21 protein-coding genes and 1 pseudogene are annotated in these 45,786 nt (G+C 74.3%); 11 read left to right on the top strand and 11 right to left on the bottom strand.

Features of this window, described 5'->3' with window-relative positions; genetic code table 11:
* Window positions 1-107: 107 nt before the first annotated feature.
* The gene (locus tag AC07C1_RS33950; RefSeq protein ID WP_478945387.1) at window positions 108-1,277 is read right to left on the bottom strand and encodes a lactate 2-monooxygenase; all 1,170 of its coding nucleotides are present in this window, start codon (window positions 1,275-1,277) and stop codon (window positions 108-110) included.
* A 391-nt stretch (window positions 1,278-1,668) separates the two neighbouring features.
* Here AC07C1_RS33950 and AC07C1_RS33945 point away from each other — a divergent pair, with 391 nt between their 5' ends.
* Entirely contained in the window at window positions 1,669-2,103 is a 435-nt protein-coding gene (locus tag AC07C1_RS33945; protein WP_478945385.1) for a protease inhibitor, read from the top strand.
* Between the two features lie 208 nt (window positions 2,104-2,311).
* Here the strand turns inward: AC07C1_RS33945 and AC07C1_RS33940 are convergent, their stop codons facing one another.
* From AC07C1_RS33940 to AC07C1_RS33925, 4 genes are all read right to left on the bottom strand, one after another.
* Entirely contained in the window at window positions 2,312-2,470 is a 159-nt protein-coding gene (locus tag AC07C1_RS33940) for a CDGSH iron-sulfur domain-containing protein (RefSeq protein WP_478945395.1), read from the bottom strand.
* A gap of 22 nt (window positions 2,471-2,492) precedes the next feature.
* A complete protein-coding gene (locus AC07C1_RS33935; RefSeq protein ID WP_478945383.1) occupies window positions 2,493-3,167 on the bottom strand; it encodes a HemK2/MTQ2 family protein methyltransferase in 675 nt (224 codons plus the stop codon).
* Window positions 3,168-4,181: an iron-containing redox enzyme family protein gene (locus AC07C1_RS33930; protein ID WP_478945381.1), complete on the bottom strand. Its 1,014-nt coding sequence runs from the start codon at window positions 4,179-4,181 to the stop codon at window positions 3,168-3,170.
* A 401-nt stretch (window positions 4,182-4,582) separates the two neighbouring features.
* Window positions 4,583-4,750 (bottom strand): hypothetical protein, encoded by a 168-nt coding sequence (locus AC07C1_RS33925; RefSeq protein ID WP_478945379.1) that lies wholly within the window; start codon window positions 4,748-4,750, stop codon window positions 4,583-4,585.
* Between the two features lie 267 nt (window positions 4,751-5,017).
* Between AC07C1_RS33925 and AC07C1_RS33920 the strand changes: the two genes are divergently transcribed.
* The 4 genes from AC07C1_RS33920 to AC07C1_RS33905 all read left to right on the top strand — a co-directional run bounded on the left by AC07C1_RS33920 (window position 5,018) and on the right by AC07C1_RS33905 (window position 8,469).
* Complete coding sequence (locus tag AC07C1_RS33920) at window positions 5,018-5,545, top strand: SRPBCC family protein (protein ID WP_478945377.1); 528 nt, start codon at window positions 5,018-5,020, stop codon at window positions 5,543-5,545.
* A 343-nt stretch (window positions 5,546-5,888) separates the two neighbouring features.
* Window positions 5,889-6,743 carry an SDR family NAD(P)-dependent oxidoreductase gene (locus AC07C1_RS33915; RefSeq protein WP_478945375.1) on the top strand — a complete coding sequence of 285 codons (855 nt, stop codon included), beginning with the start codon at window positions 5,889-5,891 and terminating at the stop codon, window positions 6,741-6,743.
* Between the two features lie 6 nt (window positions 6,744-6,749).
* Window positions 6,750-7,676, top strand: a complete 927-nt coding sequence (locus AC07C1_RS33910) for a DMT family transporter (protein ID WP_478945373.1) — start codon at window positions 6,750-6,752, stop codon at window positions 7,674-7,676.
* A gap of 37 nt (window positions 7,677-7,713) precedes the next feature.
* A complete protein-coding gene (locus AC07C1_RS33905) occupies window positions 7,714-8,469 on the top strand; it encodes a polysaccharide deacetylase family protein (RefSeq protein WP_478945372.1) in 756 nt (251 codons plus the stop codon).
* A gap of 478 nt (window positions 8,470-8,947) precedes the next feature.
* On the opposite strand, the gene AC07C1_RS33900 is transcribed toward AC07C1_RS33905, so the two are convergent.
* Window positions 8,948-9,994, bottom strand: a complete 1,047-nt coding sequence (locus AC07C1_RS33900; RefSeq protein ID WP_478945394.1) for an MGDG synthase family glycosyltransferase — start codon at window positions 9,992-9,994, stop codon at window positions 8,948-8,950.
* A gap of 267 nt (window positions 9,995-10,261) precedes the next feature.
* Here AC07C1_RS33900 and AC07C1_RS33895 point away from each other — a divergent pair, with 267 nt between their 5' ends.
* A complete protein-coding gene (locus AC07C1_RS33895) occupies window positions 10,262-11,137 on the top strand; it encodes a ribonuclease BN (protein WP_478945370.1) in 876 nt (291 codons plus the stop codon).
* Between the two features lie 26 nt (window positions 11,138-11,163).
* Here AC07C1_RS33895 and AC07C1_RS33890 read toward each other — a convergent pair whose 3' ends face one another.
* The 4 genes from AC07C1_RS33890 to AC07C1_RS33875 all read right to left on the bottom strand — a co-directional run bounded on the left by AC07C1_RS33890 (window position 11,164) and on the right by AC07C1_RS33875 (window position 17,398).
* Window positions 11,164-14,016, bottom strand: a complete 2,853-nt coding sequence (locus AC07C1_RS33890; RefSeq protein ID WP_478945368.1) for an NHLP bacteriocin export ABC transporter permease/ATPase subunit — start codon at window positions 14,014-14,016, stop codon at window positions 11,164-11,166.
* A gap of 1 nt (window position 14,017) precedes the next feature.
* Complete coding sequence (locus AC07C1_RS33885; RefSeq protein ID WP_478945366.1) at window positions 14,018-16,243, bottom strand: NHLP family bacteriocin export ABC transporter peptidase/permease/ATPase subunit; 2,226 nt, start codon at window positions 16,241-16,243, stop codon at window positions 14,018-14,020.
* Entirely contained in the window at window positions 16,240-17,046 is an 807-nt protein-coding gene (locus tag AC07C1_RS33880; protein ID WP_478945364.1) for a hypothetical protein, read from the bottom strand. The genes AC07C1_RS33885 and AC07C1_RS33880 overlap by 4 nt, the downstream gene beginning before the upstream one ends.
* A gap of 136 nt (window positions 17,047-17,182) precedes the next feature.
* Window positions 17,183-17,398, bottom strand: coding sequence for a type A2 lantipeptide (locus tag AC07C1_RS33875; protein WP_478945362.1), 216 nt, complete (start codon window positions 17,396-17,398; stop codon window positions 17,183-17,185).
* A gap of 799 nt (window positions 17,399-18,197) precedes the next feature.
* Between AC07C1_RS33875 and AC07C1_RS33870 the strand changes: the two genes are divergently transcribed.
* Window positions 18,198-19,712, top strand: coding sequence for a S1 family peptidase (locus tag AC07C1_RS33870; RefSeq protein WP_478945392.1), 1,515 nt, complete (start codon window positions 18,198-18,200; stop codon window positions 19,710-19,712).
* Window positions 19,713-20,072: 360 nt separating this feature from the next.
* On the opposite strand, the gene AC07C1_RS33865 is transcribed toward AC07C1_RS33870, so the two are convergent.
* Entirely contained in the window at window positions 20,073-22,223 is a 2,151-nt protein-coding gene (locus AC07C1_RS33865) for a SpoIIE family protein phosphatase (RefSeq protein WP_478945390.1), read from the bottom strand.
* A 1,159-nt stretch (window positions 22,224-23,382) separates the two neighbouring features.
* Here AC07C1_RS33865 and AC07C1_RS33860 point away from each other — a divergent pair.
* The 4 genes and pseudogenes from AC07C1_RS33860 to AC07C1_RS33845 form a co-directional block, all read left to right on the top strand.
* Window positions 23,383-24,591 (top strand): cytochrome P450, encoded by a 1,209-nt coding sequence (locus tag AC07C1_RS33860; RefSeq protein WP_478945361.1) that lies wholly within the window; start codon window positions 23,383-23,385, stop codon window positions 24,589-24,591.
* A 97-nt stretch (window positions 24,592-24,688) separates the two neighbouring features.
* Window positions 24,689-26,044 carry a serine hydrolase domain-containing protein gene (locus AC07C1_RS33855; protein WP_478945360.1) on the top strand — a complete coding sequence of 452 codons (1,356 nt, stop codon included), beginning with the start codon at window positions 24,689-24,691 and terminating at the stop codon, window positions 26,042-26,044.
* A gap of 248 nt (window positions 26,045-26,292) precedes the next feature.
* Window positions 26,293-45,501, top strand: coding sequence for a non-ribosomal peptide synthetase (locus tag AC07C1_RS33850; protein WP_478945359.1), 19,209 nt, complete (start codon window positions 26,293-26,295; stop codon window positions 45,499-45,501).
* Between the two features lie 13 nt (window positions 45,502-45,514).
* Window positions 45,515-45,786 (top strand): annotated as a pseudogene (locus AC07C1_RS33845) (hypothetical protein); the annotation flags it as partial.

The raw sequence follows: 45,786 nt of genomic DNA, 5'->3' as shown, positions 1-45,786 counted from the left end.
GAGGGCGTCATGGCGGAGCCATGGCAACCGACGACAACGCGGCGAGGTGCGGCGCCAGGCCCCGCGAGCCCGGCATGATCCAAACGAGAGACCCTGGTGCCGCGGCACTAGCAGGGGTCCTCGACGAGGTCGTCCGCGGTGACCGTCCCCGGGCCGGTGTGCCCGGAGAGCGCGAGGGTCAGGTCCAGCTCCGCCAGCACGCACCGGATGACGTGCTCCACGCCCGCCTGCCCGTCCAGGCCGAGCCCGTAGACGTACGGCCGTCCCAGCAGCACGGCCCGCGCGCCGAGGGCCAGGGCCTTGAACACGTCGTCGCCGGTACGCACACCGCTGTCGAACAGCACCGTCAGCCGGTCGCCGACCGCCTCCGCGACCCGGGGCAGCGCGTCGGCCGCCGCGACCGAGCCGGCCACCTGCCGGCCGCCGTGGTTGGAGACCACCACACCGTCCATGCCGGCGTCCGCGGCCTGCCGCGCGTCGTCCGGGTGCAGGACGCCCTTGAGGACGATCGGCCCGTCCCAGTGCTCCCGCAGGAACGCCAGGTCCGGCCAGGTGTGTCCCGGGTCCCCGAACAGGCCGAGGAAGTGCAGCACGGCCGCGTTCGGGTCCTCGTGCGCGGGCTTGGCGAGGCCCGCCCGGAAGGCGGGGTCGGTGAAGTAGTTGGCGGTGCCCACCCCACGCAGGAACGGCAGATACGCCTGGTCCAGGTCGCGCGGCCGCCACGACAGCAGCGGAGTGTCCAGCGTGACGACCAGCACCGAGAACCCGGCCGCCCGCGCCCGGCCGAGGAAACTCCGGGTCACCTCGCGGTCCTTGCCCCAGTACAGCTGGAACCACCGCTCGGCGTCCCCCATCGCCTCCGCGACCTGCTCCATCGGCGTGCTCGACGCCGAGGACAGGACGTACGGCACGCCCTGCGCGGCGGCGGCCCGGGCGGCGGCGGACTCGGCGTCCGGATGCATGATCGACAGCACCCCGACGGGCGCGAGGGCCAGCGGTGCGGGCAGGGGGCGTCCGAGCACCTCGGCCGACAGGTCCCGCTCCCGCACGTTCCGCAGCATGCGCGGCACGATCCGGCGCCGGGCGAGGGCCGCCCGGTTGGCGCGGGCGGTGCTGCCGTCGCCCGCGCCGCCCGCCACATAACCCACCGGGCCGGGGCCGAGCCGGTGTTCGGCCAGCTCCTCCAGCCGGGTCAGGTCGGTCGGGAGCCGGGGCACGGCACCCGTCATCCCGTTCAGATAGATCTCGTACTGGAAGTCCGCCCAGTGCTTCGCCATCCGTCCCTCCCGCATCTGGTCGCTGAGCACGCGTCGCAGCGCCGACGATACTGGCGAGTACAGAGGCAGGCGGTCATGGTGATCACTTCATGAACACAAGGAGTCATGAAGGGGCTTGACGCGGTCGACGCCGGAATGTTTCAGGACGATTAACGAAGCGCTGATTTTCGGCCATCTGGCCGTCGGGAGACGGTGGGCGCCGCTCAGTTCCGGGGTCACGGGGTTCGACTTCCGTGACTTCACGCCACTGATTCAACACGAAAGGTTACTGAAATCCATGGGTTCGATGTGAGTTTCGCTCGTGGACTCGGCAGAGTGGCGCTCGCCGCTCCGGCACCCGACCGGGCCGGAGCCGGCGACCCTCGACTGTTCAAGCGGAAGGATGCACACAATGCGGAACACCGCGCGCTGGGCAGCGGCCCTCGGCCTCACGGCCGCCGCCGTCTGCGGACCCCTGATCGGGACCGCCGTCGCTGCACCGGGCGCCGCCCCGTCGTCGCTCTACGCCCCGTCGGCGCTGGTGCTCACCACCGGCCACGGCAACGACACGGCGACGGCCACTCCGGAGCGCGCCGTCACTCTCACCTGCGCCCCCACGGCCTCCGGCACCCACCCCGCCGCGGCCCAGGCCTGCGCCGAACTGCGGGGCGTCGGCGGGGACTTCGACGCCCTGAAGGCCCAGGACGGCGTGTGGTGCACCAAGCTGTACGACCCCGTGGTCGTCACGGTGCAGGGCGTCTGGCAGGGCAAGCGCGTCTCCTACGAGCGCACCTTCGGCAACAACTGCGTGAAGGACGCCGCCGCGGGCAGCGTCTTCGCGTTCTAGGACCGGGATCGCACGGCCCCCGGGCACACCGGATCAGGTCCGCAACTGGGGAGTGCGGCCACTGGGACGGGGATCTGCGATCTCGCGCCGGGACCGACGGGCGGAGTGGGGCCGCCCGCCGGTTCCCGGGCACACAGCCGCTCCCCGGGCAGGCCCGTGGGGGGCCCGTCCCGGGGAGCGGCGAAAAACCACCGGTTTCAACCGGTGTTCAGGCCTTGCGCCGATGACTCGTGTCACACCACGGATAGCGGCGACTGCGCCGGCATGTGCACAGAGCGACACGGAAACGGTCCGAGGAGACCGTGGTGCCGTCCTCCAGTTCGATCTCCACCGGTCCTTCCACCAGCAGCGGCCCGCGCCGCGGCATGGTGATCCGGCGGGTACGGTCGTCAGCTGACTCGTTCGGCACGGATGACCACCAGCTCTTCCCTGTCGTCGGACGCCTCGAGCAACCCCCGCCGGCGCAGCCAGTCCTCCCGGGACCGCAGTACCGGGCCGAAGGCGATCCAGCGGCGCCGGACCACCGCGGCCTTCAGACCCGCCGTACGCAACAGCTCCACGGTGCGGTCGGGATCGCTCAGCGCGGAATGCACGATCAGCAGCACGCCCCCGGGCCGCAGCAGCGCGGGCGCGTCCCGGCAGATCCGGTCCAGCAGCAGTCGTCCGTCATGGCCCGCGTCCCACGCCCGGGACCGGCCCCGCGGGCCACGCCCCGCGTCGGGCGCCGGCACGTAGGGCGGGTTCGCCAGGATGACGTCGTAGGTCCGGCCCCGGACCGGGCCGAAGAGGTTACCGCGGTGCAGACGTACCGGCAGCCGGGACAGCCACGCGTTCAGCCGCGCCGTCCACACCGCCCGCCGGGAGACGTCCACCGCGGTCACCCGGGCGCCCCGCCGGGCGGCCTCCAGCGCCAGCGCCCCACTGCCGGTGCCCACGTCCAGCACGCGCGTGCCCGGCGGCGGGTCCTCCTCGTGAAGGGCCTCGGCCAGCAGTTCCGTATCCTCCTGCGGGGCGTACACGCCCGGAAGTACCCATGCGATCACACGGCGCGGGTACCCTGACATTCAGGATGTATGGGCCATTTCCGGCTCCAAGGGCACGCGCAGCGACGACCGCCCCGCACGCCAGTCGGTGAGCAGCCGCCGGGCCAGCCGGTCCTCCAGGTACTCCGTCGCGTCGATCCCGAAGGCCACGTCCCCCGCCAACTCCGGCTCCTCAGCGAGCAGTCCGGCGATCACCTCGTGGCGGACGACCTGCTCGTGCACCGCGTCCGCCTCCACGTGCTCGTCGTAGAAGAACTCCGCGGCCGGGCCCGCGCCGGTGCGCCGCATCGCCTCGGCGAGCCGGCGGGAACCCGGCGAGGAGGTGATCTCCACCTCGGCGAAATGGCCCACCAGCGCGCCACGCAGCTCGCGGTGCAGCCCGAACAGGGACATCAGGTTGACGACGGCCAGCATCTCCGCGCGGGCGGCGTCGAGATAGTGCCCGTACGCGGTGTCCAGGCCCAGGTCCGTCATCAGGTCGGCGAACAGGCGCGCGTGCACCCGCTCGGCCCGGCCGCCGCCGAACTCGTCGAACTCCACCGCCGCCATCGCCGCCTTCGCCCGGCCCCACAGCCGGGGGAGCACCCAGGCGTGCGGGTCGGCCTCCTTCAGGTGGTACAGGGAGCGCTGGGCCGCGTACTCGCGCAGATGCCACAGCTCGCCCTCGTCACGCAGGAAGTGGCTGACCCCGGTGCCCTGGACCGGTTCGACCAGGAGGGCGCCGAGCGCGTCGTCGAGGCTCGGGTGGACCGGGGTGTCGGCGCGCAGCGCGGACAGGAAGCGGTGCTCCAGCGCGCCGCGGACGCGGAGCAGTTCCGGGTCCCACTCGAACTGCGGGCCGACGCCCGCGAAGCCGCGGTAGTGCAACTCGTAGCACAGGTACAGGGCCAGGTGCAGGTCGTCGCCGTACGGGTCCGCGTCATCGGCGTCGGCGGGGCGGGGGAGGGGGCCGGCGCCGCGCAGGTGGGCGGTGACCGCGGCCGAGAGCGGTCCCCGGGGCGGGGGCAGCTGGGGTCCGAGCGAGTGGTGGTTCATGGAGCCCGGGTACCCGGGCCGCGCGAAAGCAGTGGTGATCCATCGCACCGCCGATCGCGCGCGGCGTGGTCGGTGAGGGCGTCCGGGCGGGCGGCGCCCGGCGGGACGGGCCCGAGAAGCCGCTGGGCTCCGAGATCCTGAGGATCGCCTCGCCGGCCTGACTCGGCCGCCCGTCCTCCGTGGCCCCGAGGGACGGAGGGACGCGATGCTGTCCGGGGCCGCCGACGACGGCCGCCCGGTCCCCCTGCCATCCGGGTGGGGGGCGCCGTCCTCGTCACCGGCGACGAGGACGGCGCCCGCCATGTGATCGGCGGGATCGCGGGCGCCGCCGGCATCGGCCGGCCTTACGGGGTGGCCCGGGCGCCGGCGGAGCACCCCGTGGGCGCACCGCTGTGGCCGCCTCAGTTCCCGTCCGCCTGCTCCTGGGCTCCGGTGTTCGGCGTGATGGCGTCCCCGGCCTCACCCGAGCCCGCCGTATCCTCGTTACGCTTCTCCGCCTCTTCGACCTCGTGGAGCACCTCGTCCAGGGCCGTCTGGGGATGGTCCGCGCGGTCGTTCCCGCCGGGCATGGCTTCTCCTTCCGTCGCGTTGTGCGCTTGATCCACTACGAGTTTCCCGCCGGCGCCGTCTCAAGCGTCGGGTGAGCCCGGCCGCACGGAGTAAGGGGTCGCCGTCTCCCGCTGACGGCGGCCCCTCGGGCCTGGAACGCGCCGGCTGCTGCACGTTAAGCGAAACGGTTTCGTACACACTTCAACCGTAGGTTCCCCCTCAGCGAAACGGTACCGTTTCGCTGGAGCCCGCAGTCGACCACACCCACAACGAAGGACCGGAGCACCATGCCCGTCGAACTCACCGGCACCTGTCTGACCCTGGACGACGGCCGTCCGGCCGTCCGCTTCAGCCGCACCTACGACCACCCGGCCGACCGCGCCTGGCGGTTCGTCACCGATCCCGGCGAAATCGCCCGGTGGTTCCCCTCCCGCGCGGAGATGGAGCTGCGCCCCGGCGGCGCCATCCGGTTCAGCGGCGACCCGAACATGCCCGAATCCACCGGCCGGGTGCTCGCCGTCGACCCGCCCCGGCACCTGTCCTTGGAGTGGGGCGGCGACGAACTCCACTTCGACCTCGAAACCGTCGGGACGCGGTGCACCCGGTTCACGCTCACCGACGTCCTCGGCGCCACGGACACCACCGCCCGCAACGCCGCCGGCTGGGAGGTGTGCCTGGCCGCGCTTGACGCCCTGGCACGCGGTGAGCGTCTCGACGGCCCGCACGCCGGGGCGGGCTCGTCCTGGAAGGAGTTCTACGACGGCTATGTCGACGCCGGCGTACCCTCGGGCGCTCCCGTCCCGGACCTGGACTGACCGAGCGCGCCGGCTGGGAACGCACGGGTGGGGGCCGGGTGGGCCGAGTGTGCCGGTCCGGGGGAACGCAGGGGCAGGAAACCGGGCTCCACATCGTCCGGGAGCACGCAGCGGCCGGTCAGCCGGCCGCGCAGGCCGCCGCCGTCCCGGTCCCGTGGTCGCCGGGTTCTCCGGCTCCCATGGTCGTCTCCGCGGCCACACCCGGCGACCCGGGAACCGCACGTCGGCCGGCCGCGGGGGCCCCGCCGTGCGCGGTGTTTCACCGTGTGGCGCCCTGGATACACCGCGAGCGTTCGGCCCCCGATCCGCGAACCGTGCATTCCGTCGCAGTGAGGTCGTCACCATGTCCCACGCCCCGTCCCCCGCAGGACCGTCGAACCGCACCGGGCCGTGCCCGACCTCCGCCCCACAGGCGGGCTCCGCCCCGCGGCCGGCCGAGCACCGAGCGGTCCCGGGCGGCACCGCCCTCGTGACGGGCGCATCCTCCGGAATCGGCGCGGCCGTGGCCCGCCGGCTGGCCGCCGAGGAAGGCTGGCGGCTGGCACTGAACGGACGTGACGTCACCCGTCTGGAGCAGGTCGCCGCCCAGTCGGGTGCGGTGGCCCTGCCCGCCGACCTGACCCGGCCCGGCGCCGGCCGCCGGCTCACCGACCTCGCCCTGGCCCACCTCGGACGGCTGGACCTGCTGGTGGCGGGCGCCGGTGTGGGCTGGGCCGGAGACTTCACCGCCATGCCCCCCGCACGCGTCGACGAGGTCGTCGGCGCCGACCTGCTGGCCCCCATGCACCTGGTGCGCGCCCTGCTGCCCCACATGATCGCGGCCGGATCGGGGCGCATCGTGTTCGTCGGATCCTTCGCCGGCAGCGTGGGCGTGCGCGGCGAGGCCGTCTACTCCGCGGCCAAGGCCGCCCTGGCCGCCTTCGCCGACGCCCTGCGGTACGAGCTGCGCGGCACCGGCGTGGGCGTCAGCCATGTGATTCCCGGCGTGGTCGACACCCCCTTCTTCGACCGGCGGGGCACCCCGTACACGCGGTCGTGGCCGAGGCCGGTGCCCCCCGAGCGCGTGGCGGACGCCGTATGGGCCGCCGTCCTGCACGACAGGGACGAGGTGTACGTCCCCGGGTGGCTGCGCCTGCCGGCCCGGGTGCGCGGCGCCGCGCCCGGACTCTACCGGCGGCTCGCCGCCCGCTTCGGGTGAGCGGCCGTGATCGCCGTCACGGTGCTGCTCGCCCTGCTCGCCGCCCTGTCCAACGCGTCCGCCTCGGTGCTGCAGCGCCGGGCCGCCGTGCAGGAGCCGGACGGGGGCACCGGGACGGGGCTCGCCGTGCGCCGGCTCGCGCATCTGCTGCGGCGCCCGTACTGGCTTGCGGGCACCGGTCTGCTGGCGCTGTCCGGCGTGCTGCAGGCCGGGGCGCTGGCCGTGGGCAGTCTGTCCCTCGTCCAGCCCCTGCTCGCCGCCGAGCTGCTGTTCACCCTGGCCGTGGGCAGTGTGGTCTTCCGGCGCCGCCCGGATCGCCGGACCTGGCTGGCGTTCGTCGCCCTCGCCGCCGGGCTGTCCCTGTTCCTCCTGGCGGCCGAGCCGTCCCCCGGCCGTCCGTCCGCGCCGCCCCGGTCCTGGCTGGTGGGTGGCGGTGGGGCGCTTGGTCTCGTCGTCCTGCTCGTGGCGGCCGCCCGCCCCACGAAGGGCGCGCCCAGGGCCGCGCTGCTCGGCCTCGCCTCCGCCGTGGCCTTCGCCACCACCGCTGCGCTGCTCAAGGAGGCGGTGGGGCGGCTCGGACACGGACCGGGGGCGATGTTCGCGCACTGGTCGCTGTACGCCACCGGCGGTGCCGGACTCGTCGCCTTCCTGCTGCTGCAGGGGGCGCTCGGCGCCGGGTCGCTGACGGCTTCACAGCCCGCCCTCACCCTCGGCGACGCGCTCACCAGCGTCGTACTCGGCTGGGTCCTGTTCGCCGAGACGATTCACCTCGGGCTGCGCCTGATCCCCGAGGTGATCGGCATCGCCCTGATCGGCGCGGGCAGCATCGGCCTCGCCCGTGCCCAGTCCCTCGGACGGGAATGGGACACGTCCGTGCCCGGCCGCCCACCGGACCGGGACGGGGAGCGGCAGCCGGCGCCCCGCGGGCCCTGACCGGGCCACCCTCTCCCACCAAGGAGGCAGCTCACCGATGTCCCTCCTGTCCGGTCGCTCGTGGCGGTCGGCGGCCGTCCTGCTGCCGGCCGGCCTCGCCGCGGCGCACATCGGCCCGGCGGCCACCTGGCTCCCGGGGGTACGGCTGCCGCTCTTCCCCGGGCTCTCCGGCACCGGCCACCGCGAGCACGTGGCGCTGACCTTCGACGACGGGCCCGCCCCGGAGTCGACGCCGCGTTTCCTCGACGCGCTGGACGGGCTGGGGGTGCGGGCGACCTTCTTCGTGCTCGGCGAGCACGTGGTGCGCCACCCCGCCCTGGCCCGGGAGACGGTAGGGCGCGGGCACGAACTCGCCGTACACGGCTGGACCCACGACCGCCCCTGGCGCCCCGCGTTCGCCCGCGACGCCGAGGAGGTGGCCCGGGCCGTCCAAGCGGTGCACGGCAGCACCGGCCACCGCCCCCAGTGGTACCGCCCTCCGTACGGCATCCTCACCACAGGGCGCTGGCGGGCCGCCCGGCGGGCCGGACTGCGGACGGTGCTGTGGTCCGCCTGGGGCGAGGACTGGACGGCCTATGCCACCCCGGCGTCCGTACGCGCACGGGTCGCGGCGGACCTGCGCGGCGGTGGCACCGTCCTGCTGCACGACTCGGACCGGTACTCGGCCCCTGGCTGCTGGCACTCGGCACTCGGCGCCCTGCCGGCCATCGTCCAGGGGTGCCGGGAGGCGGGCCTGACGATCGGCCCCCTCCGCGAGCACGGCCCGGGCCCCGGCACCGGCCCCCACGGATGACGAAGGGCGCCCACGACATCCCCGGCCGAGGACCCGAGCGGTCACCGTGCGGGCCGGTCCGGGGGCCAGTCGGGTGGCAGGTGTGCGGGTGCGGTTGGAGTGGGCGCCGGTTCTGGTGGCGGCCCGGGGTACGGGAGGGGGTGCTCGGGCTCGGCTGTCTGGTGGGTGGCTGTTGTGGGGGTGGGTTCGGGGGCTGGGTTCGGTGGCGGGTGGCGGGTGGCGTTTCGGCGTGGGCGAAGGTCGGGCGGTTGGGGTGGGTGCTGGTCCCGGTGGCCGTCGGGTGCGGTCGGCGTGGGCGCCGGTTCTGGTGGCGGCCCGGGGTACGGGGGGTGCCGGGGCTCAGCTGTCTGGCGGGTGGCTGTCGCGGGGGTGGGGTCGGTGGCGGTGGCGGTTCGGCGAGGGTGGCGGTCGGGCGGTTGGGGTGCGGGGCAGCGCCGGTGCCGGGTGCGGCAGTGGATCCGCCCGGGACGCGGTCACCTCACAGCTCGGTCACGCATTCCATCGCGTCGCGGCGAAAGAGCGCGTGGCCGCGGGCCACGCGCTCCGCGCGCTCCCGGCCGCTCTCCGCGAGCCTGCCGAGTGCCTCCAGCAGCGCGGGCCCGTCCGCCGCGTACTCCGAGAGGCCGAGCGCGGCCATCCGCCGTACCCCGTCCGCTCCGTGGCCGGGCAGCGGCCGGTGTCCCACCACGGGCAGTCCCGCCGCCAGGGCCTGTACGGCGGTCTGGCCGGCGGCGTTGTCGACCAGGGCGTACGCGGCGGCCAACAGTCCGGGCATGTCGTCGACCCAGTCCAGGGCGACCGCCGACGGCACCTGGGACACCCGGGTGAGCAGCCGTTCGTTGCGGCCGCACAGCACGACCGGCAGATAGCCGGCCCGCGCCAGCAGCCGGGCGGTACCGGCCGGGCGGGACGCGGCTCCCCAGGCACCCGCGGACAGCAGCACCGGCGGTCGGCCGGGCGCCCGCCCGGCGAACCGCTCCCGCCAGCGTGCCGCTCCGGCGGCCGGCGCCAGGAAGGCGGGCGCGACCACCGGGCCGGTCGTCACGGCGGGCGCGCCCAGCGCCCGGCGCACCTCGGACGCCGCGCCGTCCGTCAGGCACAGGTACCGGTCGTTGCCCGGGTGCAGCCACTGCCGGTGCACGGCGAAGTCGAGCAGGAAGACGGCGCTCGGCACCCGCAGCCCGCCCCGGGACCTGAGGTGCCCGGTCAGCTGCGCGGCCAGATGGAAGACGGACACCACCACGTCGATGTCCAGCCGGTCCACGAGGTCCGTCAGCCGGTCGGCGGCGAGCCGCGCCAGTGGCACTCCGCTGGGGCGCGGGCCGGTGCCGCCACGCAGGAACGCGCCGTAGACACCGGCGTACGCCCAGGGGGCGTGCCGTACCGAGGCCTGGTAGCAGCGGCGCAGCCCGGTGCCCAGGCCGTACGGCAGCAGCCGCAGCATGTCCACCACGTGCGGCTCGTGCCCGTACGCCGAGGCGCGGCGCGCGAGTTCGGCGGCCACGGTGTCATGGCCGGCGCCCATGCCCGCGCTCACGATCAGCGTCCGTCGCCGGCCGCTCGGCGACCGTGGTTCCGGGCGGGACACCTCGGCAGGAGTACGCACGGAGTCCGATTCTCCGGTGCCGTGGGAGGCAAACGGCGGACTCGCCGGTCGTGTCGCCGGATCGGACGGTCACGGCTGCGCACCATTGCGCCGTACCGGTGCCTGCCGCTCCCGGGCGAGTTGCCCGGCCCGGGCGGGGATGGATGAATCGGCACTGGAGAGTGGGCGGCGAGCACGGGAGGAGTCGTGAACCGGTTGCGGCGCGGCCTGCACCGCGCTTGGGAGTGGATCGGTGTCCGGGCCCTGTTCGCCCACGGCGGTGAGCTGGAGCTGCTGCACCGGGCCATGGGGTTCGCCACGCTGGCCCTGGTGACGCTGGCGCCGCTGCTGATCGTGGTCGCCGCGGCGGATCCCGTGGTGCGGGGCGGTTTCGCTTCGTGGCTCACCGACGGCATGGGGCTGTCGGGCAGGTCCGCCCATGTGATCACCGATGTCATCAGCCCCCCACGCAACGTCATCGGCACCACCAGCGTCTGGAGTGCGGTCCTGCTCGCCGTCTTCGGCGTGTCCTTCGGCGGCAGCGTGCAGAACGCCTATGAGCGGATCTGGGGCCTCGCCTCCGGCCCCTGGCACCGGGTGTGGCGGCAGGCGACGTGGCTGGTGGTCCTCACGGCGTACCTCTACCAGGAGGTGACGACGAAGGCGGCGCTGCACGGAAACCAGCGGATCGCGCTGTCCACGGCGAGCGGCGTGCTGTTCTTCTGGTGGGGGCAGCGCTTCCTGCTCGGCGGCCAGGTCCGCTGGCGTGCCCTGCTGCCGGGCGCGCTCGCCACCGTCATCGGGCTGGCCGGTCTGCGGGCCTTCTCCTCCCTCGTCTTCACCCCGCTCATCGTCACCAACGCCCTCAGCTACGGCGCCGTCGGCACCGTACTCGTGGTCGAGTCCTGGCTGATCGGCGTCGGGTTCGTCATCTACGGCGGTGCCCTGTTCGGCCGCTGGTTCTGCGAACACCACTGGATGGTGCCCCACCTCCATCGGGAGGACGAGCAGGGCCAGGGCCGGGACGAGGGCCAGGACGAGGGCCATGGCGAGGGCGACCGGGACGGCGGGCCCGCCTTCTGATCACCCTGCGGCGGCCGCGACCGGCCTCAGGCCATCTGCCTGCGCACCAGCTCGTGCAGCCGGCCACCGGTGTCCGCGAGCAGTTCGGCCGGTGTGCCCTGCTGGACGACCTTGCCGTCCTCCATCACGATCACCCGGTCGGCGTCCAGCACCGTGGACAACCGGTGGGCGATGACGATACGGGTGGCGTTCAGCTTGCGGGTGCTGTCGATGACGATGCGCTGGGTGTCGTTGTCCAGGGCGCTGGTGGCCTCGTCGAAGTAGAGGACGCGCGGGCGCCGGATGAGGGCCTGGGCGATCATCAGGCGCTGCCGCTGGCCGCCGGAGATCGCGCCGTTGCCCGCGACGATCGTGTGCAGGCCCATCGGCATCCGCTGGATGTCCTCAGCGAGCCCCGCCATCTCCGCCGCCGCCATCGCCTCCTCCGGCGTGTACGGCTCGGTGCCGCAGATGACGTCCAGGATGGAGCCGGTGAAGGGCTGGGCGTGCTGGAGGACCACTCCGCACTGGCGGCGGACCGCCGACTGGTCGAGGGCCGCCAGGTCCTGGCCGTCGTACAGGACGCTGCCCGACACCGGCTTGTCGAAGCCGATGAGCAGCCTCAGCAGTGTGGACTTGCCGCAGCCGCTCGGCCCCACCACCGCCACGAACTCGCCCGGCCGGACGGCGAAGGACACGTCGTCGAGGACGAGCGGGCCGTCGTCGGCGTAACGGAAGGACAGGCGGCGGGCTTCGACGGCGCCCGACAGCGGGCCGGGGCGGGTGCTCGCCGTGCGCACCTCGGGCGAGGCGTCCAGGACCGGCTTGATCTCCTCGAACAGCGGCAGCGCGGCCACCGCCGAGACGAAGGAACCGGTGAGCTGGGTGACCGAGGTCAGCACCATCGTCACCGACGTGTTGAAGGTGAGGAACGCCGCCGCCGACATCGCGCCCCGCGCGGGACCCGCCAGCAGCATGAACATCAGCAGGGTGCAGACCGGCAGGTAGACCGCGCCCAGCACCGTGGTGAGGTTCTTGATCCGGCCCACCTTCTGCTGGAGTTCCCGGCTGCGCGCGAACTCCCGCGCCCAGGCCGCGTACGCGTAGTTCTCCGCCGCCGCGACCCGCAGTTTGGGCAGACCGCGCAGGGTCTGGAACGCCTGGTTGTTCAGCTTGTTGCCGAGCACCACGAGCCGTCGCTGCCAGCGCACCTGCCACAGCCCGAGCCCCAGGAACACGGCCGCGATGACGACGAGCATGCCGACCGCCGCCATCGCCATCGGCACGCTGTACCAGAACAGCAGACCGAGGTTCATCGCACCCACCGTCACCGACTGCGCGACCACCGGCCCGACCCCCGCGAGCAGCCGGCGGATCGCGCTGATGCCCATGGCGGCGCTGGCCAGTTCACCGGTCGAGCGCTGGGTGAAGAACCGGGTCGGGAGCCGGAGCAGCCGGTCCCAGACGGCCGGTTGCAGCGCGGCCTCGATACGGCCCTCCAGCCGCAGGATGGACAGGTTCTCCAGCAGCGTGAACGCCGCCGTCACCACCCCGCTGACCATCACCGCCAGGCACACCCGGACGATCAGGCCCTCCTCCGCCCTCGGCACGTACTCGCCGAGGACCTTGCCCGTCGCGATCGGCACGAGCGCGCCGATCGCCACCGTCACCAGCCCGGCGAAGAGCAGGTTGAGCAGGTCGCCGCGGGTGCCGCGCAGGCTGAACCGCAGCAGTCCCAGCGGTCCGAGCCGCTTGTCGGGCAGCGGCCGGTAGAACATCACCGCGCGCGGCTCGAACTCCTCCGCGTTCGCCTTCTCGACCGGAGTCTCACGTCCGGTCGCGGGCTGTACGGCCACATAACCGCCGCGCCGCCACAGCAGCGCGACGGGCGCCCCGGACAGGGCCCGGTGCCCGACCAGGGGGCCCACGTTCTCCCGCCACCAGCGCCCGTCCAGGCGTACGGCACGGGTGCGTACCCGGGAGGCCAGCGCCACCCGCTCGACCGGGTCGAGGCGATCGCTCTCGGTGCCGCCCTGCGCGGGCCCGGTGAGGGTGATCCCGGCCGCCTCGGCGACGAGCTTGCAGGCCGCGTACGTGGCGTCCGCGTCGGCGGCCGTCGTACGGCGGGCCGAGCGCTTGCCGATGGCCGCCAGCAGGGTCTGGTCGGCCTGGGCGCGGACCGCCTCACCGGCCTTGATCCCGGCGGCCGTGCGCGTCTCGTGGGTGCGCTCCAGCTGCTCGATCCAGCGGTCCAGCGCGGTCAGCAGCCGGTACTGCTGGTCGACCACGCTCTGCCACAGCGCCGGGTCCATCAGCAGGTCGGCGGCGGCCTCCGCGCCGTACAGCGAGCCGTACTGGACGCTGCCCGGCGGCACCTGCATCCAGAAGACGTCGTCGTCGTCCCCCGCGCTCGATCGAGCTCCCGCGGGGGCGCCCCCATGAGCGGTGGCCCGTTCCTCGGCCATCGGCGCCTGGAAGAGCACGGACAGGCCGCGGCCCACGCCCAGGGCGACCGCGTACTCCAGCGGGCTCGAGGCCGGCGGTACGTACTGGGGGTTGCCGTACTCGTCGTAGGACCAGGTCTGCGTGTGCGCGGGCTGGTACAGCTCGCGCAGGTTGACGCGGTGCACCACGCAGTCGCGGACCGGGCGGGCCACCAGCGTGTGCTGGGGCCCGGCGACCGGGCCGAGCAGCAGCGTGCCCGCCTCCAGCCGGCCGAGGTGGTGCCAGTGACCCTGCTGGGCGGCGTCCACCGCGAACAGGTCCAGGGCGCCGGCCGCGACCAGCCACAGCACCTGCGGACCCTCGAGGTCCAGGCGGCTCAGACCGGCGCAGTCGAACCGCGTGCCCAGCGAACCGAGCGCCCCGAGGACCAGGTCGCCTTCGTGCACGGACGTCATCTCACCGCTCCCTGACCAGCGCGGCGTACGCGCCGCCGCGCGCCACCAGCTCCTCGTGCCGGCCGCGTTCGACGACCGTGCCGTGCTGGAGCACGACGATCTCGTCGCTGTCGCGGACGGTGCTCAGCCGGTGGGCGATCACCACACAGGCGCAGCCGCGCCGCCGCAGGTTGTCCATCACGACCAGCTCGGTCTCCGCGTCCAGCGCACTGGTCACCTCGTCCAGCACGAGGATGCTCGGCCGGCGCACCAGCGCCCGCGCGATCTCCAGGCGCTGCCGCTGGCCGCCGGAGAAGTTGCGGCCGTCCTGCTCGACCCTGCTGTGGATGCCGCCGGGCCGGCGCGTCACCACGTCGTACAGGGCCGCGTCCTTCAGCGCTTCCACCACGGCCTCGTCCGGGACCGAGGGATCCCACAGGGCCACGTTGTCGCGGACCGAGCCCTCGAAGAGGAAGACGTCCTGGTCGACGAAGGAGACGGAGGAGGCGAGCGCGCCGCGCGGGATGTCCTCCAGGCGGCGGCCGTCGATGCGGATCACCCCGTCCCACGGCGCGTACAGGCCCGAGATCAGCCGGGAGACCGTGGACTTGCCGCTGCCCGAGCCGCCCACCAGCGCCACCTGCTGCCCGGGACCGAGGGTCAGGTCGAACCCGCTCAGCAGCGGCTGGTCCAGCGGGCTGTAGCCGAAGGTGACGTTCTCCAGCTTGACGTGCCCGTGCAGCCGGCGCGTGCCGTCACTCCCGCCGGGGCGGGCGTAGAGCGGGTCGGCCTGGAAGTTCTCCACGTCCTTCAGCCGGGCCACGTCGGCCGCGAAGTCCTGGATGCGGCCCGCGACTCCATTGAGCCGGGTGAGCGGCGCGGTGAAGCGGGTGACCAGCGCCTGGAAGGCGACCAGCAGACCGACCGATATGTGCCCCTCGACCGCGCGCAGGCCGCCGATCCACAGGATGAGCGCGCTGTTGAGGGTGGCCAGCGTCGGCGCGACCACACCCAGCCAGGCGCTCGGCACACCGAGCCGCTGCTGCTCCTCCAGCGTGGTGGCGTGCTGCCCGGCCCACTTGCGGAAGTAGCCGTCCTCGCCGCCGGTCGCCTTCATCGTCTCGATCAGCTGGAGGCCGGTGTACGAGGTGTTGGTGAGCCGTGCCGTGTCCGCGCGCAGCTTCGCCGTGCGGGTCGCGCGCAGCCGTACGACCAGTCGCATCGCCACCAAGTTCAGCAGGGCCACGCCGATGCCGACGAACGTCAGCTGCGGGTCGTAGGTGTAGAGCAGTACGGCGTACAGCACGACCACGATCGCGTCCACGCCCGCCGCCGCGAGGTCGCGGGCCAGGGTCTCGGCGACCTGGTCGTTGGACTGCAGGCGCTGCACCAGGTCGGCGGGGGAGCGCTGGGCGAAGAACGTGACCGGCAGTCGCAGCAGATGGCGCAGGAAGCGGGCGCTGGAGAGGGTGGAGGAGATGATCCGGCCGTGCAGCAGGTTGGCCTGCTGGAGCCAGGTCAGCACCAGGGTGAGCAGCACGCAGGTGGCCATCGCGGTGAACAGCACGCCCAGCAGCGAGGTCTGCCCGCCGATGAGGAACAGGTCGATGTAGGTGCGGCTCAGCGCGGGTACGGCCGCGCCGACCGCGACCAGCAGCAGGCTGGCCAGTACGGCGGCGGGCAGAGTCCCGGCGGTGCCGCGCAGCCGGGCCGGCATCGCGCCGAGCACGCCCGGCCGGCGCCCGCCCCTGGTGAAGCCCTCGCCGGGCTCCAGCACCAGCACGACGCCGGTGAAGCTGCCGTCGAACTCCTCCAGGGGAACGAAACGCCGGCCCTTCGCGGGGTCGTTGACGAACACGCCGCGCCGGCCGAAGCGGCGGCCCATGCCGTCGTAGACGACGTAGTGGTTGAACTCCCAGAACAGGATGGCCGGTGAGCGCACCTCCGCGAGGGCGGCCAGATCCATCTGCATGCCCTTGGCCGTCAGGCCGTAACCACGTGCCGCCTTCAGCAGGTTGCTGGCGCGCGAGCCGTCGCGGGAGACACCGCAGGCGATGCGCAGCTCCTCCAGCGGGACGTGCCGGCCGTAGTGGCCGAGGACCATCGCGAGGGAGGCGGCGCCGCACTCGACGGCCTCCATCTGGAGCACGGTGGGCGTACGGACCGTGCCCGCACGGGGCTTGGGAACGGGCCGCTTGGCCGGGGCGGCGGCCCGTCTGCGGCCACGTGTTTCCTGCGTGGTGGTCACGGGAGCAGCCAATCGACGGGGCGCTGGTCGGCCAGCTTGACCGAACCGGAGGCAAGGGTCATCGAATCGAGCGGGTAGGGGGGCCCGTCGGCGGTGGACCAGCGGTAACCGCTTTTCGTCACCGTCGACTTGTCCAGCTCGACGAGTACGGCCACCGGGCGGCCCTTGCGGGTGAACTGCTCGCCGAGCTGGCTGTCGCCGAGGAACGCGGCGATGGACTGGGCGGACTGCGCGCTGCGGTCCACCGACTTCACCCGGCCGCGCAGCACGCCGTACGTCTGGCTCGGCACCGAGGAGACGGTGAGGTCCACGGAGGCGTGGGCCGGGATGGCGGCGGTGTTCTCGGCGGGGACGTACACGGTCGCGTACAGCGGGTCGGAGGCGTGGGCGACCTTCTCGACGGCGGCGACGTTCGTGCCGGTCCGGATGATCTGCCCGATGGTGGCGGCGAGCGTGCTGATCCGGCCCGCGGCCACCGTACGGACCACCGAGGTCCCCTGCGCCGTACGGACCTTGAGGACCGGCGCGTTCGCCGGCAGCTGCTGGCCCTGTTTGGCGAGAACGGCCGTCACCTGGCCGGCCACGGGGCTCTGGAGCAGATAACTGCCCTGCCCGTGCGTGAGGATGGCCTGCGCGCTCACCGTGGAAGCGACCGACCCGGTCACCGCCCAGACGGAGGCAGCCGCCATGACGACGACGGTGACGCCCAGTGCGAGCCAGCCCTGCGGGCGGGCGAGACGCACCGGAAGGTCCAGCTCTTCCGGTGACTGGAGCTTGGCGAGGGCCTGTTGGCGGAACTGCACGGAACTTCCCTCACCCGAGGAGAGACATCGTTACGACGACAAGGGCGCGCCGTCGGGACCGTCGGGTCCCTGCGGGCACCCGAGAGCCCCGGAGCCGAGGGACGGCTCCGGGACCGAAGGTGACACCGAGGTGCGGTCAGAGACCGGCGACCAGGTTGGTGACCGGCTGGGTGTTCAGGCCGGTGACACCCTCGACGGTGCCGACGACCGTGTCGACCAGGCCGGTGACCGGGGCGATGCCGTTGACCGTGCCGGTCACGGTGTTCAGGGCGTTCACGGACAGACCGCCGGAGACGTTGTCCAGCTCGGCGTCCGAGATCTCGACGGTCTCGACCTGGGGGGTGGAGTTCATGGGGAACTTCCCTTCATATGGGTATTTCACAAGGGGGGAGCGGCCCCCTCTGGGGACAGACGGACGGCCGCGACCGCAGGCGCCGGGCACCCGTCTCCGGGGACCCGGGCGACCCCTGCGGTGCGATGGATCAAAGCACGCTGGTGGCGCGCGCTTCCAATCAATCAGCGCTCTCACCTGGGCACTTGGCTGATGGAGGGACTCATCCGTGCAGGCGTGCGCACCGCTTGTCGGCGACTCCTTCACATGCCGTGCGCCATCGTCGCGCCGGGGCCCTTGCTTCCCGGATTGCGAATCCGGCACTCCGCGCCAAAGGCGTACTCGGGGGGCGTGCGGATGTGCAGATCCGCCGACGACGGTGACTTGGTTGAGTATTCAATGTGCAGATTCTCTGAAGCGGAGATTCCGCTACGCACCCGGAACGGATCGTCACCGAGCGGTAGCTGAGCGTGTCCGACCGGAATCGCGTAGATCTTTCAGGACATCCGAATCGGCCGTCCGTCCGCTGGAACGTGGTGGATCGCTGAACGGTCGTCAGCCCCGCGGCCTCCAGGGCCGGCCGGCGAGGACCCCGTCGGCTTCGGCGGTGCTCATCGTCATATGGGGGATTGTTCCCGACCGCCTGACCCGGTACACGGGCTGGCCGATTCCCCCTCGACGTACGGCCGTTGGGAAACGGAATTGAACACACCGCGCGGCCGGTGCGTACCTACGGCCATCCAGGCGCCCCCGATACGAACTGCCCGACAGCGGCAGACCCCCCTTTCCCAGGAGGTCGAGAAGGTTGAGTCACAAGCGAATGCCCAAGCGCAAGGCCGCGATAGCGGTGGGCGGTGTCGCGGCGCTCGGTGCGGCGGCCCTTCTGCTGCCCAACGCCAACGCGTCCCAGGACAAGAACGAGGCATCGGGCACCACCGGCACCGCGAAGACCCTGAAGGCCACGGATGCCTCGAACCTCGCCGCCCAGCTGCAGAAGGCCCTCGGTGACGCCTTCGCCGGGTCGTACTACGACAGCGGCAAGCAGCGACTCGTCGTCAACGTGGTCAGCGGCGACAGCAACGTGCTCGTCCAGGCGAAGAAGGCGGGCGCGGTCGTCCGCGAGGTGGACAACAGCACCGCCGAACTCAGGTCGGCCGCGAAGACCTTGAAGACCAGGGCGACGATCCCCGGCACCTCCTGGGCCGTCGACCCGCGCACCGACAAGGTTCTGGTCACCGCCGACTCCACCGTCACCGGTGCCAAGTGGGACCGGCTGGAGTCGACCGTGCGCGGCCTCGGTTCCGGCATGGCGACCCTGAAGAAGTCCGCGGGCACCTTCAAGACCTTCGTCTCGGGCGGCGACGCCATCTTCTCCCAGGTGCAGGGCGGCAACGTGCGTTGCTCCCTCGGCTTCAACGTCACCGCCTCCGACGGCAGCCCCGCCTTCCTGACGGCCGGTCACTGCGGGGTCGCCGCCAAGGACTGGTCCGACTCCCAGACCGGGCAGCCCATCGCCACCGTCGACCAGGCCACCTTCCCGGGCAACGACTTCTCCCTGGTCAAGTACAACGACGCCACCACGCAGGCGCCCAGCGAGGTCAACACCGGCAACGGCCAGACGGTGCAGATCAACCAGGCCGCCGACGCCACGGTCGGCGAGACCGTGTTCCGGATGGGATCCACCACCGGCCTGCACGACGGCCAGGTCACCGGACTCGACGCCACCGTCAACTTCCAGAGCGAGACCGACCCGAACGGCGTCGACACCGTCAACGGCCTCATCCAGACGAACGTCTGCGCCGAACCGGGCGACAGCGGCGGCTCCCTGTTCACCCAGGACGGCGGCGCCCTCGGTCTCACCTCCGGCGGCAGCGGCGACTGCACCAGCGGCGGCGAGACCTTCTTCCAGCCTGTCACCACCGCGCTCCAGGCCACCGGCGCGACCCTCGGAGCCGGCGGCAACGGCGCGGGCGACCAGGCGGGCGCGGGCGACCAGTCGGGTGCTGCCGATCCGTCGGCCTCGGCGGGTGGCCAGGCGGGTGCGGGCGACCAGTCGGGTGCTGCCGATCCGTCGGCCTCGGCGGGTGGCCAGGCGGGTGCGGGCGACCAGTCGGGCGCCGGTGACCAGTCGGGTGCTGCCGATCCGTCGGCCTCGGCGGGTGGCCAGGCGGGTGCGGGCGACCAGTCCGGCGCCGGGGACCAGTCGGGTGCCGGGGACCAGTCCGGTGCCGGTGGTGACCAGATCGGCGGCAGCGCCGACCCGGCCGCCTCGGGTGGCGAGCAGTCCGGAACCGGCTCGGCGGACGACGGCTCGTCCCTCACCGACACGCACTGAGCCGGGTACACCCCCGAACCCCCTGCCGGCCTCAGCGCGGTTCCCGCCGGCAGGGACCGGTCCGGCCCTCCGGCGGGAGGGCCGGACCACAGCGTCCACAGTGGGGACCACGGTGGGTGGCCCACGGCTGTTGGGCCGCAGCCGGTGAGCCGTGGCGGCAGCCCCCGGCGGTCGGACCACGACGGGGAGTCCACGGTGGGCGGCTCACGACGGCCGGGCCGCAGTGGCCGGGGCACAGCCGGCCGGGTCGCAGCGGAGGATCACGGTGGTGGCTCGCGGCGGGTGGTTGGCGCCGGTTGGGCCGCAGCCGGTGAGTCGTAGCGGCGGAGGTCCCCGGCGGACGGGTCACAGCCGTGGGTGTCAGTCGTCGGTGTGGGCTCGCAGCAGCAGCACCGCCACGTCGTCCAGCCGCTCCCGGGCTGCCGCGCTGTGCCGGAGGATCTCGTCCGCGAGGTCGTCCAGCGGCTGGTCGCCGATCTCCGAGAGCAGACCGCCGAGCTCCACCAGGGCGTCCTCGATGTCGATGCCGGGGGACTCCACCAGACCGTCGGTGTAGAGGACGAGGACCGAGCCGGGCGCGAGGGACACCTCCGTCGTCGGATAGACCGCCTCGGCGTCGATTCCCAGCAGCGGGCCCCCGGCCAGGTCCAGCACCCGCACCCGCCCGTCCGGCCGCCTCAGCAGTGGCGGCGGATGTCCCGCGCGCGCCATGACGGCCCGCCCCCGCGCCGGGTCCAGCCGCAGATACAGACAGCTGGCGAACAGGTCCGAACCGAGGTCGATCAGCAGCCGGTTGGTGCTGCTCATGACCTCGTGCGGCGCCTGCCCCACCGTGGTGTACGCGCGGACCCCGGTGCGGATCTGCCCCATCAGGGCCGCCGCCGTCACGTTGTGCCCCTGGACGTCCCCGATCACCGCCGCCGCCAGCGGCCGGGCCGGCACCAGGTCGTAGAAGTCGCCGCCGATCTCCATTCCGTGGGTGGCCGGCAGATAGCGGGCCGCCGCATCGAGGCCGGGCAACCGGGGCAGCGAGTGGGGCAGCAGCGCCTGTTGCAGGCCGTGCGCCAGCCGGTGTTTCGCGTCGTAGAGCAGGGCCCGCTCCAGGGCCTGGGCGATCATTCCGCCGAGGGACGTCAGCACGGCCCGCTCGTCGGCGGAGAAGGCATGCGGCTCGGCGTACGCCAGCACGCACGTGCCCACCGCCCGTCCGGACGCGATCAGCGGCAGGTAGGCCCAGGCCGCGAAGCCGTCGGGGGTCTCGTACCGGCTCGGATACAGCCGCTCCAGCTCCGCCCGGGAGCCGAAGAACCCGGGCACCCCACTGTTCAGAGCCTGGGTGTCCGGCGTGCGCTCGCTCAGCGTCAGCCCGTCGAACCGCTCCACTATGTGCGCGTCCGCATACCCCCGATGCCCCAGCACGTGCAGCCGCCCGCCCTGTGAGCGCAGGAGCACCAGAGCCTGGCTGCCGACCGCCGGGGCCACCTCGTCCCAGACCAGCTGCACCACATCCTCGACGCCCACCGCCTCGGTCAGCGCCCCCGCGAGACTCAGCACCTGGGAGATCGTCACCAGCCGGGACGGATGCGGGTCCATCTCAGGCGCCCCCGGTGCCAGCTCCGCCACCGCCCGGGCCCGGCCGATGCGCACGCTCAGCCCGGTCGTGCTGGGATACAGCCGGAACGACAGCCAGTCGCCCGGCGGGCGCAGCGCCACGAAGGACACCGCCTGCTGGCTGAGCAGGGCCGCCCGGTAACGGTCCTCGTACACCGGGTCGTTCAGCCAGGGCACCGACGCCCACAGCAGGGTGCCGAGCAGTTCCCCGGCGGGTCTGCCGAGCAGCTCGGCCGCCGCCGGACTGACGAAGCCGATCCGGCCGTGCAGGTCCAGGGACACCAGCCCGTACGGCAGCCGGGACACCATCCGCGCCGCCTCCACCGAGCCCAGCGTGCCCGCCACGCCCGACACGGGTGCCGCGAGCACATCGGCCTCGGGGCCCACCGGCCGGTTCTGCTCGGCGGCCCGTTCCAGCCCCAGCGCCAGCCGCGTGCAGGCCGCCGTCAGATGCTCACGCTCCCAGTCGGACAGCTCCGGCGGATGCGCACCGGGCCAGGTCACGAACACCGCGCCGTAGACCCCGCGCTCCGTCGCGACGGGCGCCGCCGCCAGCGCGAACGGGTACGGCAGCACCACCGAGATCCGCGGATAGCGGCGGGCCATCTGATCCTCGCCGCCCACCCACACCAGCCGCCGCTCACGCACCGCGTCGGCGACCGGGATCGGCGCGCTCAGCCCCACCCGTTCCCACGGGGCCGCGAAGGCCCGGGGCATGCCCGCCATCACCGCCATCTCCAGGACCGGTTCGTCGGGCCTGAGCAGGTACACCGCGCCGGAGTGCGCGTGCACCTCCTCCAGCATCGAGGCCAGGGCGAGCGACAGCACCGGCTGCGCGGCCGACGCCCCGTCGGCCGCCGGCTCCCGTCCCGACCCTGGCCCGTCGGACACGCCGACCACCTCCTCGTACGGCCGCGCGTCGCATCCAGGGCACAAGACTCCCTCGCGGCAGCGCCCGGTGCACGGCGAGCGCGCCGCTCGCGCCCGCGCGCGTGTGCCGAGAGGCCACGGATACCCGGCAAGTGCCGGCTCATGTCCGCGCGGCCGAAGCGTGCGGCGGCGTACGGAACGGCCTGTGCGCCCCCGCGCGCCTGGATGGCCGATTTTGGACGCTGACGGCGAACGGCCGACGGTCCGGCTCGTTCTCGACGGTGCGGCGGCCGCGGTGGCTGGGTGCGGGACGATCGCCGGAACCCTCGTAGCCGGGGCGGCCGGCACCGGGCGGCGAGCCGGTCGGGCCCGCGCGTTCCGGCAGCCGCCGACGGCCGAATCGTCAGCCCAGATCAGAGGCGGGATCGGCCACCTCGGGGCAGGGAACCAGGTCTCGTTCGGGCGGGCGGCGAGGTCCGGTCACCGGTCCGGTCGGGGTCCGAGGGGCACATCTTTTTCGGCGACATCGGGTTTGACGACGGATCGCCCGGGCACACGCCGGGGCGACGATCCGGCCGGAGCGTCCTCGATGCGCGATCCGGACGAAGTGGCCGGGCCGTGACGCAAAAAACATGATCGAAGTACTGTCCGTTCAACTTCACGGGGTTGCTATCGGGTGACCCACCGTGAAGACTGTGGCCGGGTTCCATCGAAACGAAGGTGTTCCGACGTGCGGATCGTGCCATTCCTGGGTCAGCACGACGCCGAACTATGTATTCTCTCCCTTCGTTTCGAGCGGCCGGGTTCTCGGAGCCGCCTGTCCATGTACGAGCCGGGAGGGTCTCGCGCGGTCACCGCGCGGGAGGTGTCGCCAAGGGGGATGCGTTATGCCGGGTTGGTCCGCAGGAAGGCCGGGTGCGGGATGGGTCCGTGGCCGACCGGGTAGCGGCAGCGCCCGCCACCAAACGTGCTGAGGTGCTTCCCCCCGTCCCGGCGACGAGCTGAGAGCACCTGACCGCCGGGCCGCACACGAAGAAGCCACGCGAGTCACACGGTGTCCGCCCGCACGTCCCGCGCGCGATGGCGAAGCCGTGCCCGGGCCGCTCGGTCCGTTCGCCGCGCCCAGCCGAGAGCACCACGTCTGTCTGCGATCCCTCCATGCCCCGCGCGCCGTAACCAAGGAGTAGACGTGACCAGTGACCAACTGACAGCGGAGACCCTCCTCCTGGAGGCGTTACCCGAGCGCTGGCGGAGCTTACGCGGGGCCGGCCCGGTGCGGTACGACGATGACCAGGGCGTATGGCAGGTGCTGGACCACGCGACGGTCGCCACCGTGCTCGCCGACCCGGCGACGTACTCGTCCGACCTCTCCGCCCTGACGCCCACCCAGGCCGACTTCGAGACCTTCCGGCAGGGCAACTTCGTCGGCATGGACCCGCCGGAACACCGCAAGCTCCGCACCCTGGTGAGCCAGGCCTTCACCCCGCGGGTCGTCCGGGAGCTCGGACCCCGTATCGAGAGCGTGAGCGCCCGGCTGCTGGACGCCGTCGCCGACCGCGACCGGTTCGACCTGGTCGACTCGCTGGCCTATCCGCTCCCCATCATCGTGATCGCCGAGCTGCTCGGCATCCCGGCCGAGGAACACCGGCTCTTCCAGGAGTGGGCAAGCGTCCTGTTCGGCGGCGACCAGCTCGGCGAGGCACCCGACATGGCCGACCTGGCGCGGGCGCTGGAGGCCATCGCCCCGACGGTGCGCGAGATGAACGGCTACATGCTGGACCACATCCGCCACCGCCGAGCCCACCCCGGTGACGACCTCACCAGCAGGCTCATCGCCGCCGAGGTGGACGGCGTCCGCCTCGCGGACCAGGAGATGGTCGGCTTCGTGGCCCTGCTGCTGGTCGCGGGCCACATCACCACGACCGCACTGCTCGGCAACGCCATCGTCACCTTCGACCGGCACCCCGGCACGGACGCCGCGCTGCGCGCCGATCCGGGCCTGCTGCCCCAGGCCGTCGAGGAGGTGCTGCGCTGGCTGCCCCCCTTCCCCGAGCTGGGGCGCCGCGTCGCCCGGCCCGTGGTCCTCGGCGGCCGTGAACTGCCCGCCGACGCCCTGCTGATGGCGCACATCGGTGCCGCCAACCGGGACCCGGCCCGCTTCGACCGGCCCGATGTGTTCGACGCGACCCGGCAACGCAATCCCCATCTGACCTTTGGTCACGGCATTCACTTCTGTTTCGGCGCGCCCCTGGCCCGACTGGAGGCCCGGATCGCCCTGCGCATGCTGCATGAACGATTCCGCATGCTGGCGGTCCCCTCCTACGCGGAGGTCACCTTCCAGAACCCGGCCGTCATCATCGGCGTGCGCCACCTGCCGGTCGAGGTCGTCAGAGCCTAGGCCCGGCGCGCACGCGCCCCGGTCGGCCCCCGCCGCTCGTTCCACGGGCCGGACCGCTCCCCGCACAGGAGACCCACTCATCGGGAGTCCTCTTCTCATGCCGTACACCGTCCCCACCGCTCCGGCCCGCTCCGAGGCACCCTCCCCGTCACTGCGCCAGAAGCTGCAGGACCGCCTCGACGCGCTCGCCCACCAGCACCGCGTGCCAGGCGCCCAACTGCTCCTGGACACCGGCACGGACCTCATCGCGCTGCACACCGGCACAGCCGACGTCACGACCGGCGCGCCGTTCACGGACGACACGGCCGTGCCCCTGGGCTCGCTCACCAAGCCCTACACGGCGGCCCTGGTGCTGCTCCTGGCCGACGACGGCGATCTGGACCTGGACGAGCCCGCCGCCGGTCAACTCCCGGAGCTGCGGGAGCTGCCCGAGGTGACGATCCGTCATCTCCTTAGCCACACCGCCGGGTTACCCACCGGACCCGACTCCGACACCGCCGCGGCGACCACCGGTTCCCGCTACCTCACGGCCGTCTGCACCGCCCGCGACCAGCTGTTCGCGCCGGGGACCGACTTCTCCTACTCCAATGCCGGCTACGTCGCCGCCGGACGGCTGGTGGAGGAGGTCACCGGCATGCCGTGGCACGAGGCGGTCCGCGCGCTGCTCCTCGAACCCCTCGGCACGGTGCCCGCGTTCCTGGGCGACAGCGCCGCCGACCGCCCCGTCGCCGCCGGTCACGCGGTCAACACCGCCACGGGCCGGACCCGTCCGGCCACCCAGAACCTGGCGCCGCTGGAGGCACCCGCCGGCGCGCTGCTGGCGAGCGCCCACGACCTCGGCGCGTTCGGCAGTGTCCTGGTCGGCCGCTCGGACGTCCTGCCGCCCGCCATCGCCAAGGAGATGCGCCACGCCGGGAGCGCCGCCCGGCCGGGTGCGCTGGCCGACGGCTGGGGACCCGGACTGGCGCTATACCGGCAGGACGACCGCGTGTGGTGCGGTCACGACGGCAACGCCCAGGGCACCTCCTGCCATCTGCGGGCCGATCCCGTGAGCGGCGCGGTGGTCGCCTTCACCGGCAACGCCGGCGGTGCCACCGCGCTCTGGCGCGACCTCGCCGACGACCTGGCCCGGCTCGCCGGCATACGGGTGCCCGCCGGACTCCGGCCGAGGGACCGGGGCCGTCGCGTCGCCCTGCCCGACTGCGTGGGCACCTACCGCAACGGGGACGTCGTATACCGGGTGGCGGCGGGGCCGGACGGCTCGCCGGCCCTTTCCGTGGACGGCGACCTGCCCCTTCCCCTGGTCTGTCACGACGATCTGTCGTGCGATCTGGTGGACCCGGCCACCGGCCGCCTGGAGCCCGGCGGACGCTTCCACCGTGACCCCCTCACCGGCCGGATCGACCGCGTGCAGATATCCGGACGCACGGCACGCCGCACCGACGACGGCTGAGCCGCCCGGTCCGGTCGCCGGCCCCGGTGGCCCGCTCGCCGCGCCGCCGGACGCCGGTGCCTCGCCCCGAGTTGCCGCCGCGGGGACCGCACTGCCCGCTGCCCGCCGGCGTCCGCTGCCCGGCACCGGCGCCAGGCCGCGGTACGGCCGCCCCGGGCCCCGCCGCACCGCTCACGAGGGCCGTACGCCTCCGCCTTCTCCCCCCCGTCTCGCGCCGTATCGTCCCGCTCTCCAGAAGGACTTCTCCCATGACGGACCTGCACGACAAGCCCGCCTCGGCCTCCTCTGCGGCGCTGTCCGGCCACTCAGCCGGGTCGCCGGAGAGCACCGTGGTCCCGGCGCGGCCGCAGCCGACGCTCGGCGAGCTGTTCACCGCGTGGGTGGCCCGTACCCCGGACGCGCCGGCGCTCACCGACGGCCGGCGCACCTGGACCTACCGGGAACTGGCCGAGCGCGCCGACCGGCTGGCCGGTCATCTGGTGCGCCGGGGGGCGGGACCGGACCGCGTGGTGGCACTGGTCCTGCCACGCTCGATGGAGCTGATCGCGGCGGAACTGGCCGTGGCCCGGGCGGGCGCCGCCTTCCTGCCCGTGGACCCCGCCTACCCCGCCGAGCGGCGGGCGCTGATGCTCGACGACGCCGGGCCGGCGGTGACCCTCGACGACCTGCGCCAGGCCCGCCACCTGATGGAGACCCCGGACACGCGGGACATCGGGGGCACCGAGGACGCCCGGGGCGCCGAGGGCACCGGCGACACCGCGATCACCGCCGACGTCGAAATCACCGCTGACGCCGAAATCACCGGCGACGCCGAAATCACCGGCGACGCCGAAATCACCGGCGACGCCGAAATCACCGGCGACGCCGAAATCACCGGCGACGCCGAAATCACCGGCGGTGGCGACACCGGAAACGCCCCGCAGGGTACCGTGGCAGCGCGTGCCGGCCACGCGGCCTACGTGATCTACACGTCCGGTTCCACCGGCACCCCCAAGGGTGTGACGGTGACCCACCGCGGCATCGGCGGTTTCACGGCGGCCGCCGCCGAACGGTACGCCGTCGGCCCCGGCGACCGCGTACTGCAGTTCTCCTCGCCCAGCTTCGACGCCTCCGTCCTGGAGCTGTTCATATCCGTCCTGGCCGGCGCGACGCTCGTGGTGCCGCCGGACGGACCGTGGCTGGGCGAGGAGCTAGCCACCGTCCTGGACGGCCACCGGATCACGCACGCCCTCATCCCGCCGGCCGCCCTGGCCACCCTCCCGGACCCGGCGCAGGGCACCGCCCGCCGGCTGCGCACGTTGATCGTGGGGGCCGAGGCCTGCCCGGCCGTGCTCGTCGACCGCTGGGCACCCGGCCGCCGCATGATCAACTCCTATGGCCCGACCGAGGCAACCATCGTCGCCACCTGGACCGGACCGCTCACCGCCGGCCACGGCAGACCGACGATCGGCGGCGCCCTGCCGCACACCCGGGTGTACGTCCTCGACGCCGCGATGCGTCCGGTACCGCCCGGCGCGGACGGTGAGTTGTTCGTGGGCGGTGACGCGGTCGCCCGCGGCTATCTGAACCGGCCGGGCCTGACCGCCACCCGCTTCGTCGCCGACCCCTTCGGGACGCCCGGCGACCGCCTCTACCGCACGGGGGACCGGGCCCGTTGGACCGCCGACGGGGAACTGGAGTTCCTCGGCCGGCTCGACCGGCAGGTGAAGATCCGCGGCTTCCGGATCGAACCCGGCGAGATCGAGGCGGCCCTGCGCCGGGCCGACGGCGTCGGCGAGGCCGTGGTCGTCGTCCGCGAGGACGAGCCGGGCAGACAGCGCCTCGTCGGCTACGTCACGCCCGCCGAGCCCCGGCACGTTCCCGACCCGGCGGCCCTGCGCGCGGCGGTGGCCGGCGCCCTGCCCGCCCACATGGTGCCGTCCGCCGTCGTGGTGCTGGACCGGCTGCCGCTCACCGCGCAGCACAAGATCGACCGGCGCGCCCTGCCCGCCCCCGACCGCGCCCCCGCGGCCGGTCATGTGCCGCCGAGCACCCCGCGGGAGCGAGCCGTGGCCGCGATCTGGGCGGACGTCCTGGGCGTCGAATCCGTCGGCGCGGCCGACGACTTCCTCGACCTGGGCGGTGACTCGATCCTCGCCGCCCGCACCCTGGCCCGGATCCGGGACGACCTGGGCGTCCGGCTGACGGTCCGGGACGTCTTCACCGCGCGCACGGTCGCCGCCCTGGCCCCGCTGCTCGGCGACCCGGCCGCCGCCGCGCCCCCCGAGCCGATCCCGCCCGCACCGCGCGAGGGCACCCTGCCGCTGTCCAGCGCGCAGCGCCGGCTGTGGTTCCTCGACGACCTCACCGCCGGCGGCACCGAATACAACACGGGTGTGTCCCTGCGCCTGAGAGGCACGCTGGACACGGACGCACTGCGCCGGTCCCTGCACCGCCTCGCCGCCCGCCACGACTCCCTGCGCACCACGTTCACCACGGTCGGCGGGGAGGGCGTCCAACGCGTCGCGGCCGAGCCCCGCCTGCCGCTGCGCACGGCCGACCTCGGCGACGTACCCGCGGCCCGCCGTGCCGAGGCCGCCGAACGGCTGCTCACCGACGAACTGAGCCACCCCTTCGACCTGGCGGCCGGCCCGCTCACCCGCGCCCTGCTCGTCCGGCTCGCCGCCGACGACCACCTGCTGCTCCTGGCGCAGCACCACATCGTGACCGACGGCTGGTCCGTGGGCGTCCTCACCCGCGAACTCACCACCCTCTACCAGGCGGAGGCCACCGGCGAACCGGACCGCCTGCCCGCCCCCAGCGTGCAGTACACCGACTTCGCCGTGTGGGAGCAGCGGCAGCGGGCCACCGGCACGGACGCGGAGGACCTCGCCTACTGGAGACGGCACCTGACGGGCATCCAGCACTTGGAACTGCCCACGGACCGGCCCCGGCCCGCCGTCCGCACCACCGCCGGCGCGGCTCACCGGCACCACCTCCCCGCGGACCTGGTGGCCCGGCTGCGGCACCTCGCCCAGGGACGGGGCACGACGGTGTTCACCCTGTTCGCGGGCGCCGGCGCGCTGCTGTTCTCCCGGTACTCGGGGCAGCGGGACGTGGCCTTCGGCACCGTCACCAACGGGCGGGGCCGCCGGGACCTGGAGGACGTGACCGGCTTCTTCGCCAACACCGTGGTCCTGCGCGGCGACGTGGACGAGAAGGCGACCGTGGACCGGTTCGTCGAGAGCATGCGCGCCACCGTGCTGGACGCCTTCGCCCACGACGGGCTGCCGTTCGACCGGGTGGTGGAGGAACTGGCGCCGCCCCGCGACCCCAGCCGTACCCCGCTGGTGCAGGCGCTCATCGTCCAGCAGACCACCACCGACCTGCCGTCGCGGGCCGGCGGGGTGAGCTTCGCCGACCATCCGCTGCCCCGCCCGGCCGCCCGCTTCGACCTGGTCCTGGAATTCGCGCCGGACGCGGACGGCGGCTGCACGCTCACCGTCGAGTTCAACACGGACCTGTTCGAGGCGTCGACCGCGGCCCGCATCTCCCGGCACCTGCACCACCTGCTGGAGGGCATGGCCGACGGCCCGAACCGGACGCTGGCCGAACTGCCCATGCTCACGGACGACGAACAGCGCACCCTGGTCGACAGCTGGAACCCGCCCGCGCGGCGCGCCCGCGACACGGCGAACACCACGCTGCCCGAACTGTTCGCGGCCCAGGTGGCCCGCACCCCCGACCGGACCGCCGTCAGCTGCGGCCCCCACCGGCTGGACTACGCCGAGACCGACCGGCGGGCCAACCGCCTGGCCCGGCTGCTCGTCGCCCGCGGCGCGGGCCCGGAGACGCTGGTCGCACTGTGCCTGCCGCGCTCCGCCGACCTGGTACCCGTGCTGTGGGCGGTACTGAAGGCGGGCGCGGGCTACCTTCCCGTCGACCCCGCCTACCCGGGCGACCGCGTCCGCTTCATGTTCGACGACGCCCGTCCCGCTCTCGTCCTCGCCACCCGGGAGACCGCGGCCGCCCTGCCCGAGGACTGCGACCCGCTGATCCTCGAGGACCACGCGGACCCCGGAACACCCGAGAGCGATCTGACCGACGACGACCGGATCCGCCCGCTCACCCCGGACCACCCGGCGTACGTCATCTACACCTCCGGATCGACCGGCCGCCCCAAGGGTGTCGTGGTCACCCACCGCGGCGTCGCCGCCCTGGCCGCCTGGGCCGGGAAACGGTTCGGCCCCGACCGGCTGGCGCACGTCATCGCGTCCACCTCCCTCAACTTCGACGTCTCGGTCTTCGAGCTGCTGTGCCCCCTGCTCACCGGTGGCAGCGTGGAAGTGGTCGCGGACCTGCCGGCCCTCGCCGACGCGCCGGGCGGCCCGCTGCGCGTCGGGCTCGTCAGCGGGGTGCCGTCCGTGATCTCCCGGATCGTCGCGGGGGGAACGGCCCCCGTGACGGCGGACACGGTCATCCTGGCCGGGGAGGCCCTGCCCGCGCAGACGCTGCGTGACCTGCGCGCCGCCATGCCCGGGTGCCAGACCGCCAACATCTACGGCCCCACCGAGGCCACCGTGTACGCCACCGCCTGGTTCGCCGGCGACCGGGTGCCGGACCAGGCCCCGCCCATCGGCAGCCCGGTGGCCCTCACCAGAGCCTATGTCCTCGACCGCGCCCTGCGCCCCCAGCCTCCGGGCGTCACCGGCGAGTTGTATCTCGGTGGCCCCGGCCTGGCCCGCGGCTACCTGCACCGCCCCGGCCTGACCGCCACCCGGTTCGTCGCCGACCCGTTCGGCGCTCCGGGCGAGCGCATGTACCGCACCGGAGATCTGGCGCGCCGGCGCGCGGACGGTGAACTGGAGTACGCCGGCCGGATCGACCAGCAGGTCAAGGTGCGCGGCTTCCGCATCGAACTGGGCGAGGTGGAAGAGGCGCTGCGCGGCTGCCCGGGGGTGGCGGAGGCGGCGGCCACCGCCACCGAGAGCGACGGTCACCGGCGCCTGATCGGCTACGTCGTCCCCGTCCCCGGTGAGCAGGTGGAGCCGGAGGCCGTGCGCCGGGCGCTCGGCCGTACGCTGCCCGACTACATGGTCCCCGCGGCCGTCGTGCCGCTGGCCGCCCTGCCGCTCAACCCCAACGGCAAGCTCGACCGCGGCCGGCTCCCCGACCCGGGCCCCGCCGTACGCGCCGTACGCCATGTCCCGCCCCGCACGCCCGCCGAACGCGTCCTCGCCGCCATCCTGGCGGACGTACTGCACGTGTCACGGGTCGGCGTCGACGACAACTTCTTCGAGCTCGGCGGCGACTCGATCCTGAGCATCCAGGTGGTGGCCCGGGCCCGGCAGGAGGGCCTGGTACTGACCTCCCGGGACGTCTACCAGCACCAGACCGTCGCCGCCCTCGCCCGGTGCGCGACCGCCGCCGGTACCCCCGCGGCGACGGTCCCCGCCCCCGAGGAGGCCACCGGACAGGCCCCCCTCACGCCCATCCAGCACTGGCTGTTCGACACCGCCGCCGAGCGAGCCGCCCACTACGCGCAGGCGCTGTCGGTCCGGGTGCCCGACGACCTGGACCCGGCGGCGCTGGAGGACGCGGTCAACGACCTGGTCGCCCACCACGACGCCCTGCGCTCCCGCTTCGTCGTCGCCGACGACGGTTCCGGCGCGGTCCGCTGGCACATCGACGAGCGGGCCGCCCGCGTCCCCTTGGCCCGGCACACCGGCCCGCACACCGACACGCCCCACTTCGGCCCGTTCGACCTGGCCCGGGGGCCGCTGCTGAGAGCCGTGCTGCACGACCCCGGCCCCGGCCGCCCCCGCCTGCTGCACCTCGCCGTGCACCACCTGGTCGTCGACGGGGTGTCCTGGCGGCTGCTCCTGGAGGACCTCGACCGCGCCTACCGGGCCCGGCGCGGCGGCGACGACGGCGCGGCGGCGCTGCCCGCCAGGTCCTCGGCGCTGCGGCACTGGGCGCGCCGGCTCACCGCCCACGTCGCCGACGGCGGTTTCGCCGACGAGACGGCGTACTGGAACGGGGCGCTCCCGGAGACGGAACCGGCCCTCCCGGCCGATCTGACCGGCGCCGACACCTACGCCTCGGCCCGCGCGGTCACCGTACGGCTGAGCCCCGAGGACACCGCCGTCCTGCTGCGCACCCTGCCCGACACCTACCGCACCCAGGCCAATGACGTGCTGCTCGCCGCCCTCGGACGGGCGCTGTGCGGCTGGAGCGGACGCGACCGGGTGCTGGTGGACCTCGAGGGACACGGCCGGGAGGAACTCTTCGCCGACCTCGACCTCAGCCGCACCGTCGGCTGGTTCACCACCCGGTGCCCCGTCGCCCTCGCCGTCCCCGACGACGCCGGCTGGGACACCGTACTGAAGCAGGTCAAGGAGCGGCTGCGGGCCGTACCCCGGCACGGGCTGGGCCACGACGCCCTGCGCTACCTGGCCGCACCGGGCGCGGCGCCGCGCACCCCGGTCGCGCACGTCAGCTTCAACTACCTGGGGCGGATGGGGTCGTCCGACGGACCGGACGGCCTGTACCGCGGCACGGCCCGGCCGCTGGAACTGGACGCCGACCCGCGGGCCCGGCGCCCGCACCCCCTGGAGGTCGTGGGACGGCTGGACGGTGACGCGCTGGAGTTCAGCTGGTTCTACTCCGACCAGCGGTACCGGCACGACACGGTCGCGGCGCTGGCCGGACGGTACGCCGACGCGCTGGCGGACCTCGCCCGGCACGCCGCCCGGCCGGGCGCGGCCGGGCGCACCCCCTCCGACTTCCCGCTGGCCCGGCTCGACCAGACCGCCGTGGACCGGATCGCGGGGGAGGACCCCGCGGCGGTGGAGGACGTCCTGCCGCTGACCCCGACCCAGGCCGGCATGCTCTTCCACGGCCTCTCGCAGGACGACCGCGGCGTCTACTTCCAGCAGCTGACGTTCGTCCTCGACGGCACCCCCGACGCGGAGGCCCTCGCCGCCGCCTGGCAGCGGGTGACGGACCGCACGGCGGTCCTGCGCGGCCGGGTCGTCTGGCAGGACGTACCCGAGCCGCTGTTCGTGGTCCAGCGCCACACCGCCGTGCCCGTCACCCACCTCGACTGGCGCGGCCTGACGGAGGAGCAGCGCGCCGGCCGGCTGGACGAACTGCTCGACCGGGACCGCGCGGCGGGCATCGACCTGGCACGGGCCCCGCTGCAGCGGCTCGTGCTCGCCCGGGTCTCCGACACCGCCGTGCGCGTGGTCTGGTCCTTCCACCACCTGGTCCTCGACGGCTGGAGCCTGTTCCAGGTGCTCTCGGACGTCTTCGCCGCCCACGGCGGGGCCGGCCCGGACGCCCTGCCGGACCGACGCCCCTACCGGGACTACGTGGCCTGGCTGCGCTCCCGCGACCGGGCCGAGGCCGAAGGGCACTGGCGCCGGCGCCTGGCCGGGCTGACCGAGGCCACGCCGCTGCCCTACGACCACGAACCGCGCGAGACCCACCGCGCCGAGTCCACCCAGGCGGTACGGGTCACGATGCCCGCGGCCACCACCCGTGCGCTGGAGGACCTCGCCCGGACCTGCGGAATCACCCTGAACACCCTGGTGCAGGGCGCCTGGGCGCTGCTGCTGGGCCGGCAGGCGGGCCGGGACGAAGTCGTCTTCGGCACCACCGTCTCCGGGCGGCCGCCCGAGCTGCCCGGCGCCGAGTCCATGACCGGGCTGTTCATCGCCACCCTGCCGACCCGGGTCACGGTCCCGTCCGACGGCACCCTGCGCGACTGGCTGCGGCTGCTGCAGCAGGACCAGAGCGAGGACCGGCGCTTCGACCAGGTGGCCCTCACCCGGATGCGGTCGTTCACCGGACTCCCGGAACGCGTCGGCCTGTTCGACAGCATCGTCGTCTTCGAGAACTACCCGGTGGACGACGGCCTGGCCGCCGCGCACGGGCTGCGCCTGAGTGACCTCGACGGCATCGAGACCACCAACTACCCGCTGAGCCTGGTCGCCTACCCGGGTGCCGAACTGGCCCTGCGGCTGGGCTACGACCCGGAGCTGTTCGACGCCGCCACCGTGCGGCGGCTGGCCGAGTACCTCACCGTCCTGCTGGAGGGCATGGTCACCGGGGCCGAACGGCCGCCCGCGCGGCTGCCGTTGCTGACGCCCGAGCGCCGCCGGCAGGTGCTGCACACCTGGAACGACACGGCGACCGGCCTGCCCCCGGCCACGGTCGCTGACCTCTTCGCCGCACAGGTCCGGCGTGCCCCCGGCGCCGTGGCGCTGGAAGCCGGCGACCTGCGCGTCACCTACGGCGAACTCGACCTGATGGCCGCGGGGCTGGCGGACCGCCTCGCCGCACTCGGGGTGCGGGCGGAACGCCCGGTGGGCGTGCTGATGGACCGTTCCGTGACGCTGATCGTCGCCCAGCTGGCGCTGGCGCGCACCGGCGGCGTCTACGTGCCGCTGGACGGCAGGGCACCGCGCGAGCGGCTGCGCCGGATGCTCGCCGAGGCCGGAGCCGCCCTGCTGCTCACCGACCCCGCCTGGGAGGAGACCGCCCACGACGTGCTCCCCGGCGACGGCGTCCTACGCCTGGACGACGACGACCTACGGCCCGGCGACGGCCGCCTGGGGCTGGGTGATGGCGCCCGGACGCACGGTGACGGCGGCCGGGGGCTCGATGACAGTGGCCTGCGGCACGCTGACGGCGGCCCTGGGCAGGGGGACGGTGGCCTGCTGCATGGCGACGGCGGCCCGGGGCACGGGGGCGGTGGCCTGCTGCACGGTGACGGTGGCCCTGGGCATGGGGACGGCGGCCGTGGGCTCGATGACGGCGGCCCGGGACATGGCGACGGTGGCCCTGGGCACGGGGGCGGTGGCCTGCTGCATGGAGATGGCGGCCGTGGGCTCGATGACGGTGGCCTGCTGCATGGCGACGGCGTCTTGCCGCACGGTGACGGCGTCTTGCCGCACGGGGACGGTGGCCTGCGGCAAGCCGACGGCGCGGAGCGGTGGTCCGGTGAAGGTGGCCCGTGGCCGGACGGCACGGTCGTTCCGGCGGGCGGCGGCTCCCAGGCTGCCTGGCCGGTGCACCCGGACAACGTCCAGTACCTGATGTTCACTTCCGGCTCCACCGGCGCCCCCAAGGGGGTGGCCGTACGCCAGCGGGACGTCGTCGCGCTCGCCCTCGACCGTGCCTTCACCGGCCACGACCGGGTCCTCGTACACTCCCCGCACGCCTTCGACGCCGCCACCTACGAGGTGTGGGTGCCGCTGCTGCGCGGCGGCACGGCGGTCCTGGCCCCGCCGGCCGACCTGGACGCCGCCGCGGTCCGCCACGCCGTCACGGAGCAGCGGGTGAGCTGCCTGTGGCTGACCGCCGGTCTGTTCCGCCTCCTCGCCCAGGAGGACCCCACCTGCCTGCGCGGGGCCCGCGAGGTGTGGACGGGCGGCGAGGCCGTGCCCGGCGCGGTCGTACGCCGCGTCCTGGACGCCTGCCCCGGCCTCACCGTCGTCGACGGCTACGGCCCCACCGAGACCACCACCTTCGCCACCCGGCGCGTCTTCCGCTCCGGCGACCCGCTGCCCGCCGTGCTGCCCATCGGACGGCCGCTGGACAACACCCGCGTGTACGTCCTCGACGCAGCCCTCCAGCCCCAACCACCCGGCATTCCGGGCGAGTTGTACATCGCCGGTGCCGGTGTGGCCCGGGGGTACGCGGGGCGGCCGGGAGCGAGTGCGGCCCGTTATGTCGCCGATCCGTTCGGACCGCCCGGCGGCCGGATGTACCGCACCGGCGACATCGTGCGCTGGAGCGCCGACGGTGAGCTGCACTTCGTGGGCCGCGCCGACGACCAGATCAAGATCCGCGGCTTCCGTGTCGAACCCGCCGAGATCGAGGCCCGGCTGACCGCCCACCCCGCCGTCGCCGAGGCGGTCGTGTCCCTGTACGAGGACACCGGGCGCAAACGCCTGGCGGCCCATCTCGTACCGGCCGACGGCGCCGCCGTGCCGTCCGGCACCGAGCTGCGCGCCCACCTGGCGGCCGACCTGCCCGACTACATGCTGCCCGCCGCCTTCGTCGCGGTGCCGGAGCTGCCGCTGACGGCCAACGGCAAGGTCGACCGGCGGCGGCTGCCCGCCCCCGACTGGTCGGCGGGCGGCGACCGTGCCCACCGCGCCCCGCGCACCGAGGCCGAACGCGTCCTCGCCGGGATCTGGGCCGAGCTGCTCGGCCTGGAACGCGTCGGCGTCGACGACAACTTCTTCATGCTGGGCGGCGACTCCATCCTCAGCATCCAGGTCGTCTCCCGCGCCCGGGCGGCGGGCCTCGCCCTCACCCCCCGCGATCTCTTCCGCCGTCCCACGGTGGCCGAGCTGGCCGCCGCCGGCGGCACCGCCGCGTCCGTCGTCGGCACCGAACCGGTCAGCGGTGAAGCCCCGCTCACCCCGATCCAGCACTGGTTCCTCGACCCCCGGCCGCCGCACGCCGGATTCTTCAACCAGTCCGTCGTCGTCGAGGCACCGGGCGCCGTCGACCCGGACGCCCTGCGCCGGGCCCTCACCGCCCTGTGGACCCAGCACGACGCCCTGCGTGCCCGGTTCGTCCCGGCGGACGACGGCACCTGGCACCAGTACGTCGCCGCCGCGGACGCCCCCGTACCCGAGCTGCTGGAGGTCCGCCACCTCGACGCCGCGTGCGCCGAGGAGACCGAGGCCCGCCTCACGGCGGCGGCGCACGCCGGGTTCCGCCTCGACGCGGGCCCCCTGCTCACCGCCCGTCTGTTCACCACCGACGGCCCCCGGCCCGCCCGGCTGCTGCTGGCCGTGCACCACCTGGTGGTCGACGGCGTCTCCTGGCGCATCATGCTGGAGGACCTGGAGACCGCCTACCGGCAGGCCGTGACGGGACAGCCGGTACGCCTGCCCGCCCGTACCACCTCCGTCCGGGAATGGGCCCGCCGGCTGCGCGCCCACACCGACGACGGCGGTTTCGCGGAGCAGGGCGCGTACTGGGAGGCCGCCGCCCGGCACTGCGCCGTGCCGCTGCCGGTGGACGGCGACGGCGGCAACACCACCGCCGACGTCCGCGAGGTCACGGTGCGGCTGGACCGGGAGCGCACCGGCCGCCTTCTGCGCACGGTCCCCGGCGTCTACCGCACCCGCATCGACGACGTGCTGCTCACCGCGCTGGGCCGGGTGCTCGCCGACTGGACCGGACGCGACACCGTCGCCGTCGCCCTGGAGGGGCACGGCCGCGAGGACCAGCTGTTCCAGGACGTCGACCTGTCCCGCACGGTCGGCTGGTTCACCTCTCTCTTCCCGGTCGCCCTCACGGTCCCGTCGGGGGACTGGGGGACCGCGCTGAAGTCCGTGAAGGAGCAGCTGAGGGCCGTACCGGACCGGGGCCTCGGCCACGGCGCCCTGCGTCACCTCGCCCGCGACGAACGGCTCGCGGCGGCCCCGGCGCCCGGCATCAGCTTCAACTACCTGGGCCGGTTCGACTGGTCCGCCGACGGCGGCACCCTGGTCGGCGCGGTACCCGGCGGACTGGGCGGCGCTGAGGCACCCGGCACCGAACGGGCACACCTGCTGGACGTCGTGGCCCGCGTCGAGGACGACCGGCTGGAGATCACCTGGTACCACAGCAGCGGACGGCACCGCGAGGACACCGTCACCGCCCTCGCCGAGGGCATGCTGCGGGCGCTCCAGGACATCGTCGCCCACTGCGCCCGACCGGGCGCGGGCGGCCGTACCCCGTCCGACTTCCCGCTGGCCCGGCTGGACCAGGCCGCGGTGGACCGCGTCGCCGGGAACGGACACGACGTCGCCGACATCCACCCGCTGACACCGATGCAGGCGGGCATGCTCTTCCACAGCCTGCTCGACCCCGGCGGCCGCACCTACGTCAACCAGGTGCAGCTGGTGCTGTCCGGCGTCACCGACCCGCACACCCTCGCCGCGGCATGGCAGCAGACCGTGGACGCCAACCCGGTCCTGCGGACCCGGCTGGTGTGGCAGGAGACCCCCGAACCGGTCCAGGTCGTACCGCACCGGGCCACCGTGCCCGTCATCCACCACGACTGGACCGGATGGCCCGCCGACCGTTGCGCACGCGCACTGGACCGGCTGATCGCCGAGGACCGGCAGGCCGGCCTCGACCTGGGGACGGCACCCCTGATGCGGCTGACGCTGATCCGGCTCGCGCCGGACCGCGTACGCCTGCTGTGGACCTTCCACCACGTCCTGCTCGACGGCTGGAGCGCGGCCCAGGTCTTCGACGAGGTCTGCGAGCGGTACGCGGCGCTGACCGCGGGACGCCGCCCGCGGGTGCCGGAGCGCCGGCCCTTCGGCGACTACCTCCGCTGGCTGGCCGGGCAGGACACCGGCCGGGCCGAACGGTTCTGGCGCGAGACCCTCGCCGGATTCGCCGCCCCGACCGGGCTGCCGAGGGACCGGCGGCCGGCCGAGGCCCACCACAGCTCCTCCTCCGGGTCGGTACGGATGACCCTCGACGCCGCCGTTTCGGGGCGGCTGCGAGAGACGGCCCAGCGGGCGGGCCTGACCCTCAACACCATCCTGCAGGGCGCGTGGGCGCTGCTGCTCTCCCGCTACGGCGGCGGTGACGACGTGGTGTTCGGCACCACCGTCTCCGGCCGGCCCGCCGAACTGCCGGGCGTGACCTCCATGGTCGGCCTGTTCATCAACACCCTGCCCACCCGGGCCCGCGTCGACGGCCGGCGCCCGCTGCTGGACTGGCTGCGCGAGCTGCAGGCCACCCAGTCGGAGGCCCGCCGCCACGACTTCGTCTCGCTGGCCCAGTTGCAGTCCTGGAGCGAGGTGCCCGGCGGCACCAGCCTGTTCGACTCCATCGTGGTCTTCGAGAACTACCCGTTCGACGAGGGCGCGCTGGCCCGGCACGGGCTGGCCATGGAGACGGAACGGGACCTGGAGCCCACCAACTACCCGCTGAGCGTGGTCGTCGCTCCCGGGGACACCCTGGCCGTCAGCCTCGACCACGATCCGGCCGTCTTCGACACGGCGACCGTGGAAGGGCTCGGGGAGAGCCTGCGCACGCTCCTGACGGAGATGGCCACCGACCCGGACCGCACCCTGGCCGACCTCCCGCTCCAGGGACCCCGTCAGGGACGTGCCCTCCTCGACCGGTTCGGCGGCGCGAAGGTCCGGGCGCCGCACGACACCCTGCCCGGGGCGTTCGCGAGGCAGGCCGCGCGCACCCCCGACGCCCTGGCCGTCCTGGCCGGCGAGGAGCGCCTCACCTACCGTGAACTCGACGAGCGGTCCAACCGGCTGGCCCGCCTGCTCCTCGCCGCCGGCGCGGGACCGGAGCGCTTCGTCGCGCTCGCCCTGCCCCGCACCGCCGACCTGATCGTGGCGCTCCTCGCGGTGCTCAAGAGCGGCGCCGCCTACCTGCCGGTGGATCCCGGGTACCCGGCCGAACGCGTCGCGTTCCTCTTCGAGGACGTACGGCCGGGCGCCGTGATCACCACCGCGGACACCGCCGGGCGGCTGCCCGCGGGCCCGTTCACCCGGATCCTGCTGGACGACCCGCGCCGTGCCACCGCCTCGGGCGCCCCGATCGGTGACGACGAGCGGCACGGCACCCTGCTGCCGGAGCATCCCGCCTACGTCATCCACACCTCCGGCTCCACCGGCCGCCCCAAGGGCGTCGTCGTCGGTCACGCGTCGGTGCTGGCCCTGACCGACTGGGCCGCGGCCGAGTTCACCGGCCGCGGACTGGAGCACGTGGTGGCCTCCACCTCGCTCAACTTCGACGTGTCCGTCTTCGAGATCTTCTCGCCGCTGCTGTCCGGCGGCCGCGTGGAGGTGGTCCGCGACCTGCTGGCCCTGGCCGAGCGCCCCGGGCCCTGGCGGGCCGGACTGCTCAGCGCGGTTCCCTCCGCCCTGGACCGGGTCCTGGCGGAGGACGCCGTGCACGTCACCGCGGACACGGTGGTACTGGCGGGCGAGGGGCTGCCCGCCCGCACCGTCCGCCAGGTGCGCGCGGCGATCCCCGGCTGCCAGGTGCGCAACATCTACGGCCCCACCGAGGCCACCGTCTACGCCACCGCCTTCACCTGCGACCCCGCCGACCCCGACCGTGACCCGCCGATCGGCCGGCCGGCCGGCGGCGCCCGGGCCTACGTCCTGGACGACCGGATGCGCCCGGTGCCCGTCGGCGCGCCCGGCGAGCTGTTCCTCGCCGGCACCGGCGTGGCCCGCGGCTATCTGCGCCGGCCCGGACTGACCGCGTCCCGATTCCTGCCCGACCCCTTCGGGCCGCCCGGCGGCCGTATGTACCGCACCGGTGACCTGGTGCGCTGGACGGCCGACGGCGACCTGCTCTACCTCGGCCGCGGCGACGACCAGGTGAAGGTCCGCGGCTTCCGCATCGAACTCGGCGAGGTGGAGGCCGCGCTGGCCCGGCACCCGGCCGTGGCGGCGGCAGCGGCCCGGGTGGTGGAGCACGACGGCCACCGCCGGCTCGTCGGGTACGCGGTACCCCGCGCGGCCGCCCTGCCGGACCCGGCCGAACTGCGCGCCTTCCTCGCCCGAAGCGTCCCCGACCACCTGGTCCCCGCCCTGGTCGTGCCGTTGGAGCGGCTGCCGCTCGGCGCCACCGGCAAGCTGGACCGGCGGGCGCTGCCCGAGCCCGTCTGGGCGGTCCCGGCGTCCGCCGGCAGCCGTCCGCCGAGCACTCCGGCGGAGCAGACACTCGCGGCGATCTGGTCCGAGGTGCTCGGCGTGCCCCAAGTCGGCGCGGACGACAACTACTTCACCCTCGGCGGCGACTCCGTCCTGGGCATCCAGATCGTCTCCGCCGCCCGCCGCGCCGGTCTCGCCATCACCCCCCGGCACCTGTTCACCCACCAGACCCTCGCCGAACTCGCCGCCGCGGCCGAGGAGTCGCCCGTCCCCGCGGCCGCCATCGTCGCCGAACAGGGGCCGGTGGCCGGTGACGTCCCCCTCACCCCCGTACAGCACTGGCTGCTCCACACCCTCACCGGCGACCCGGCCCACTTCAGCCAGGCGGTCTCCTACCAGCTGGCGGCGGACACCGACGAGGCACTGCTGCGGGCCGCCCTGGCCGTCGTCCTGGAACACCACGACGCGCTGCGCCTGCGCTTCGAACCGGCCGGGGACGGGCGGTGGCGGCAGTACGGCACCGCACCCGGCGACGTCCCGCACCTGGAGGTCCACCACACCGCCCGGCCGCACGAGGTGGCCGACGCCCTCGCCGCAGGCTTCGACCTGGTCACCGGGCCGCTGCTGCGGGCCGCGCTGTGCCACCCCGGCGACGGCGGCCGGCCGGTGCTGGTGCTCGCCGCGCACCACCTGGTCGTGGACGCGGTGTCCTGGCGGCTGGTCCTGGATGACCTGGACACCGCCTACCGGGCCCTGCGGGACGGGAACCGGCCGGACCTCGGCCCCAAGAGCACCTCCTTCCGGGCCTGGGCCCAGCGGCTCGCCGCCCACACCGCGGCCGGCGGCTTCGACGGTGAACGCGCCCACTGGCAGGGCCTCGGCACCGATGTCTCCCTGCCCACCGACCACGCCGGCGGGGCCGGCACCGCCGCCGTCGAGGAGAGCGTGACGGCCGGCCTCGACGCCGAGGACACCCGCCGACTGCTCCAGGACGTCCCGGACGCCTACCGCACCCGCGTCAACGACGTGCTGCTGTGCGCGCTCGGCCGGGTCCTGGCCCGCTGGACCGGCCGGGACCGGGTGGCGGTGACCCTGGAGGGCCACGGCCGCGAGGAACTGTTCGACGGCGTCGACCTCGCCCGCACCGTCGGCTGGTTCACCACCCTGTACCCGGTCGCGCTGGACGTGCCCCGGGACGCGGACACCGGCACCGTCCTGAAGGCCGTCAAGGAGAACCTGCGCGCCGTACCACGCGGCGGGCTGGGCTACGGCGCGCTGCGCTTCCTGCACCCCACCGACCACCCCGACCTGCCGGCCCTGCCGCAGATCTGCTTCAACTACCTGGGCCGGCAGGACGGCAACACCCCGCCCGGCGGCCTGCTGCACGCGCCCCACGGCGGCCTCACCGGCGGCATGGACCGCTCGGCCGACCGGCCGCACCCGCTCGACGTGCTCGGGCACGTGACCGGCGGAGAACTGCGCTTCACCTGGTCCTACTCCCGCGAGACGCACCGGCAGGAGACCATCGCCCGGCTCGCGGCCGAACTGACCGACGAGCTGCGCGCGATCATCCGGCACTGCGCCGAGCCCGGCGCCGGCGGCCGGACCCCGTCCGACTTCCCGCTGGCCCCCCTGGACCAGGCGGCCGTCGACCGGCTCGCCGGCACCGGCGCGGACGTGGTGGACGTGTACCCGCTCACGCCCACCCAGACCGGCATGGTCGTCCACGGCCTGGACGACGCCGCCCACGGTCTGTACGTCGAGCAGATCACCTTCGTCGTGGACGGCGCCGGCGACATCCGCTCGCAGGCCGCCGCCTGGCAGCACGTCGTCGACCGCACCCCCGTCCTGCGCACCTCCGTGGCCCTGCACGACGTACCCGTGCCGCTGCAACTCGTGCACCGGAACGCGGCGTTGCCGGTCACCGAGCACGACTGGAGCGAACTGCCCGCCGACCGGCGCGCGACGGAACTGGAGCGGCTGCTCGCCGGGGAGCGGGCCCGGGGCATCGACCTGGACCGCGCCCCGCTGACGCGGCTCGCCCTGGTCCGCCTCGGGCCCGACGCCGTACGCGTGGTGTGGACCTTCCACCACGTCCTGCTCGACGGATGGAGCGTCTTCCACGTCCTGTCCGACGTCATGGCCGCGCATGCCGCGCTCGCCCGCGGCGAGCGGCCGCGGCTGCCCGAGCGCAGGCCGTTCGCGGACTACGCGGCCTGGCTCGCCGCCCGGGACACCGGCCGGGCGGAGCAGCACTGGCGCGGTGTCCTGGCCGACCTGACCGCCCCGACCCCGCTGCCCTACGACCGCAGGCCCGCCCCGGGCAGCACGGCCCGCTCCGGCACCTGGCTGTCCCAGCGGCTCGACGCCGACGCGACGCGAGGACTCCAGGAGTTCGCCCGCCGCCACCGGCTCACCCTGAACACCGTGGTGCAGGGCGCCTGGGCCCTGCTGCTGGCGCGCTGGAGCGGGGAGCACGAGGTGTGCTTCGGCACCACCGTCTCCGGCCGCCCCGCCGATCTGCCCGGCGCCGACACGATCACCGGACTCTTCATCACCACCCTGCCCGCCCGCGTCGGCGTCGACGGCGCCGCCCCCTGCGGCAGCTGGCTGCGGCAGTTGCAGGACGCGCGGGCCGAGGACCGCCGCTTCGACCACCTGCCCCTGAACCGACTGCACGGCCTCAGCGGGGTGCCTGCGGGCACCGCCCTGTTCGACAGCCTGGTGGTGTTCGAGAACTACCCGGTCGGTGACGCCACGGCCGGCGCGCACGGCCTCACGGTCCGCGAGCTGGACGCCCGGGAGGCCACCAACTACCCCCTCACCGTGGTCGTCTCACCCGGGGACCGGCTCGCCGTCGAACTCGGCTACGACCCCCGGTACTTCGACGCGGCCACCGCCGGCTCCCTGGCCCGGCACCTGCTGCACACCCTGCACGCGCTGGCCGCCTCTGACGGCACGGCTCGCCTGGACGACCTCGACGTCCTGCCGCCCGCCGACCGGGCCCGGTTGCTGCGCGGACCGGTCCGCCCGGATCTCGGCCCGGTGTCCCCGGCCACCCTGCCCGCCCTCGTCGAGGCGGCCGTGGACCGGTGGCCCACCGCACCGGCGCTCGGGGCCCCGGACCGGCTGCTGTCCTTCGCGGAGGCGGAGGAGCGGGCCAACCGCCTCGCGCACCGGCTCATCGCCCGGGGCGCGGGACCCGGCACCCTCGTCGCGCTGGTCCTGCCGCGCTCCGCGGACATGGTGCTGGCCCAACTGGCGGTGGCGAAGACCGGTGCGGCCTTCCTGCCGGTCGACCCCGGCTACCCGGAGGAGCGGATCGCGCTGATGCTGCGCGATGCCGCGCCCGCCCTCACCCTCGACGCCAAGGAGATCGGGGACCTGCTCACCGCACCTCCGGACGACGTCCCCGGGCACCGGCTCAGCGACGCCGACCGCAGCCGCCCGCTCGACCCGGACGATCCGGCCTACGTCATCTACACCTCCGGATCCACCGGCACCCCCAAGGGCGTCGTCGTCACCCACCGCGGGCTCGCCGCGTTCTCCGCCGCCGAGGCCGCCCACTACCAAGTGGCCCCGGGCGACCGGGTGCTGGCCTTCGCCACACCCAGCTTCGACGCGTCCGTACTGGAGCTGTGCGCGTCCCTGCCGCACGGTGCCCGCCTGGTGGTGCCCGCGCCCGGCCCGCTGCTCGGCGCCGAACTGGCCGGCGTGCTGCGCGCCGAGCGCATCACCCACACCCTGCTGCCGCCGGCCGCGCTCGCCACCCTGCCGGCCGACACGCCCGGCACCCTGCCGGACCTGAAGACGCTCATCGTGGGCGCCGACGCGTGCGGTGCCGAACTCGTCGCCCGCTGGGCCCCGCACCACCGCATGGTCAACTCCTACGGCCCCACCGAGGCGACCGTCGTCGCCACCTGGTCCGCGCCCCTGGAACCGGACGGCACCGCACCGCCCATCGGCCGCCCGCTGCCCGCCACCGGCGCCTATGTCCTCGACGCCCGGCGGCGGCCGGTCCCCGACGGCGTCCCCGGCGAACTGTGGCTGAGCGGACCCGCCCTGGCCCGCGGCTACCTGGGCCGCCCCGGCCTGACAGCGGCCCGCTTCACCGCCGACCCGTTCGGACCGCCCGGCACCCGCATGTACCGCACAGGCGACCTGGTACGCCGCGACGCCCACGGCGAACTGCACTACCTGGGCCGCACCGACCACCAGCTCAAGCTGCGCGGCCACCGCATCGAGGCGGGCGAGATCGAGGCCATGCTGGTGCGTCACCCGGCCGTGCTGGACGCCGTGGTGACCGTGCGCGAGGACGAACCGGGCCTGCCGCGCCTGGTCGCCCACCTGCTCACGGCCCCCGGCGCCGAGCCGCCCACCGGCGCCGAGCTGCGCGCGTCGGCCGCCCGCTCGCTGCCGGGTTACATGGTGCCCTCGGCGTTCGTGGTGCTCGACCGCTTCCCGCTCACCGAGAACGGCAAGACCGACCGGGCCGCCCTGCCCGCGCCGGAACCGGCCGTCGAGCAGGCACGGGCCGAGTACGTGGCACCGCGCACGCCCACCGAGGAGGCCCTGGCGGCCATCTGGGAGGAGACCCTCCAGACGGCCGTGGGCGCCGAGGACGACTACCTCCTGCTGGGCGGCGACTCCATGCGCGCCCTGCTCATCGCCTCCCGCGCCAACGACGCGTTCGGCGTCACGCTCACGCCCCGCGACGTCCTGGTCTCCCGCACCGTCGCCGCCCTGGCGGAACTGGTGGAGGAACAGGTCCTGAGCGAACTCGAAGACGCCGCGTACGGCGGCCACGACCACGACGAACGGTGAGGAACCCACGGCCATGACGTCTTCGAACCCCAAGAACTCCTCGGATTCCAACCCCGCGAACTCCCCCGACGCGAACACCGCGGACTCGAGCCCCGCGAACCTGCCCGGCGTGAACCCGGCGGACACCGCGGACTCGAGCCCCGCGAACCTGCCCGGCGTGAACCCGGCGGACACTGCGGACTCGAGCCCCGCGAACCTGCCCGCCGCAAGCCCAGCGGGCATCCCCGGCTCCGGGACCACGGAGCTTTCCGGCCCGCCCCCCGCGGAGCGCCCCGGCTCGACCCG

This window comes from Streptomyces sp. NPDC045022, from assembly GCF_056432605.1.
The sequence above is the reverse complement of the archived record's forward strand: the minus strand, read 5'-3'. Positions and strand labels throughout refer to the sequence as shown.

What these genes read in the sequence shown, in the direction of transcription:
- AC07C1_RS33855 (WP_478945360.1), top strand. Translation starts at nt 24,689, where the DNA reads ATGCCGTACACCGTCCCCACCGCTCCGGCCCGCTCCGAGGCACCCTCC.
- AC07C1_RS33900 (WP_478945394.1), bottom strand. Translation starts at nt 9,994, where the DNA reads ATGGGCGCCGGCCATGACACCGTGGCCGCCGAACTCGCGCGCCGCGCC.
- AC07C1_RS33950 (WP_478945387.1), bottom strand. Translation starts at nt 1,277, where the DNA reads ATGGCGAAGCACTGGGCGGACTTCCAGTACGAGATCTATCTGAACGGG.
- AC07C1_RS33915 (WP_478945375.1), top strand. Translation starts at nt 5,889, where the DNA reads ATGTCCCACGCCCCGTCCCCCGCAGGACCGTCGAACCGCACCGGGCCG.
- AC07C1_RS33940 (WP_478945395.1), bottom strand. Translation starts at nt 2,470, where the DNA reads ATGCCGCGGCGCGGGCCGCTGCTGGTGGAAGGACCGGTGGAGATCGAA.
- AC07C1_RS33945 (WP_478945385.1), top strand. Translation starts at nt 1,669, where the DNA reads ATGCGGAACACCGCGCGCTGGGCAGCGGCCCTCGGCCTCACGGCCGCC.
- AC07C1_RS33935 (WP_478945383.1), bottom strand. Translation starts at nt 3,167, where the DNA reads ATGTCAGGGTACCCGCGCCGTGTGATCGCATGGGTACTTCCGGGCGTG.
- AC07C1_RS33925 (WP_478945379.1), bottom strand. Translation starts at nt 4,750, where the DNA reads ATGCCCGGCGGGAACGACCGCGCGGACCATCCCCAGACGGCCCTGGAC.
- AC07C1_RS33870 (WP_478945392.1), top strand. Translation starts at nt 18,198, where the DNA reads ATGCCCAAGCGCAAGGCCGCGATAGCGGTGGGCGGTGTCGCGGCGCTC.
- AC07C1_RS33905 (WP_478945372.1), top strand. Translation starts at nt 7,714, where the DNA reads ATGTCCCTCCTGTCCGGTCGCTCGTGGCGGTCGGCGGCCGTCCTGCTG.
- AC07C1_RS33890 (WP_478945368.1), bottom strand. Translation starts at nt 14,016, where the DNA reads ATGACGTCCGTGCACGAAGGCGACCTGGTCCTCGGGGCGCTCGGTTCG.
- AC07C1_RS33920 (WP_478945377.1), top strand. Translation starts at nt 5,018, where the DNA reads ATGCCCGTCGAACTCACCGGCACCTGTCTGACCCTGGACGACGGCCGT.
- AC07C1_RS33850 (WP_478945359.1), top strand. Translation starts at nt 26,293, where the DNA reads ATGACGGACCTGCACGACAAGCCCGCCTCGGCCTCCTCTGCGGCGCTG.
- AC07C1_RS33875 (WP_478945362.1), bottom strand. Translation starts at nt 17,398, where the DNA reads ATGAACTCCACCCCCCAGGTCGAGACCGTCGAGATCTCGGACGCCGAG.
- AC07C1_RS33930 (WP_478945381.1), bottom strand. Translation starts at nt 4,181, where the DNA reads ATGAACCACCACTCGCTCGGACCCCAGCTGCCCCCGCCCCGGGGACCG.